General features: G+C 64.3%; 49 protein-coding genes (2 of these 49 only partly in view). 19 read left to right on the forward strand and 30 right to left on the reverse strand.

Annotated elements, in window-relative coordinates; translation table 11 throughout:
• The 5 genes from ABIA40_RS18320 to ABIA40_RS18340 all read right to left on the reverse strand — a co-directional run.
• Positions 1-695 carry the 5' portion of a DUF445 domain-containing protein gene (locus ABIA40_RS18320; protein WP_404542595.1) on the reverse strand. It extends 592 nt beyond the left edge of the window, so only the first 695 of its 1287 coding nucleotides appear in the window; the start codon lies at positions 693-695; its stop codon lies off the left edge, out of view.
• 190 nt (positions 696-885) lie between these two features.
• Positions 886-1341, reverse strand: coding sequence for a phasin (locus tag ABIA40_RS18325; RefSeq protein ID WP_036004804.1), 456 nt, complete (start codon positions 1339-1341; stop codon positions 886-888).
• Positions 1342-1591: 250 nt separating this feature from the next.
• Positions 1592-2185 (reverse strand): GNAT family N-acetyltransferase, encoded by a 594-nt coding sequence (locus ABIA40_RS18330; RefSeq protein ID WP_157281140.1) that lies wholly within the window; start codon positions 2183-2185, stop codon positions 1592-1594.
• Positions 2182-3264 carry a PHA/PHB synthase family protein gene (locus ABIA40_RS18335; protein WP_404542599.1) on the reverse strand — a complete coding sequence of 361 codons (1083 nt, stop codon included), beginning with the start codon at positions 3262-3264 and terminating at the stop codon, positions 2182-2184. Before ABIA40_RS18335 ends, ABIA40_RS18330 begins: the two co-directional genes overlap by 4 nt.
• Positions 3261-3641, reverse strand: coding sequence for a hypothetical protein (locus ABIA40_RS18340; protein ID WP_404542602.1), 381 nt, complete (start codon positions 3639-3641; stop codon positions 3261-3263). Before ABIA40_RS18340 ends, ABIA40_RS18335 begins: the two co-directional genes overlap by 4 nt.
• Before the next feature lie 162 nt (positions 3642-3803).
• On the opposite strand from ABIA40_RS18340, the gene ABIA40_RS18345 reads away from it, so the two are divergent.
• Both ABIA40_RS18345 and ABIA40_RS18350 read left to right on the forward strand, forming a co-directional pair.
• A complete protein-coding gene (locus ABIA40_RS18345; RefSeq protein WP_404542604.1) occupies positions 3804-4718 on the forward strand; it encodes an alpha/beta fold hydrolase in 915 nt (304 codons plus the stop codon).
• Positions 4719-4840: 122 nt separating this feature from the next.
• A complete protein-coding gene (locus ABIA40_RS18350; protein WP_404542606.1) occupies positions 4841-5302 on the forward strand; it encodes an ester cyclase in 462 nt (153 codons plus the stop codon).
• 13 nt (positions 5303-5315) lie between these two features.
• Here the strand turns inward: ABIA40_RS18350 and ABIA40_RS18355 are convergent, their stop codons facing one another.
• The 6 genes from ABIA40_RS18355 to ABIA40_RS18380 all read right to left on the reverse strand — a co-directional run bounded on the left by ABIA40_RS18355 (position 5316) and on the right by ABIA40_RS18380 (position 13146).
• Complete coding sequence (locus ABIA40_RS18355) at positions 5316-5990, reverse strand: spermidine synthase (RefSeq protein WP_404542608.1); 675 nt, start codon at positions 5988-5990, stop codon at positions 5316-5318.
• Positions 5991-6117: 127 nt separating this feature from the next.
• The gene (locus tag ABIA40_RS18360; protein WP_404542611.1) at positions 6118-9354 is read right to left on the reverse strand and encodes a bifunctional cytochrome P450/NADPH--P450 reductase; all 3237 of its coding nucleotides are present in this window, start codon (positions 9352-9354) and stop codon (positions 6118-6120) included.
• A 132-nt stretch (positions 9355-9486) separates the two neighbouring features.
• Positions 9487-10482: an alpha/beta fold hydrolase gene (locus ABIA40_RS18365; protein ID WP_404542613.1), complete on the reverse strand. Its 996-nt coding sequence runs from the start codon at positions 10480-10482 to the stop codon at positions 9487-9489.
• 10 nt (positions 10483-10492) lie between these two features.
• The gene (locus ABIA40_RS18370; RefSeq protein ID WP_404542615.1) at positions 10493-12043 is read right to left on the reverse strand and encodes a wax ester/triacylglycerol synthase family O-acyltransferase; all 1551 of its coding nucleotides are present in this window, start codon (positions 12041-12043) and stop codon (positions 10493-10495) included.
• A gap of 45 nt (positions 12044-12088) precedes the next feature.
• Positions 12089-12889 (reverse strand): esterase/lipase family protein, encoded by an 801-nt coding sequence (locus ABIA40_RS18375; RefSeq protein WP_404542617.1) that lies wholly within the window; start codon positions 12887-12889, stop codon positions 12089-12091.
• Positions 12889-13146 carry a DUF6489 family protein gene (locus tag ABIA40_RS18380; RefSeq protein ID WP_404542619.1) on the reverse strand — a complete coding sequence of 86 codons (258 nt, stop codon included), beginning with the start codon at positions 13144-13146 and terminating at the stop codon, positions 12889-12891. The genes ABIA40_RS18375 and ABIA40_RS18380 overlap by 1 nt, the downstream gene beginning before the upstream one ends.
• Positions 13147-13467: 321 nt before the next feature.
• Between ABIA40_RS18380 and ABIA40_RS18385 the strand changes: the two genes are divergently transcribed.
• From ABIA40_RS18385 to ABIA40_RS18440, 12 genes are all read left to right on the forward strand, one after another.
• Complete coding sequence (locus tag ABIA40_RS18385) at positions 13468-15063, forward strand: ABC transporter substrate-binding protein (RefSeq protein WP_404542621.1); 1596 nt, start codon at positions 13468-13470, stop codon at positions 15061-15063.
• Between the two features lie 103 nt (positions 15064-15166).
• Entirely contained in the window at positions 15167-16147 is a 981-nt protein-coding gene (locus ABIA40_RS18390; protein WP_036025775.1) for an ABC transporter permease, read from the forward strand.
• 10 nt (positions 16148-16157) lie between these two features.
• On the forward strand, positions 16158-17129 hold the full coding sequence (locus tag ABIA40_RS18395; protein WP_404542624.1) for an ABC transporter permease: 972 nt from the start codon (positions 16158-16160) through the stop codon (positions 17127-17129).
• 13 nt (positions 17130-17142) lie between these two features.
• A complete protein-coding gene (locus ABIA40_RS18400) occupies positions 17143-18129 on the forward strand; it encodes an ABC transporter ATP-binding protein (RefSeq protein WP_404542627.1) in 987 nt (328 codons plus the stop codon).
• The gene (locus ABIA40_RS18405) at positions 18126-19115 is read left to right on the forward strand and encodes an ABC transporter ATP-binding protein (protein ID WP_404542629.1); all 990 of its coding nucleotides are present in this window, start codon (positions 18126-18128) and stop codon (positions 19113-19115) included. Before ABIA40_RS18400 ends, ABIA40_RS18405 begins: the two co-directional genes overlap by 4 nt.
• Positions 19116-19202: 87 nt before the next feature.
• On the forward strand, positions 19203-21008 hold the full coding sequence (locus tag ABIA40_RS18410) for a gamma-glutamyltransferase family protein (RefSeq protein ID WP_404542631.1): 1806 nt from the start codon (positions 19203-19205) through the stop codon (positions 21006-21008).
• Between the two features lie 9 nt (positions 21009-21017).
• Positions 21018-21728: a DUF1028 domain-containing protein gene (locus ABIA40_RS18415; RefSeq protein WP_404542633.1), complete on the forward strand. Its 711-nt coding sequence runs from the start codon at positions 21018-21020 to the stop codon at positions 21726-21728.
• Positions 21725-22714: an ABC transporter ATP-binding protein gene (locus ABIA40_RS18420; protein ID WP_275508962.1), complete on the forward strand. Its 990-nt coding sequence runs from the start codon at positions 21725-21727 to the stop codon at positions 22712-22714. Before ABIA40_RS18415 ends, ABIA40_RS18420 begins: the two co-directional genes overlap by 4 nt.
• A complete protein-coding gene (locus tag ABIA40_RS18425; RefSeq protein WP_404542636.1) occupies positions 22714-23847 on the forward strand; it encodes an ABC transporter ATP-binding protein in 1134 nt (377 codons plus the stop codon). Before ABIA40_RS18420 ends, ABIA40_RS18425 begins: the two co-directional genes overlap by 1 nt.
• Positions 23844-25352: an ABC transporter substrate-binding protein gene (locus tag ABIA40_RS18430; RefSeq protein WP_271545382.1), complete on the forward strand. Its 1509-nt coding sequence runs from the start codon at positions 23844-23846 to the stop codon at positions 25350-25352. The genes ABIA40_RS18425 and ABIA40_RS18430 overlap by 4 nt, the downstream gene beginning before the upstream one ends.
• A 154-nt stretch (positions 25353-25506) precedes the next feature.
• Entirely contained in the window at positions 25507-26448 is a 942-nt protein-coding gene (locus tag ABIA40_RS18435) for an ABC transporter permease (protein ID WP_025034874.1), read from the forward strand.
• Between the two features lie 3 nt (positions 26449-26451).
• Positions 26452-27336 (forward strand): ABC transporter permease, encoded by an 885-nt coding sequence (locus ABIA40_RS18440; RefSeq protein WP_404542639.1) that lies wholly within the window; start codon positions 26452-26454, stop codon positions 27334-27336.
• A 21-nt stretch (positions 27337-27357) separates the two neighbouring features.
• Here ABIA40_RS18440 and ABIA40_RS18445 read toward each other — a convergent pair whose 3' ends face one another.
• The 9 genes from ABIA40_RS18445 to ABIA40_RS18485 all read right to left on the reverse strand — a co-directional run bounded on the left by ABIA40_RS18445 (position 27358) and on the right by ABIA40_RS18485 (position 38802).
• On the reverse strand, positions 27358-28104 hold the full coding sequence (locus ABIA40_RS18445) for a hypothetical protein (RefSeq protein ID WP_404542641.1): 747 nt from the start codon (positions 28102-28104) through the stop codon (positions 27358-27360).
• A gap of 9 nt (positions 28105-28113) precedes the next feature.
• The gene (locus ABIA40_RS18450) at positions 28114-29364 is read right to left on the reverse strand and encodes an adenylate/guanylate cyclase domain-containing protein (RefSeq protein ID WP_275496658.1); all 1251 of its coding nucleotides are present in this window, start codon (positions 29362-29364) and stop codon (positions 28114-28116) included.
• The gene (locus ABIA40_RS18455) at positions 29361-29750 is read right to left on the reverse strand and encodes a response regulator (RefSeq protein ID WP_025034870.1); all 390 of its coding nucleotides are present in this window, start codon (positions 29748-29750) and stop codon (positions 29361-29363) included. The genes ABIA40_RS18450 and ABIA40_RS18455 overlap by 4 nt, the downstream gene beginning before the upstream one ends.
• Positions 29747-32341, reverse strand: coding sequence for an ATP-binding protein (locus tag ABIA40_RS18460; RefSeq protein ID WP_404542644.1), 2595 nt, complete (start codon positions 32339-32341; stop codon positions 29747-29749). The genes ABIA40_RS18455 and ABIA40_RS18460 overlap by 4 nt, the downstream gene beginning before the upstream one ends.
• Positions 32342-32471: 130 nt before the next feature.
• Positions 32472-35567 (reverse strand): MexW/MexI family multidrug efflux RND transporter permease subunit, encoded by a 3096-nt coding sequence (locus ABIA40_RS18465; RefSeq protein ID WP_036025801.1) that lies wholly within the window; start codon positions 35565-35567, stop codon positions 32472-32474.
• A 69-nt stretch (positions 35568-35636) separates the two neighbouring features.
• Positions 35637-36830, reverse strand: coding sequence for an efflux RND transporter periplasmic adaptor subunit (locus ABIA40_RS18470; RefSeq protein ID WP_036004727.1), 1194 nt, complete (start codon positions 36828-36830; stop codon positions 35637-35639).
• Between the two features lies 1 nt (position 36831).
• Positions 36832-37533 (reverse strand): TetR/AcrR family transcriptional regulator, encoded by a 702-nt coding sequence (locus ABIA40_RS18475; RefSeq protein WP_157281098.1) that lies wholly within the window; start codon positions 37531-37533, stop codon positions 36832-36834.
• Positions 37534-37672: 139 nt separating this feature from the next.
• Positions 37673-38263, reverse strand: coding sequence for a thiamine pyrophosphate-dependent enzyme (locus ABIA40_RS18480; protein WP_404542647.1), 591 nt, complete (start codon positions 38261-38263; stop codon positions 37673-37675).
• Complete coding sequence (locus tag ABIA40_RS18485) at positions 38260-38802, reverse strand: phosphonopyruvate decarboxylase (RefSeq protein WP_404542649.1); 543 nt, start codon at positions 38800-38802, stop codon at positions 38260-38262. Before ABIA40_RS18485 ends, ABIA40_RS18480 begins: the two co-directional genes overlap by 4 nt.
• 120 nt (positions 38803-38922) lie before the next feature.
• Between ABIA40_RS18485 and ABIA40_RS18490 the strand changes: the two genes are divergently transcribed.
• The 5 genes from ABIA40_RS18490 to ABIA40_RS18510 all read left to right on the forward strand — a co-directional run bounded on the left by ABIA40_RS18490 (position 38923) and on the right by ABIA40_RS18510 (position 47579).
• The gene (locus ABIA40_RS18490) at positions 38923-40143 is read left to right on the forward strand and encodes a cytochrome P450 (RefSeq protein WP_404542652.1); all 1221 of its coding nucleotides are present in this window, start codon (positions 38923-38925) and stop codon (positions 40141-40143) included.
• A gap of 230 nt (positions 40144-40373) precedes the next feature.
• Positions 40374-41588 carry an ornithine--oxo-acid transaminase gene (gene rocD / locus ABIA40_RS18495; protein ID WP_404542654.1) on the forward strand — a complete coding sequence of 405 codons (1215 nt, stop codon included), beginning with the start codon at positions 40374-40376 and terminating at the stop codon, positions 41586-41588.
• Positions 41589-42228: 640 nt separating this feature from the next.
• Positions 42229-43683, forward strand: a complete 1455-nt coding sequence (locus ABIA40_RS18500) for a Spy/CpxP family protein refolding chaperone (RefSeq protein ID WP_271545401.1) — start codon at positions 42229-42231, stop codon at positions 43681-43683.
• A gap of 100 nt (positions 43684-43783) precedes the next feature.
• Positions 43784-44170 (forward strand): YybH family protein, encoded by a 387-nt coding sequence (locus tag ABIA40_RS18505; RefSeq protein WP_404542656.1) that lies wholly within the window; start codon positions 43784-43786, stop codon positions 44168-44170.
• Between the two features lie 37 nt (positions 44171-44207).
• The gene (locus tag ABIA40_RS18510; protein WP_404542658.1) at positions 44208-47579 is read left to right on the forward strand and encodes an AAA family ATPase; all 3372 of its coding nucleotides are present in this window, start codon (positions 44208-44210) and stop codon (positions 47577-47579) included.
• Positions 47580-47703: 124 nt separating this feature from the next.
• Here ABIA40_RS18510 and ABIA40_RS18515 read toward each other — a convergent pair whose 3' ends face one another.
• The 10 genes from ABIA40_RS18515 to ABIA40_RS18560 all read right to left on the reverse strand — a co-directional run.
• A complete protein-coding gene (locus ABIA40_RS18515) occupies positions 47704-48045 on the reverse strand; it encodes a hypothetical protein (protein WP_333919950.1) in 342 nt (113 codons plus the stop codon).
• A gap of 16 nt (positions 48046-48061) precedes the next feature.
• The gene (locus ABIA40_RS18520; protein WP_404542660.1) at positions 48062-48925 is read right to left on the reverse strand and encodes a sugar phosphate isomerase/epimerase family protein; all 864 of its coding nucleotides are present in this window, start codon (positions 48923-48925) and stop codon (positions 48062-48064) included.
• Positions 48925-50115, reverse strand: coding sequence for a dihydrodipicolinate synthase family protein (locus tag ABIA40_RS18525; protein WP_404542663.1), 1191 nt, complete (start codon positions 50113-50115; stop codon positions 48925-48927). The genes ABIA40_RS18520 and ABIA40_RS18525 overlap by 1 nt, the downstream gene beginning before the upstream one ends.
• Before the next feature lie 129 nt (positions 50116-50244).
• Positions 50245-51396, reverse strand: a complete 1152-nt coding sequence (locus tag ABIA40_RS18530) for a Gfo/Idh/MocA family protein (RefSeq protein ID WP_271545410.1) — start codon at positions 51394-51396, stop codon at positions 50245-50247.
• Positions 51393-52739 carry a hypothetical protein gene (locus ABIA40_RS18535; protein ID WP_404542665.1) on the reverse strand — a complete coding sequence of 449 codons (1347 nt, stop codon included), beginning with the start codon at positions 52737-52739 and terminating at the stop codon, positions 51393-51395. Before ABIA40_RS18535 ends, ABIA40_RS18530 begins: the two co-directional genes overlap by 4 nt.
• A gap of 251 nt (positions 52740-52990) precedes the next feature.
• Positions 52991-53821, reverse strand: coding sequence for an ABC transporter ATP-binding protein (locus ABIA40_RS18540; protein ID WP_271545667.1), 831 nt, complete (start codon positions 53819-53821; stop codon positions 52991-52993).
• Positions 53822-53835: 14 nt separating this feature from the next.
• Positions 53836-54828 carry an ABC transporter substrate-binding protein gene (locus tag ABIA40_RS18545; RefSeq protein ID WP_271545413.1) on the reverse strand — a complete coding sequence of 331 codons (993 nt, stop codon included), beginning with the start codon at positions 54826-54828 and terminating at the stop codon, positions 53836-53838.
• Between the two features lie 56 nt (positions 54829-54884).
• Positions 54885-55694, reverse strand: coding sequence for an ABC transporter permease (locus tag ABIA40_RS18550; RefSeq protein ID WP_128263494.1), 810 nt, complete (start codon positions 55692-55694; stop codon positions 54885-54887).
• A gap of 324 nt (positions 55695-56018) precedes the next feature.
• Entirely contained in the window at positions 56019-56726 is a 708-nt protein-coding gene (locus tag ABIA40_RS18555) for a TetR/AcrR family transcriptional regulator (RefSeq protein WP_271545416.1), read from the reverse strand.
• A gap of 175 nt (positions 56727-56901) precedes the next feature.
• Positions 56902-57671, reverse strand: partial view of a VOC family protein gene (locus ABIA40_RS18560; RefSeq protein WP_404542669.1) — the 3' portion only. 79 nt of this gene lie beyond the right edge of the window; only the last 770 of its 849 coding nucleotides appear in the window; its start codon lies beyond the right edge, outside the window; its stop codon occupies positions 56902-56904.

A 57671-nucleotide genomic window follows, 5' to 3' on the forward strand; every position in this document is an offset into this window, starting at 1 on the left:
AGCAGGGTCGGCAATTCCGCGCGCACCTTCTCGCGGATCATCGCCATCGTCTCTGTCTGATTCAAGGTCTCGTGCATCACGCGCAGCAGATCGTCGAACAGGATCTGGTGCCGTCCCTCCGCGACGAAGCCGCGCAGCGTGCCGGCCGCGAGCGGTGCGAGGTCGATCGCCTGGAGCTGCGAGGACATGCGGCGGACGATGAAGCTCATCAGGCCGGAGGTCTCCGTTGCGGAGAGGGCCTCCGGCAACAGACGCAGCGTAAAGCGCGCGAGGTCGTCGCTGCGCTTGCGGTCACGCAGCCAGTCGGCGACGAAGGAGCCGAAATCGATCTCCTTCAGCTTGGCTTCGACGGGACCCGCCTCGAGGAAATGCACCTGGATGAATTCGCCGAGCTTGTCGGCGATGCGGGCCTGGTTGCTCTGGATGATCGCGGTGTGCGGGATCGGCAGGCCGAGCGGCCGCTTGAACAGCGCCACCACGGCATACCAGTCGGCGAGCCCGCCGATGGTCGCGGCCTCGGCGAAGGCGGCAATGAAGCCGAACACGGGATGCACGGGCAGAAGCCATTTCGCGACGACGAACAGTGCGAGCGTCGCGGCCAGCACCAAAGTCGCCAGAGCCTTGACGCGGCGCAGCTCGGCCGCGCGTGCGGCATCGCCGGGGGCGTCGAAGGAGAAGGTGACAGACGAGTCCATGACGGCATCACAGTACTCGTCATTGCGAGCGAAGCGAAGCAATCCAGAATCTTTCAGAGGAAAGACTTTGTTCGTCGCATCAGCGCAAAATTGCTACGCAATTTTGTCGCGAGCTCCTCGCAATGACGGCGGCGCAAAACAAAGGCCCGCCGAAGCGGGCCTCAAATTCAGTTTGTGCTCAGGCGCCAGATCAGGCGGTCTTGCTGTAGACCTTGGCGAAATTGTCCTGAGCGGACTTCGCACCGTTGGCGGCGAGCTTGCCGAGATAGTCGGCGGTCGCCTTGGCGCGCGAGACGAACACTTCGCCGCGGGAGCGGAGCAGGCTCGACTGGATCTCGACGGCTTCGCTGACCGACTTGGCGGACGCGAGCTTGTCGATGCCCGAGAAGAACGCCTCGGCGTCCTCGTAGATCGCCTGCTGGATGTTGCGGCTGATCTTGCCGGCCTCGGTGATGGACTCGGTCACCGCGTTCTCGACGGCGGCGGTCACTCGCTCGGAGCCAGCGAACACCTCGGCAGCACGGTCCTTGGCGGTGTTGGCAGTCTTCTTGACGAATTCGCGGGCGGCCTCGGGAACTTCCAGGTTCTGGATGTTCTTGAAAGCGTCCTTGAAGCCCTCGAAAGCGGTATTGGTTTCAGTGGTCATGGCGTTCTCTCCATCCTCAATGGTTTGAGCTATGGGCTCACCCCGTCCTCGATGGCCCGGGGCACGGCTTATATGCCACGGTTAATTGTGCGATGCAATATTCGTATTGCACTGCGATATCACGAAATCGTGATCAGCCTCATCTGAAGGCAGATGGCAGCCTTCCTAGCCAGCCCGCCTACTGTGCATGGGGTTGTTTTTCGAGTTTTTGATTGCAGGGTGGCGCTCCCTTAGTGTTGGACGGCGCCTTCTAGTGCTGGACGGCGCCAGGCAGGCCGTAGGCCTCCATCTGAGCCTGGACCTGCGCGATGTTATGGCCGAGCACGACGATGTCGTGGGTCTTGCCGTCGACGTCCCGGACATGGTCCCGCAGCAGGGCCTCAGCCTTGAAGCCGAGGCTCTCGAAGAGGGCGATCGCTGCCTGCTGATCCACCGTCATCTGGACCGAGAGCTTTTCCAGGCCCGCTCCGAGCGCGAGCGCAAAGGTCTCCTGCGACAGCGCCTTGCCCACGCCCTTGCCGCGGACCTCGGGCGAAACCACCATCCGGATCTCACCGACATGAGGCGACCAGGAATGGGGATCGCGCACCAGCGTGCCGCAACCAACGACCCTGCCCTCTCTCACCGCGAGCAGGCTCTGAATAGCTCCGCGCTCGATTTCCTTGACCCAGGCCGACAGCACCTTCGGCTCGCTGATGTTGCGTGGCAGGAACAACAGGTCATGGGTCGGCAGGCCCTTGCCAAAAGCCAGCACCGCGGCCTCGTCGGCGGGCGACATCAGGCGGATCTCGATAGCGCCGGCGTCGGTTGTGACGTGGCGCGGATAGGAACGCTGCTCGCTCATGTCGATCTCTTTCCCAGCCAGGAATCCAGTTTCGGCCACAGCCGCTTCACCGCGTTGGCGCCGGCGACGAGCGAGACGTGACCGCCCTTCAGGATCACCTCTTCCTTATCGGTCGAGCCGACCTTGGCGATCAGGTGCTTGGCCGCCTCATAGGGCACGATGTGATCGTGCTCGGCGACCGCGTGCAGGATCGGCACCGTGATGTTCTCGAGCTTGGCCGCACGGCCGCCGACCGACATGGTGCTGTCGAACAGCTTGTTGTCCCACATCAGGTCCTTGGTGATGGTGCGGAAATATTCGCCGGCGAGCGGCAGCGTGTCGGTCGCCCAGCGGTCGAACATGCGGTACGACTTCACGAATTCGTCGTTCCAGATGTTCTCCCAGAGCTGGATCTGGCTCACCGTACGCGAGGCCGGCCGCAGCATCTCGAACGAGGACAGGATCATCTCCGGCGGCACGTTGCCGACGCTGTCGACGAGGTGGTCGACGTCGAAATAGCGGCGGTCGGAGAAGTTCGAGAACAGCTTCATCTCCCGGAAGTCGATCGGCGTGGTGAAGCAGATCAGGTTCTTCATCGGCCCGTCCTTGTGGATCGAGCCGTAGAGCAGCGACAGCACGCCGCCAAAGCAATAGCCGATGACGGAGACGTCCTGCTCGCCGGAGTCGGCTTGCACGCGGCGGACGCAGTCCGGAATGAAGTCGAGGACATAGTCCTCCATGCGCAGGCTCTTCTCCTCCGGCCTCGGCGCGCTCCAGTCCAGCATGTAGACGTCGTAGCCGCGTTTCAGCAGGAACTCGATGAAGCTCTGGCCGGGCACGAGATCGAGGATGTAGCCGCGATTGGTGGTTGCCATCACGATCAGCACCGGCACGCGGTAGATCTCGTCCGACATCGGCCGGTAGTGATAGAGGCTCATGGTCCCGCGCGAGTGCAGCACGTCCTTTGGCGTCGAGCCGAGCGAGGGGCCTGAGCTCGAGAAGTATTCAACGCCCTTGATGCTGCGCTGAATCGCGCGCTGCACCTCGGACTGGATGCGCTCCGGGATCGAGGCAAGATCAAGTCCCGCCGGCGCGTTCATTTTTGGTCTCCGCCATCGGACGGCGGACGCTTGGTTCGCGGTGGCCGCGGCGCGGCGCCGGGTTGCGGCGCGCCCGAAGTGGCCGACATCTGGCTCAGCATCGACTTGATCTCGCCGAGCTGGCCTTCGATCGACTGGAGCCGTTCCGCGATGCCGGTCATCTGCTCGCGGCTCGGCAGGTTCATCGAGATCAGGTACCTCTCCATGAGATTGCCGAATTGCTTCTGAGCACCTGCAGCAACGCCGCCGGCGCGGTTCATGGCCTGCGAGAATTCGGGCGTCTCCATCGCCTTGGTCGCGAAGGAGTTGAAACCCTTCTCCATTTCGCCAACCATCTTCTGCCACAAGGCGACCGGATCGGTGATCTTGTCGGTCATCGGCGTCCTCCCAATGCGGAGGGCTTTGCACCCTTCTTGTCCGGCCATACCACACCGTTGCGCGGTGCCGGTCAACCGGCAAGCAACCGACGCAACGTCGGAGACGCGGCTTCTTCGTGGAAAGAAACCGTGCGATACAGCATCGGTCAGCAGGAGGAACCCGTGACCGCCCATCAACCGCCCCAGACCGTCCGAGCCAACGGCATCGACATCTGCTACGAGATCTTCGGCAACGACAATGCCGAGCCGCTGCTGCTGATCATGGGCCTCGGGGCGCAGATGATCCATTGGGACGATGCGTTCTGCGAGCAGCTCGCCGCACGCGGCTTCCGCGTGATCCGCTTCGACAATCGCGACATCGGCAAGTCGAGCCATCTCACCGGCGGCAAGCGGCTGACGCCGTTCGAGCTGCTGAAGTTGCGCTTGTTGCGGATCCCGGTGGCCGCAACCTACAAGCTGATCGACATGGCAAAGGACACGGTCGGGCTGATGGATGCGCTCGGCATCAAGTCGGCGCATCTCGTCGGAGCGTCCATGGGCGGCATGATCGCGCAGGAGGTGACGCTGTCGTTTCCGCACCGCGTGCGCTCGCTGACCTCGATCATGTCGACGACGGGCAATCCGCGCGTGCCGCCCCCGACCCGCGAGGCCGCCGCGGTGCTGATGGCGCCGCCGCCGCGCAGCAAGGAGGAGTTCATCGACCGCTACGGCCAGACCTGGAAGGTGCTGCGCGCCGGGCATTTCCCGGAAGAGGAAGCGCTCGACCCTGGCCGCGCCGAGCGCGTGTTTGCACGCGGGCTCAATCCGGCCGGCGTCGGCCGCCAGCTCCGCGCCGTGCTTGCCTCCGGCAGCCGCAAGGAACGGCTGCACGCCGTGAAGGTTCCGACACTCGTGATCCACGGCACCGTCGATCCGTTGGTCCGCCCCGAAGGCGGCAAGGACACGGCCGCGTCGATCCCGAACGCAAAGCTGCTGATGATCGAGAGCATGGGCCACGCGCTGCCGATGCGCTTCTGGCCGGAAATCATCGACGCGATCGACAAGCACGCGCATGGCGCGGCGGCGCAGGCGGCTTAGGCCGGCCGGTCTCCTCTCGGTGACCATGTGAGCTGCCGGTGCCTGTCTTAACGGGAGTTCCTATGAAGGCTATACAGGCCGTCTCAGACGCCAAACAGAGGCTGTGGCCTCTCGGAGCTCACATGCATTTCATCATCCGATCCGCGGCAATGGCCGCTTCCATTCTCATGTTGTCTCTCGCCGGCGGCGCCGCGATGGCCGCCAGCGCGCAGGAAGAAGCCAACCGCCAAACCGTGCTGGCCTTCTATGAGAAGGGCCTCAACCAGAAGGACGCCGACGCCGCCCTCGCCTATGTCGGCAACCGTTACGTCCAGCACAATCCAACCGCTCCCGATGGCCCGGACGGCTTCCGGAAGTTCATCGGCTTCCTGCGCGAGAAGTTTCCGAACTCACGCAGTGAGATCAAGCGCAGCTTCGCGGAGGGCGACTTCGTCATCCTGCACGTCCACTCCGTTCGCGAGCCCGGCACCAGGGGCCGCGCGATCGTGGACATCTTCAAGCTGGAGAACGGCAAGATCGTCGAGCATTGGGACGTCATTCAGGAGATTCCTGAAAACCCGGCGAACGGCAACACGATGTTCTAGCCTCGAGGCGCGCCTAGCCTTTCCGCGCGATCCAGATCACGTGGCGGGCGCCGCCGCCCCTGCCGGTGGCGCGAACGTTGACTTCGTTGACGTCGAAGCCTGCGCGCTTGAGACGCCCTGTGAACGGCGGATTGGGTCCAGACGACCAGACGGCCAGCACGCCTCCCGGCCGCAGCGCCGTCTTCGCAACCTGCAGCCCGCTCGCATCGTAGAGCGCGTCATTGCCCTTCCGAGTCAGCCCTTCGGGCCCGTTGTCCACGTCGAGCAGGATGGCGTCGAAGGCCGAACGCTTCGCCCGGATGATTTCACCGACATCGATCTCGCGAATGCTCACCCTGGCATCATCGAGACTATCGCCGAAGACCTCCGCCATCGGGCCTCGTGCCCAGGCGACCACCGACGGCACCAACTCGGAGACCACGATCTTCGCTTGGGGTCCGAGCACGGCCAGCGCCGCGCGTAGCGTAAAACCCATGCCGAGACCGCCGATGAGAACGACGGGCTTTGCGACTTTCTCGATCTGCTTCGCCGCAAGCGTGGCAAGGGCGGCCTCGGACCCCGACAGGCGGCTGTTCATCAGCTCGTTGGTGCCGAGCTTGATGGAAAACTCCTTGCCCCGCCGCATCAGGCGGAGCTCCTCGTCGGAACCGGGGATTTTGGCAGTGTCGATCTTTTCCCAGGGAATCATGGGCGACGTTTAGCACGATTTGGCTCGTAGCCCGGATGGAGCGAAGCGCAATCCGGGAAACACTCTCGTGAGAAAGATCGCCCCGGATTTCGCTGCGCTCCATTCGGGCTACAGACCACGTCTCGCGCTACCCGCCCGCCCAGACGTCCAGCACATAGCGGTTGTTCGCGCCCATCTCCTCGATCCAGCGCGCGCTTGCCGCAGCATCGCTGCCGCTCTTCTCGCGGTGGATGGCGACCAGCGCAGCCTTCACGTCCGGCTCCATCTTCGCGCCATCGCCGCAAACATAGACGATCGCGCCCCGCTCGATCAGCGGCCAGACCTTGTCCTTCTGCGCCGCGATCACGTGCTGCACATAGGTCTTCGGCCCGTCCGCGCGCGAGAACGCCGTGAACAGCTCGGTGATGCCGCTCGCCGCCAGCGCCTTCAGCTCTTCCGCGTAAAGAAAATCCTGGTCGGGATGGCGGCAGCCGAAGAACAGCATGGCCGGGCCGAGCGCGGCCCCTTTCGCCTTGCGCGCGGCGCGCTCCTGGAGGAAGCCGCGGAACGGCGCAAGTCCCGTGCCCGGACCGATCATGATGAGCGGCACGGATGGATCATCCGGCAGGCAGAAGCCCGCCTTGGTCTCGCGCACGGTTGCGTAGATCGTATCGCCCGCCCGCCGATTGGCGAGATAGTTCGAGCAGATACCCTTGTAGGTGCCGCGGCCGGAGGCGGCCGGACCTTCGACCACGCCGACCGTGACGCTGCAACGCGCCGGGTCGACCGACGGCGAGGACGAGATCGAGTAATAGCGCGGCGCCAGCAGCGAGAGCATCTCGAGATAGACGTGGAACGGTAGTTCGCAAGCCGGATATTCGAGCAGCAGGTCGAACACCGATTTGCGCTTGGCGAGGATCTCGGAGCGATAGCGCTCGAGCGGTTCCGCCTCCTCCCCGACGAAGGCCAGCAGCTTCGGCTTGGTGACGGGGCAGCGGGTGTGCTCGGCCATGATCTGGATCTGCTTGCGCGTCGCGAGCTGCTGCAGCTCGACGAACTCGCTGAGCAGGCGGCCGACCGACACGGCCGCGCCGACCGGCAATTGCGCGCGCCGGCCTTCGGCCACCTGGAGCCTGATCTGATCGGCCGGCAAAAAGCCGAAGCGGCGCGCGACCGAGTCTACCAGCGTAGGATCGTTGCGCGGAACGACGCTGAGGTGATCGCCGACGCGATAGCTGAGGTTGGCCGGCAGCTGCACCTCGATGTGGCGCGTCGAGCGCTCGGAAGGATTCGCGCCGGACTTGTTCTGGAGCTCGTCATTGACCAGCACCTTCATCGCCACTGCACCGCCTTGGGCGACGATGGTGTTGACGGCGGTCACCGCGACAGGCTCGATCGCATAGAGCGGATCGTCCTCGGCGGTGCGGGTGAAATTCCAGTCGATGCCGAACTCCTTGGTCGCGACTTGCGCGGCGGCGGGGAACCATTTCTGGAACTGGCCGTCGAGATCGCTGCGCGCATCGCCCTCGCCGCGCGGATAGACCGCGCGCGCACCATGCTTCGACAATTGCTCGTCGATGAAGCGCGGCACCGATTGATAGGTCGCGGCCCAGTCGCTGTTGCCGCAGCCGAACACGGCGTAGCGCACACCGGCGAAGGCATCCCTCGGCAGATTCTCCCCGAGCCATTTGACGAACTGCGTCGCATTGTCCGGCGGCGCGCCGTTATAGGAGGCGCAGATGATCAGCACCCCGCCCTCCTGCGGCAGCTTGCCGACATAGTCGTCGAGCGGGCCGAGATGCACGGCAAAACCGTTGATCTCGGCAAGATCGGCCATGCGCGTTGCGAGCTCCTCGGCGGTGCCGAGATTGGAGCCGTAGAGCACCAGCATCGGCGTGTTGTGGCCGGGCCGCGTGGTGGGCTGACGCTGCGCCTTTGGTGCCGAGGACGCAGCCGCAACGGGCCCGCCATAGGCGCCGCGCTCGCGATCGGCACGCGGCCGCACCTTGATCTTGAAGCCTTCCGGCTTGATGGTCAGCGTCTCCTTCAGGTGCATCTGGTAGCGCTGGTGGTCGATCAGCTTGAAGCGCTGCAGGATCATGCCGAGCGCGAGCGCTGCCTCGTGCATGGCGAAGCCGCGGCCGATGCAAGCCCGCTGGCCGTTGCCGAACGGCTTCCAGGCATTGATCGGCCGTTTTGCCTCCGCCTCGCGGCTGAAATTCTCGGGATCGAAGGCATCAGGGTTGGGACCCCACACGCTGGGATCACGGTGCAACGCCGTCACCAGAATGGTGACGAACGTTCCTTTCCTGAGCTTGTACTTGCCGCCGCCGATCGTCTCGTCGTTCAGCGGCGAGATGCCGTAGGCCGGCGCCGGCGGCCACAACCGCAACGACTCCTTGAGGATCTGCGTGATGTAGGTGAGCTGCGTCACCTGCTGATAGGTCGGCTTGGCGTTGACGTCGGGGCCGAAGACGCGATCGACCTCGTCATAGGCCTTCTTGAGAATCTCCGGGTGCTTGAGCAGCGCGTAGAGCGTGTAGGACAACAGGCCGCTGGTGGTCTCGTGCCCTGCGATCAGGAAGGTGTTGATCTGATAGCGGATATTGACGTCGTCGAGCTGCTCGCCGGTGGAGCGGTCGACGCCGGTCATCATTGCGGCGAGCATGTCCTTCTTGTCGTCGATGCCTTCCGCGCTCTTGCGCCGCTCGGCGATGATCTCGTCGACCATCTTGTTCATGAAGGCGACGTCTTCGGCCAACGTCTTGCGCCGCTTCTGCATCCAGAGCTGCTCGAACGGCAGGCCGCGCGTCATCATGATGGTTTCGAGCGAGCGCACCAACGACTCGACGAAGGGATGGTAGTCGCGCCGGTAGAACGAGTTGAAGCGGTAGTCAAAGCCGCACAGGCCGATCGTATCCAACGTCAGCGCGGTCATGTCGTGAACGACGTCAATCTCGTCGTCGGCGTTGAGCCGCTCCCATTTCTGGACGAGCTGCTCGGCGATATCGACCATGCTCGGGTGATAGGACTGCATGGCGCGGTTGCCGAACGGTTGCAGCAGAATGTTGTGCGCCTTGCTCCAGTTCGGCTCACGGGTGTCGGCGGTGAAGAGGCCGTCGCCGCCGACCGCACGCACGCGCCGCAGCGCGCCGCGCACCGTCTTGTCAAACCGCTTCTCGTCCGAGAGCTCGTCGACGAGATCGTGGCCGGAGACGACGACGATCGGCGAGCCCATCATGTCGAGCCAGAAGATCGGACCGAGCTCCTTGGCAAGCCGCGTCAGGTGCTGCACGGGAGCGGCCGCGTCCAGCGACAGCATGTTGCCGACTACCGGCTTGGTCGCCGGCTGCGGGATCGGGTCCAGACGGTTCTTGGATGACATCGAAATGTAGTCCCCCTGCCTCAATGTCGTCATTGCGAGCGAAGCGAAGAAATCCGGAAATATATCCGCGGAGGCAGTCTGGATTGCTTCGTCGCTTCGCTCCTCGCAATGACGAGTTCACAATGACGAGCGCTAGCCAAACCGCCTTCTGCGCCATTCGATCAGCTTGGCGCTGACCTCTTCCGGCTTCTCCTGCTGCGTCCAATGGCCGCTGTCCTTCACCAGATACTTCTCGAGGTCATCGACCAGCTTCTCCATGCCGTCGGCCGCCGAGGGCGGCAGCACGGCATCGTTCTCGGCCATGATCATCAACGAGGGCACGTGGATGTGGTGGTCCAGCCCTTTCGCGCGCTCCCAGTTGCGGGTGAAGTTGCGGTACCAGTTGATGCCGCCGGTGAAGCCGGTCTTCGTGAACGTGTCGACGAACACCTTCTTCTCGTCAGCCGACAGGATCGGCGTGCGCGGATCATGTCTGGCGTCGTAATTCGCGATCATCTGCGGGAACGCCAGGTTGATGCGCGGCGAAGCACCAATGCCAGCAATCGGCTGTTCCTGAGGCGCACCCGGAGGGCGCGCGGCCGGCTTGCGCATGAAGGCGTCAAAGGTCTGCTCGACACGGCTGCTGAATATCTTGTCCGGTCCGCGCGCGGGGTCCTGGAACTGGACGATATACATCTGGTCGCCAAAACGCTGGCGGAACAGCGCGATCGGATCGATCGGCATGCGGTCCCAGTGCGGCGTGTTGACGCCAACCACACCGGCGACGCGCGTGGGATGCCGTAGCGGCATCTGCCAGACGACGAAGCCGCCCCAGTCGTGACCGACGAAAATCGCCTTGTCGATCCCGAGATGATCGAGCAGACCGACGAGATCGCCGGTCAAGTGCTCCATGTCATAGGCTTCGACCGGCTCGGGCCGGTCGGTCGCGCCGTAGCCGCGCTGGTCGGGCGCGATCACCCGGATGCCGGCCGCGCTCAGGGCCTTGATCTGGTGGCGCCAGGAGAAGGCGAGTTCGGGCCAGCCGTGGCACAGCACGACCGGCGGCTTGTCGTCGGCCGGGCCCGCCTCGTAGAAGCCCATGCGGATTCCGTTCGTCGTCGCGAACTTGAGCTGCGGCATTTCAATCATAGCAAATTCCTTACTCCGCAGCGCCCTTGATATCGGTGGCGGGCGGCGCGTAGGCCGCCTCCAGCGCAGCGAACTCCTCGGGCAGCATGTCGCACATCACCTGCACATGCGGGATGATGTTGGCACCGACGATAAAGCCGAAATCGAGCTGGTCGCGATAGCTCTGCACGGTGATGTTGAGTGCCTGCCCGTGGGTCGAGATAGACACCGGGAAGATGTGCAAGAGCTCGGCACCGGCGGCATAGAGCGTCTGCCGCGGCCCGGGCACGTTGGACACGGTGATGTTGGCCGCGGGCGGCAGCACGTCGGAGAGGTTCGAGCGGCTATAGAGCAGCGCCAGAATCTGCACCATGATCGGCGCGCCCAGCATCGAGATGTTGGAGACCTGCGGCATCAAGGCCCGCAAAGGATGCGACATCTCCTTGGACTTGGTTGATTGCGCGATGATCGCTTCCAGCCGCGCCTTGGGATCCTCGATGTTGGTGGCGATCGAGCAGATCATGCCGAACACCTGGTTGTTGGCCTCGGTGTTGCCCTCCTCCCGCAGCGAGATCGGCACCGCTGCGGTCAGGGATTTCGCCGGCAGCGTGCCATATCGCAGGAGATAGCGGCGGACGACGCCGGAGGCGAGCGCCAGCACCACGTCGTTGAGCTTGCCGCCGGCCTGCTTGGCCAGGGCCTTGGCCCGCGACAGCGGGATCGACACGCCGGCAAAGCTCCGCTCAGACGAGATCGTCTTGTTGAGCATGGTCGGCGGCGACACCATGCTGGCAAGGCTCTCGCGCGACTTGGGATCGGCGATCTTGCCGAGCACGTCGGAGACGCTCTTGAGCACGGTCGGGATGTTGCCGGCGAAGCGCACCGCGCTCTCGATCTGGTACATAGCGTTGTCGAACAGGATCGAGCCGATATCGCTCTTGCCGGTGCGGGGCAGCTGCAGGTTCTTCGCCGCTTGCGAAGCCTCCAGTGGTTGGCTGAACAGCTGCTGATAGGAGTCGAGCAGGTTGGCGGCGATGTCGCGCGGCTCCTGCCCGGGCTTGCTGCCCGCGGTCGGCGGATCGACCTTCCGCGGGATCGGCGAGATGTCGTAGATCATGTTGGTCAGCGCCGCACCGGCGCCGCCATCGATCGCGGCATGGTGCATCTTGGAATAGAGCCCAACCTCGTTGTCCTTCATGCCCTCGAACACGTAGAACTCCCAGAGCGGGCGGGCGCGGTTGAGCAGCTTGGCATGCATCCAGCCGACGATGCGCTCGAGCGTGGCGCGGTCGCGCGGCTGCGGCAGGCTTGCCCGGAAGATGTGGCGGTCGATGTCGAACTGATCGTCCTCGACCCAGGATGGATGATCGATGTCGAGCGGCGCCTTCTCCAGCCGCGCCTTGAGAATCGGCGCGATGTGCAGGCGCGAGACGATCATCGCCTTGAAGTCTTCGAAGAAATCGCCCTTGTAGTCGTCAGGCAGGCGGAAGATCGCCATGCTGCCGACATGCATCGGCATTTCCGGTGTTTCCAGATAGAGAAACGACGCGTCAAGCGACGACAGCTTCTTACCGTCAGCCATGGTTCCCTCCCGAATATTCGACGGGCGCCTTGGCGGCGCTTCTCGTCAGGCCGATACTGCCCGGTCCGGCGGGGCATATGCAATGGCAAACGGCCCCGCCCGGTCAAATGGCCGGAAGTCTCCCTCCGGTTGCGCCAGGCGATCCGCCACGGCCCACAGCACCGCCGGGTTCACGCCGAGCCCAATATGGCTCGCCAGGTGCACCTCGATGTTCTCGGCACGGTCGGAGGGGCGCAGCAGACAGGTCCGCCAGTTCACGACGCCGTCGGCGCGCGAATAGATCGACGTTGCCGGCACCGGCAGATCGCCGGCAATCGCCTCGCGCGCTTCGGCAAAGTCCTCCACCTTCTCGCCTGATAGCGTCTCGTAAAGCCGCGTCGCGTTGGTCGCCCGCACGTCATTGGCGAAAGGGCTGCCAAGGGTGATGACGTAACGGACTTTGTCGGGCGCCCAAAGCGCGAGATCGCGGGCATAGACGCCACCTAAGCTCCACCCGACCAGGCTGACCCTGCGTCCCGTGGCGGCATGAATTTCAGCCAGGCGGCTACGCAGCGAATCCCGCATCCGCCCCAGTCCACCGAGATTGCGGCCCATCCGCAAGGCATGCGCGTCATAGCCGAGCTCACTGAGATAGCGCCTTATCGGCACCATCGAGAGGTCGCTGGCGAGAAAGCCCGGTAGCGCCAGCACCGGATGGCCATCGCCCCTCGGCGCGCGCATCAGCAGCGGCGACAGCAGCAGGCTTGCATTCAATTCGAAAAGCCCCCGCGCCTCGGCGAGCAGCAGGCCGAGACCCGGCGGACGAAGCCGGCCTTCTTGCAGCGCCCGGTCCGGTCCGGGCGACACTATTTCTTCTTGTCGCCGCTGCGCGTGCCGCCGAGACCGGCCATCGCGACGAACATGTCAGAAAACCGCTCGGCGATCTTGGGATCGAAGGTGAACCAGCTCTGGATCAGCGATTCCGGCGAAACCTTCTCGATGTTGCTGAGAACCTGCTGCTGCAGCTTGTCCATCACGGCCGTCTGCATCGGCGCCACGTCAGGCAGACCGAAGAACTGGCGGGCTTCGAGGGGAGTGCAGTCGATTTCGATGTTAACCTTCATGTCCCCTCCGGATGAGATTCGAGCGGCCTGTCGGAGTATCACCGCGAGAAGGTCTGCAACGCAAGCGACCTTGGGCGAAGCCGCAAAGACCGGCTTCCCCGATCGACCGGTATGGTCAATCAATTGGCCGGCCCGCAACCCGCGCAGAAGGACGCCTGCCGGCCCGGGGATTGCCGGGCAGCATTGCTGCACAGCGGTGCAACTTGGCGCGTTCCTTGCTGGAATGACGCTTGCACGGGTCGAGAACTCTGGGCAACATGGTTCAGTCAGCCCGCCGAACAATCAAAAATCACCGGCGTAGCAGTGTGGAGAGGGTCAAGAATGTCGATCGGTCAAAGTCTGTTTGCGGCGACGCTCGCCGGCACGCTTGCGTTGGCGGTTTCGCCAGCATCCAGCCAGACGCTACGTTATGCCAACCAGGGTGACCTGAAGTCGCTCGATCCCTATACCCTGAACGAGAGCACCACCCACGCTCATCTCGGCCACGTCTATCAGGGCCTCACCGCGCGTGACAAGGATCTCAAGATCATTCCGGCGCTGGCGGAAAGCTGGGAAACCCCGGAGCCGACGCGCTGGCGCTTCCATTTGCGCAAGGGCGTGAAATTCCACAACGGCAACCCCTTCACCGCCGACGACGTGGTGTTCTCGGCCGATCGCGTCCGCAAGAAGGGGTCGAACATGCAGACCCGCCTTGCGCCGGACGTCAAGGTGGTCAAGGTCGACGACTACACCGTCGACTTCGTCCTGCCCTCGCCGAATCCCATTCTGCATAACGCGTGGGATGTCTGGTACATCATGAACAAGAAATGGGCCGAGGAGAACAACGTCGTCGATCCGACGCCGGTGGCGGCGACCACGCCGAGCTATGCCTCACTGAACGAGAACGGCACCGGTCCCTTCATCATTGAAAGCCATCAGCCCGGCGTGAAGACGGTGTTCAAGGCCAATCCCAATTACTGGGGCAAGGTCGAGGGCAATCTCAAGGAGATCATCTTCACCCCGATCGCTTCCGACGCCACCCGCGTCGCCGCCCTGCTCTCGGGCGAAGTCGACGTCATCGAGCCGGTTCCGATCCAGGACATCTCTCGCGTTGATTCCAGCCCGAACGCCCAGGTGCTGAAGGGACCGGAGCTGCGCACCATCTTCCTCGGCTTTGACCAGATGCGTGACGAGCTGCTCTACTCCAACATCAAGGGCAAGAACCCGTTCAAGGACGTCCGCGTCCGCGAGGCCTTCTACAAGGCGATCGACATCGAGCTGATCAAGACGCGCGTGATGCGCGGGCTGTCGACGCCGTCGGCGCTGATGATCGCACCGGAACTGTTCGTGCTGTCCAAGGAGTTCACGCGGCCGAAATTCGATCCTGACGGCGCCAAGAAGCTCCTGACCGAAGCCGGTTACCCCGACGGCTTCGAGGTCACCATGGACTGCCCGAACGATCGCTACGTCAACGACGCCGCGATCTGCCAGGCCGTGGTCGGCATGCTCGCCCGTATCGGCGTCAAGATCAATCTCCTGGCGCAGCCGAAGGCGCAGTACTTCGCCAAGGTGCTGAAGCAGGGCGGCTACCAGACCTCGTTCTACCTGCTGGGCTGGACCCCGAGCACGATGGACTCCCACAACGTGCTCTACGACATCATGGGCTGCCGCGACGATGCGAAATCCTCGCGCGGCGAGGCCAATCTCGGCGGTTATTGCAATAAGGATTTCGATGCCATCACCGACAAGGTGCTGGTCGAAACCGACACCGCCAAGCGCAACCAGCTGATCAAGCAGGCCTACGAAATCGGCATGAAGGACTGGTCCTACATCCCGCTGCACCAGCAGGCGCTGGCCTGGGGCGTATCGAAGAAGGTGAACCTGCCGCAGCGCGCCGACAATCTCGTCATGTTCCACTGGGCAACCAAGAAGGAATAGGATCGGTTGAACACGAGGTCCCGGCGGCATCCGCCTTCCGGGACCTTTCTTTTCCGGCCGCCAAGGACGTCGGCCGTACGCTCACCCAAGGACAGTGGAAGGCATGCTCGCTTTCACGCTTCGCCGCGCCGTTCAGGCCATCGGCGTCATGTTCGCCGTCGGCATCATCGCGTTCTCGATGTTCCGCTTCGCCGGCGACCCCGTCAACCAGATCGTCTCGATCGACACCTCGGCCGCCGAACGCGCGATCGTGCGCAAGTCGCTCGGCCTCGATGACCCCGTGCCGGTGCAGTTCGTGCGCTATTTCGCCGATGCGGCGCAGTTCAAGTTCGGCGTCTCCTACCAGTTCCGCCAGCCGGTCGCGACGCTGTTGATGGAGCGCATGCCCGCGACGCTGGAACTTGCGATCTGTGCGACCGTGTTTGCAATGGTGTTCGGCATCCTGATGGGCGTCTATTCGGCGCTCAAGCGCGATACCGTGCTGGCCAAACTATTCCAGGCGGTCTCGCTGATCGGCATCTCGCTGCCGACCTTCCTGATCGGCATTCTCCTGATCTACCTGTTCGCCGTGACATTGGGCTGGTTGCCCTCGTTCGGCCGCGGCGAGGTGGTCAAGCTCGGCTGGTGGACGACCGGCCTGCTCACGGTGTCGGGACTGAAGGCACTGATCATGCCTTCGATCACGCTCGGCCTGTTCCAGATGACCCTGATCATGCGGCTGGTGCGCGCGGAGATGCTGGAAGTGTTGCGGACCGACTATATCCGCTTCGCCCGCGCGAGGGGGCTGACCACGCGTGCGATCCATTTCGGCCACGCGCTGAAGAACACGCTGATTCCGGTGATCACCGTGGCAGGGCTTCAGTTTGGCTCGGTTATTGCATTTTCGATCATCACCGAAACCGTGTTCCAATGGCCGGGCATGGGGCTTCTGTTCGTCCAGGCCGTGCAAAACGTCGACATTCCGATCATGGCCGCCTACCTGCTGATGGTTTCACTGATCTTCGTCACCATCAATCTGGTGGTCGACATCCTCTACACGGTGGTCGATCCGCGCCTGCGCTCGACCGTCGGTCGCGCCGCATAGGGCAGCCTGCATGTCCGACGCAATCGTCTCCAATTCCGACAAGCAGAGCGCGCAGCCGGTGCAGGCCGCCCAGGGCTGGTTCAGCCGCACGCTCGACAGCGACTTGTTCTATTCGTTCCGCCGCTCCAAGCTCACCATGGTGGCTGCGGCCATCACGGTCCTGTTCTTCCTGCTTGCGATCTTTGCATCCGTGCTCGCGGTGCAGAACCCGTTCGATCCGGCACAGCTGCAATTGATGAATTCGCGGATTTCACCGCTGTGGACCGCGGACGGTCAGAGCCCGTTCCTGCTCGGCACCGACGAGCAAGGCCGCGATGTGTTCTCCGCGATTCTCTATGGCATGCGCATCTCGCTCGCCGTGGGCGTCGCCGGCGTGATCTTCGCCGGCGCGCTCGGCATCGCCCTCGGCCTGATCGCCGGCTATTTCGGCGGCGCAGTGGACGGCGTGATCATGCGGATCGCCGACGTGCAGCTGACATTCCCTGCGATCCTGATCGCGCTGCTGGTCAACGGCATCGCGAAATCAATCCTCGGCAACCGGCTGGACGCCGCCAGCATGCTGGTGGTGCTGGTGATCTCGATAGGCCTGAGCTTTTGGGTCGGCTATGCCCGGACGGTGCGCAGCTCCGTGATGGTCGAGAAGAACAAGGACTACGTCGCCGCCGCGCAGCTGATCGGCCTGCCGGCGCCGAAGATCATGCTGCGGCACGTGCTGCCGAACACGATGGGCCCGATCCTGGTCATCGCCACCATCAACCTTGCGCTCGCCATCATCACCGAGGCGACGCTGTCCTTCCTCGGCGTCGGCCTGCCCGACACCATGCCCTCGCTCGGCACGCTGATCCGCATCGGCAACAATTATCTGTTCGCCGGCGAATGGTGGATCGTCGCCTTCCCGGGGCTCGCGCTCGCGGCGCTGATCCTGTCGATCAATCTGCTCGGCGACTGGCTGCGCGACGCGCTCAATCCGAAGCTTCGATGAATACGCCTCGTCCATGACCGAACCCGTCCTTTCCGTGCGCGATCTTCACGTGGAGTTTGCCTCCCGCCGCGGCACGCTGCGCGCCATCGACGGCGTCTCCTTCGACATCGCCAAGGGCGAGGTGCTCGGCGTCGTCGGCGAGTCCGGAGCCGGAAAGTCCGTCACCGGCCTCGCGGTGATCGGCCTGATCGATCCACCCGGCCGCATTGCCGGCGGCGAGATTCGTCTCGCGGGCCTGCGCATCGACAATCTGCCGCCGGAGGAGATTCGCCGCATCAGGGGCAAGCGCATCGGCATGATCTTCCAGGATCCGCTGACGTCGCTCAATCCGCTCTACAAGGTCGGCGACCAGATCGTGGAGACGATCCGCACCCACCTCAATCTGTCCGAGTCGGCCGCCCGCCGCCGCGCCATCGACCTCCTGGCCGAAGTCGGCATTCCCGCGCCTGAAAAGCGTATCGACGGCTATCCCCACGAGTTTTCCGGTGGCATGCGCCAGCGCGTCGTGATTGCGCTCGCGATCTGCGCCGAGCCGGAGCTGATCATCGCCGACGAGCCGACCACCGCGCTCGACGTCTCCGTGCAGGCGCAGATCATCTCGTTGATCAAGCGCCTTGGGCGCGACCACGGCACCGCGGTGATGCTGGTGACGCACGACATGGGCGTGATCGCCGAGACCTCGGACCGCGTCGCCGTGATGTATGCCGGCCGTGTCGCCGAGATCGGCCCGGTGCAGGACGTCGTGAAGAATCCGCTGCATCCTTATGCCAAGGGCCTGATGGGCGCGATCCCGACACTTGCGGGCGAGGACAAGCGCCTGGTGCAGATCCCGGGCTCGATGCCGCGCCTGTCGGCGATTCCGCGCGGCTGCTCGTTCAATCCGCGCTGCGCCTTCGCCTTCGATCGTTGCCGTGTCGAGCGGCCGGAGCCGCTGCCGCGCGGCACGCAATCGGTGGCCTGCCACCTCTATGACGACGTGCCGGCGGAGAGCGTGGCATGAGTGCTCCCTTCGTCCATGCCACAAACCTGCGCCGCGTCTTCGACGTCTCGAAACCCTGGCTCAACCGCGTGCTCGAGGGCGGACATCTCGAATATCTCAAGGCGGTCGATCACGTCACCTTCGACATCAGGAAGGGTGAGACGTTTGCCCTGGTTGGCGAGTCCGGCTCCGGCAAGACCACGGTGGCGCGCATGGTCGTCGGCCTGCTGCCGCCAAGCGCCGGCGACGTGCTGATCGACGGCATCTCGATGACCGACCCGCGGCAGGCCCTGGCACGGCGGAAGCTGCGCCGCCGTATCCAGATGATCTTCCAGGATCCCTATGCGAGCCTGAACCCGCGCTTCCGGGTCGATGCCATCATCTCCGAGCCGATCCGCGCCTTCGACCTGATCCAGGGCGAGCGCGACATCCAGGCTCGCGTCGGCGAGCTGCTCAGCCTCGTCGGCCTGCATCCGGACGACCGGCTGAAATATCCGCACGAATTCTCCGGCGGCCAGCGCCAGCGCATCGCGATCGCGCGAGCGCTCGCCTCCGACGCCGAATTCATCGTCTGCGACGAGCCGACCTCGGCGCTCGACGTCTCTGTGCAGGCGCAGATCCTGAACCTGATGCGCGACCTCCAGGACAAGTTCGGCCTGACCTACATGTTCATCAGCCACAACCTCGCCGTGGTGCGCCACATGGCGAGCCGCGTCGGCGTGATGTATCTCGGCCGTATCGTCGAGATCGCGGACGGACGCGAGCTGTTCGCCAATCCGCGCATGCCTTACACCAAGATGCTGCTGGGCGCCGTGCCTGATCTTGCCATGAGCGGCCGCCAGCGCGTTCCGGTCAAGGGCGAGATCCCGAACCCGATCAACCCGCCCTCCGGTTGCGCCTTCAATCCGCGCTGCCCGCTGGCGTTCGATCTCTGCCGCAAGGAGACGCCGGAATTGATCGGCGGCGTCGCCTGCCATGCGGTCAACACCGCGCCGGTCCCGGCGTGACGCGCGCGTGCCATGCAGCCTGTGCATTTGGCGGCGGCGTGGCCCTGTGATCAATTGCGCGCGCCGGAAATAAGGTGGTGAACTCCCATGGGCAGTAATATCAATCCCGATCCATTCACGACGAGGCCCGAGATCGAGGGCACGTTCGGGGTCGTCGCCTCGACGCACTGGATTGCGACGGCCGTGGGCATGGCCATCCTGGAAAAGGGCGGCAATGCCTTCGATGCCGGCGTCGCCACCGCCTTCACGCTCCAGGTGGTCGAGCCGCATCTGAACGGTCCCGGCGGCGACGTGCCCATCATCGTGCATGACGTCAAGCGCGGCCGCACCGAGGTAATCTGCGGCCAGGGCCCGGCGCCGGCGCGGGCCACCATCGCGCATTACAGAAGCGAAGGCCTCGACATGGTGCCGGGCACGGGCCTCCTCGCCGCCTGCGTTCCCGGCACCTTCGAATCCTGGATGATGCTGCTGCGGGACTACGGCACGATGCGCGTGCGCGACGTGCTGGAGCCCGCGATCTCCTATGCCCGCGACGGTTATCCGCTGGTCGAGCGCGCCTGCGCCACGATCCAGACGGTCGAACAATTGTTCCGCAAGCATTGGCCGACCTCGGCCGCCGTCTACCTGCCGAACGGCGAAGTGCCGAAGCCCGGCACGCTGTTCACCAACAAGACGCTGGCTGCGACCTACGCCCGGATCCTGAGCGAAGCGGAAAGCGGCGCCGGCGGCCGCGATGCCGAGATCGAGCGCGCGCGCAAAGCGTGGTCGCAAGGCTTCGTCGCGGAAGCCATCGACAAGTTCTGCCGCACCCAGGAGGTGATGGACGTCAGCGGCTCGCCGCATCGCGGCGTGCTCTCCGCCGAGGACATGGCGCGCTGGCAGCCGACGGTCGAAGCGCCACTCACCTACGACTATGGCCGCTACACCGTCTGCAAGGCCGGCGTCTGGAGCCAGGGTCCGGTCACCTTGCAGCAGCTCGCGCTGCTGAAGGGCTTTGCACTCGACGGCCTCGATCCGACCGGGCCGGAGTTCATCCATCTCCAGATCGAATGCGCCAAGCTCGCCTTCGCCGACCGTGAAAAATTTTACGGCGATCCCAAGTTCAACGAGATCCCGATCGAAACGCTGCTGTCGGATACCTACAACGACGAGCGCCGCAAGCTCGTCACCGACAAGGCTTCGCTCGATTTCATTCCGGGCTCGGTCGAGGGCTTCGGCGGTGTCGTCAAGCTGCGTCGCGCCGAGGGCCAGCGCGAGGCGGTCGGCGCGCTCGGCGCCGGCGAGCCGACCGTGGGCCGCTTCGGCGAGGTCCGCGGCGACACCGTGCATTTCGACATCATTGACAGGGACGGCAACATGGTGTCGTCGACGCCGTCGGGCGGCTGGCTGCAATCCTCACCGATTATTCCCGAGCTCGGCTTTTGCCTCGGCAGCCGCGCCCAGATGTTCTGGCTGGAGGAAGGTCATCCCGCCGCGCTCGCGCCGGGGAAGCGACCGCGCACGACGCTGTCGCCAACTATGGCCTTGCGTGACGGCGAGCCCTACCTCGCCTGGGGCTCGCCCGGCGGCGATCAGCAGGACCAGTGGATCACGCAATTCTTCCTGCGCCACGTCCATTGCAACCTCAATCTCCAGGAAGCGATCGACGCGCCGGCCTGGCATTCCGAGCATTTCCCGATCTCGTTCTGGCCTCGCACCGCGCGTCCCGGGGTGCTCGTGGTCGAGAACCGCGTGCCGAAGGCAACCATCGAGAACCTGCGCGAGCGCGGACATATCGTCGAGGTCGGCCCCGACTGGTCCGAAGGCCGCCTCACCGCGGCCTCACGCGTGGGTCCGCGCCGGCGCGCAGCCGCCAATCCACGCGGCATGCAGGGCTACGCGGCGGGACGCTGAAAGCAGCACATGACCTGGTCGATCATCGCGCGCGATCCTGCCACCGGCCAGTTCGGCATCGCGGTTGCGACCCGCTTCTTCGCCGTCGGCGCGCGTGTGCCCTACGTCGCCGCCGGCCTCGGCGCCATCGCGACGCAGGCCTTCGTCAATCCCTATTACGGCATCGACGGCGTCAAGCTGTTGCGTGAGGGCCTCAACGCCCACGACGTGCTCGCCACCCTGCTGGCGGCCGATGACGGCCGCGAGAGCCGCCAGGTCCATATCATGGATGCCAGCGGCGCAATCGCCGCGCATACCGGGCGCGACTGCGTTGATTGGTGCGGCCACGTCGCGGGCAGCGGCTTCTCGATCGCCGGCAATATGCTCGCCGGCCCAGACGTGCTCGACGAGACCGCGAAGACATATATCGCAAATGACAGCCTGCCCTTCCCGCGCCGTCTGCTCGCGGCGATGCGCGCCGGCGAAGCCGCCGGCGGCGACAAGCGCGGCAAGCAATCGGCCGCGCTCGTGATCCACGGCGAGGAGGAATGGCCAGCGCTGGACATTCGCGCCGACGACCATCCCGATCCGCTCGGTGAGCTCGAACGCCTCGAGCGCGTCAGTCACGAACTCTGGGTGCACTTCCGCGCCTCCATGCCGACGCGGCAGAACCCGGCCGGCAATACCGATCGCAGCGTCATCGACGCCAGCATCGAAGCGGCGCGCGCGAGACGATCATGAGCGCCAGCCCCCTCATCGAGATCAAAGATCTGCGTATCCGCTTTCATGGCGACGACGGCCGTATCACCCACGCGGTCGACAGCGTCGATCTCAGCGTCGCCAATGGCGCGACGCTCGGTCTGGTCGGCGAATCCGGCTGTGGCAAGAGCGTGACGTCGCTGGCGATCATGGGCCTGCTGCCGAAGCAGAGCGCGGAAGTATCCGGCGCGATCCGCTTCGACGGTTTCGACCTGCTGACCACGCCGGACCAGACGTTGCGCGATCTGCGCGGCAACCGGCTGGCGATGATCTTCCAGGAGCCGATGACCTCGCTCAATCCGAGCTTCACGATCGGCGACCAGATCGTCGAGACGATCCTGCGTCACCGCGGCGGCTCGCGGAAGAGCGCGCGCGAGCGCGCGATCGAGCTGTTGCGCCGCGTCCATATCCCTTCACCCGAGCGTCGCATCGACGACTACCCGCACAAGCTCTCCGGCGGCATGCGCCAGCGCGTCATGATCGCGATGGCACTCGCCTGCGACCCGCGGCTGCTGATCGCGGACGAGCCGACCACCGCGCTCGACGTCACCCTGCAGGCCCAGATCCTGGAGCTGATGCGCGAGCTGAAGGCCGCGAGCGGCGCCGCGATCATCCTGATCACCCACGATCTCGGCGTCGTCGCCGAAGTCTGCGACGAGGTCGCGGTGATGTATGCCGGCGAGATCGTCGAGCGTGCGCCTGTCGATGAATTGTTCTCCGCCCCGCAGCATCCCTACACCGTCGGCCTGCTCGGCTCGATCCCGCGGCTCGACCACCGCGCCGAGCAGCTTGCGACGATCGAAGGCATGGTGCCGAACATGGCACAGCCGCCCGCCGGTTGCCGCTTCGCCCCGCGGTGTCCCTTCGTGCTCGACGCCTGCACCAGGGCGCCGCCGCCGCTGGTCGAAGTCAGCGGCGGCCATCTCTCGCGCTGCATCCGCGCGCCGCTCGAATTGCTGGTGTCGTGATGGCGCTCCTCGAAGTCGACGGCCTGGTCAAGCATTTCGTCGCCCAGCGTTCGCTGCTCGGCCGCGCACTGGCGCACGTCAAGGCGGTCGATGGCGTGTCCTTCTCGCTGGAGGCCGGCAAGACGCTGGCGCTCGTCGGCGAATCCGGCTGCGGCAAGTCCACCGTCAGCCGCCTGGTGCTGCGGCTGATCGAGCCGGATGCCGGCACGATCCGCTTCGACGGCCGCGAGCTGCTCGCGCTCGACGCCGGGACCTTGCGCGCCTTCCGCCGCGAGGCGCAGATCATCTTCCAGGATCCCTACGCCTCACTCAATCCGCGCATGACGGTCGGCCAGATCCTGACCGAGCCGCTGGCGCTGCACGATCTGGTGCCGCCGGTGCGGCGAGCCGAGCGCGTTGCCGAACTGCTGCGGCTGGTCGGGCTGGAGCCGCGCCTCGCCCGGCGCTATCCGCATGAATTCTCCGGCGGCCAGCGCCAACGCATCGCCATCGCCCGCGCACTCGCGGTCGAGCCGAAGCTCATCATCTGCGACGAGCCGGTCTCGGCGCTCGACGTCTCGATCCGCTCCCAGATCCTGAACCTGCTGCGCGAGCTCCAGGACCGGCTCGGCCTCGCCTACATTTTCGTCTCGCACGACCTTGCCGTGGTCAAGCACATCGCCGACCACGTCGCGGTGATAAATCTCGGCCAGATCGTCGAGACGGCGGAAGCCGACGCGCTGTTCGTCGCGCCGCGCCACCCCTACAGCCGCGCACTGCTGTCGGCGATCCCGCTGCCGCAGCCGAAGGCGAAACGAACGACGGTGCTGCTGGAGGGCGAAATCCCGAGCGCCCTCAATCCGCCCGCCGGCTGCCGCTTCCACACCCGCTGCCCGTTCGTGATCGAGCGCTGCCGCAGCGAGGCGCCTGCGCTTCTAGCCGACCGCACGGGCCACGCCACCGCCTGTCACCGCACCGCGGAGCTGCCGTCTGGAGACTCCATTCTACCCACCGCCGGCGGGTTTTCGCCGGCGCTTGCAAAACTGGTCGCGGCCTTCAGCCAAAAGGCGGAGGGCAGCAGCCCCCGCCGGGGCTGGTATACAGTACGCCGCGTCCGCAACGAAATAGCCGAAGCAATGGGGATTGACCGATGAAGATGTTTCGCCTGGCCGCAACAGCCGCCGCTGTGCTGGTGTCGATCGGGGCCGCGCAGGCCCAGACCACGTTGCGCATCGGCCTCGCCGAAGACCCCGATATCCTCGACCCCACGATGGCGCGCACCTATGTCGGCCGCATCGTGTTCTCGTCCTTCTGCGACAAGCTGTTCGACATCGACGAGAAGCTCAACATCGTGCCGCAGCTGGCGCTCTCGAGCGAAACCGCCGACGACGGCAAGGCGCTGGTCATCAAGCTGCGGCCCGGCGTGAAATTCCACGACGGTGAGCCGTTCGATGCCGAGGCCGCAAAATTCTCGCTGGAGCGGCATCTGACGTTCCCCGGCTCGTTCCGCAAGCCGGAGCTCGCCTCGGTCGATCACGTCGAAATCGTCGATCCCCTCACGATCAAGCTTGTGTTGAAGTCGCCGTTCTCGCCGCTGCTCGCTCAACTCACCGACCGCGCCGGCATGATGATGTCGCCGAAGGCGGCCAAGGAGGCCGGCGACAAGTTCGGCCTCCGCCCGATCTGCGCCGGCCCCTACAAGTTCGTCGAGCGCGTGCAGCAGGACCGCATCGTGTTCGAGAAATTCGCCGACTACTGGAACAAGGACAACGTCTTCATCGACAAGATCGTGTTCCAGCCGATTGTCGACGCCACCGTGCGGCTCGCAAACCTGAAATCCGGCGGCCTCGATCTGATCGAGCGCGTGCTCGCCACCGACCTCAAGGAGGTGCGCGCCGACTCGCGGTTGAAGGTCGCGACCGCCATCGAGCTGGGCTATCAGGGCATCACGCTCAACATCGGCAAGGACAAGGCCAAGGGCCCGCTCAGCCAATCCGCCAAAGTGCGGCAGGCACTCGACTGGTCGATCGATCGCGAGGCGATCAACCAGGTGGTGTTCAACGGCGAATTCAAGCCGGGCAACCAATGGGTCAATCCCGATCACCCCTATTATCAGGGCGCATTTCCGATCCACGGCCGCGACATCGCCAAAGCCAAGGCGCTCCTGAAGGAAGCCGGCGTCACTGGGCCAGTCAGCGTTGACTTCCTGGTACCAAAGGGTGCCGAGACCGAAGCGGTGGCTCAGGTGGTGCAATCCATGGCGAGCGAGGCGGGCTTCGATATGAAGATCCGCGTCACCGAGTTTGCGACGTCGCTGAAGCAGGCCGAGTCCGGCGAATACCAGGCCTTCATGCTCGCATGGAGCGGACGCATCGATCCCGATGGGAATTCCTACGTGTTCCTGCGCAAGGATGCGCCGCAGAACTACAGCGCCTGGGCCAATGCCGACGCGGACAAGGCGCTCGACGATGCCCGCCGTACGTCGGACATGGCTCAGCGCAAGGCCGCCTACGAGAGACTTGCGAAGCTGGAGCTGGAAGATCACGCCATCCTCTACCTCTACCACCGCCGCATCATCATCGCGCACACGACCAAGCTCGAAGGCTATAGGCAAATGCCGGACGGCCTCGTCCGCGTTGTCGGCCTCAAGCTGAAGTGATCGGCCCGACATTCAGTCCGTGTCCCGGACGCGGTGCAGCGCGCAAGCGCTGCTCCGCAGAGCCGGGACCCATGGCAACAACGAACCGTGACTGGGTCCCGGTTCAGCAGCGCAACATTGCATGTTGCGCTTCGCCCGGGACACGAGTGGGACCATGCTGAACTTCCTCGCCCGCCGCCTTGTGCAGATCGTGCCGACGCTGTTCTTCGTCTCGGTGCTGATCTTCTCGCTGCAGCAATTGCTGCCGGGTGACCCCGCGCTGGTGATGGCGGGCGAGGAGCGCGATCCCGCCGTGATCGAGCAGATCCGCCGCCAGTACCGGCTCGATCAGCCCGTCCCGGTGCAGTACGCCTACTGGATCAAGGGCGTGCTCTCGGGCGATTTCGGCGAGTCGCTGCGCAACAAGATGCCGGTGCGCGAGCTGATCGCGCAGAAGCTGCCGGTGACGCTGCAGCTCGGCTCGATGGCGATCCTGATCGCGCTGCTGATCGGCATTCCCGCGGGCATCGTCGCGGCCGTGAAGAAGGGTTCCGCCTGGGACTATGGCGCCAATCTCTTTGCGCTGTGGGGCATCTCGACGCCGAACTTCTGGCTCGGGATCATGCTGATCTTCCTGTTCTCGATCGAGCTTGGATGGCTGCCGGCTTCCGGCTACGTGCCGCTCACCGAGAACTGGCGCGCGAGCCTGGCCGTCACCATCATGCCCGCCTTCGTGCTCGGCAATGCGATCGCCGCGATCCTGATGCGGCATACGCGAAGCGCCATGCTTCAGGTGCTGGAAAGCGACTACGTGCGCACCGCGCGCGCCAAAGGGCTGTTGGAGCGCACGGTGATCCTCAAGCATGCCATGCGCAATGCGCTGACCCCCGTCATCACGCTCGGCGCGCTCGAGCTCGGTACGCTGCTCTCCGGCGCGGTCCTGACCGAGCAGATCTTCTCCATTCCCGGCTTCGGCAAGCTGATCGTGGATGCCGTATTCAACCGCGATTATGCCGTGGTTCAGGGCGTCGTCCTGGTCACGGCCACGGTCTACATCACGCTGAATCTGGTGGCCGACATCGCATACATCCTCGTCAATCCGCGGCTCCGGGGCTGATCCATGACCGACGCCGCGCTGCCGAGCCCTCTCACGCGAGCCGACGAGCTGGATAGCCCGGCCCGCCGCGCGCGTCGGCGGCTGTTCAAGCGCAAGGCGGCGGTGTTCGGGCTCGTCGTGCTCACGATATTCATCGTCCTTGCCGTGCTCGCTCCGCTCATCGTGCCCTATGATCCCATCGCGACGAGCTGGAGCCTGGTGCGCAAACCGCCGACCTCGGCCCACTGGTTCGGCACCGACGAGCTCGGCCGCGACATCCTCAGCCGCGTCGTCTACGGCGCGCGCGCCTCGCTGCTCGCAGGCCTGATCTCGGTCGCGATCGCGCTCGGCATCGGTGTTCCGCTCGGTCTCCTTGCCGGCCACCGCGGCGGCTTCACCGACGCGCTGATCAGCCGCATTACAGATGCGATGCTGGCCTGCCCGTTCCTGATCCTGGCGATCGCACTCGCCGCGTTCCTCGGCCCGAGCCTCGGCAATGCCATGATCGCGATCGGCATCTCGGCGACGCCGATCTTCATCCGCCTGACCCGCGGCCAGGTGCTCGTCGTCAAAGCCGAAGACTATGTCGAGGCCGCGCGCGCACTCGGCAATCCGCCGTGGCGGATCGCGCTCTCGCACATCCTGCCGAACATCCTGCCGGCACTTCTGGTGCAGGCGACGCTCTCGATCGCTGCGGCCATCATCGCCGAAGCCGCCCTCTCCTTCCTCGGCCTCGGCCAGCAGCCGCCGGCGCCGTCGTGGGGCAGCATGCTCAACGCGGCACAACGCTTCCTGACCCAGGCGCCCTGGATGGCAATCTGGCCGGGCCTTGCGATCTTCCTCGTCGTGCTGTCGCTGAACCTGCTCGGCGACGGGCTGCGCGACGCACTCGACCCAAGGCAGCGCTGATTATTCCTCTTGGTGAGGAGATCAGATCACCACTTCCCGCAGCACGCGGCGGCAATCCATCTCGAATTCCAGATCCACCACCGGCGGACGGGCGAAATGCCAGGTCAGCCCGGAACGGAGCGCGCCGCGGCGGACCAGCTCGTCCACCAGCGCGTGGTGAAAGTCGTGCACGGAATAGGCCTGCACGCCGGTCGTATCCTTCCAGCCGAAGCCGAAGGCCGCCATCCGGTTTTCCATCTGCGACGTGGTGGTGAAGCGCACCTTCTCGCGCAGCCCCTCCGGGCTGAGGTCGCGGTAGCGCACCGTGCGCTCGACATAGGTGCCGCTGCCCTCGCGCGCCTCGGCGCCGCCGGCGATGACGAAGCTCGGCAAATTTGACCGCGTCGGACGCGTGAAGGAGAACGCATAGAACGACGGCTCCGACGGCGGATCGATCTCCGGACAGACATTGCTGCGCGCCACCGGATTGGTGGTGCCGTCGAAGATGCCCCATTCGGACAGCGTCTTCACATAGTGCAGATTGAACGCGCGAAAGCCTTCCTCGCTGAAGGCCGCGGGCGAGCGCAGCTCGCAGGCGCAGAACGCCGTCAGCGGGCGGCCCGCCTCCTGGATGAACTTTGCCGCCAGCGCAAACCCTTCCGCGAGCGGCACCAGGCGGTCGAACCGGACCCGCTCGATCTCGTAGCCCTCATCCGCGGCAGCACCGGCGGAATATTGGAACACGGACGGAATGAAACGATAATTGCCGGCCGAGAATTCGCGCGTCATGACGGACTCCTATTCCAGTTGCATGCGAGTGCCCTTGGCGCCGTTGAGCAGGCGCTTCAGGTGAAAACCGGCCAGCGGATCGTCGGCGTGCATGCCGACCAGCGCGGCGAACGACGGCATGGCGGCGGCGTCGCCGGCCTCCATCTTGGCAAAGGCCTCGGCATATTGCGCGGTCGCCGGCGCTTCGAACCTCGCCTGCGGTAGCGGTTCGAACGCACGCAGCGGCTCGCTGCGTCCGCGCAGCATCAGGTCGCCTACGGGGCGGCCGTGGAAGTTTGCAGCGGCTTCTGCCACGCTGACACTGACGCAAATGCGCGTCCCCAGATGCTTGTTCGCCGCCTCAAGCCGGGCCGCAATATTGATGGTGTCGCCATAGGCGGTGTAATCGAAGAAGCGGTTGCCGCCGAAATTGCCGACCAGTGCCGGACCGGCATGGGCACCGATGCGGGTGGCTCCGAAGTTCACGCCTCTTGCCTTCCAGCGCGCCGAAAAATCCTCTGCCCAGGCGTCGAGGGCATGGGCACAGGCGACCGCACGCGTTGCATAGTCCGGCTGGTCGCCGGGGGCGTTGAACAGCACCTGGATCGCATCGCCGATGATCTTGGCCACCGTCCCCTCATGGGCGAAGACGATCTCGGTCATGCCGCCGACATATTCGTTGAGGAGCTCGCCCAGCGTCTGCGGAGGCGCGGTCTCGACCAGCGAGGTGAATCCGGTAATGTCGGTGAACAGGGTGGCGACATCGCGCCACTGCACCTCGATGCCGTCGCCATCGACGTTCGCGGCCAGCCGCCTTGCGATCTCCGGCGAGAAGAAGCGCGATAGCGAGGCATGGGCGCGCTCGGCTTCCATCTGGCGCCGCCGCACCTCGCGCAGCATCTCCACGTGGCGGACGGTCTTCTCGATCGTGGCTTCGAGGTCGGCGAAGTCGATCGGCTTGGTCAGGAAGTCGAACGCACCGCGGTTCATGGCGGTGCGGATGTTGCTCATGTCGCCGTACGCCGAGACGATGATGGTCGACTTCTTCTCCTCGGCCTCCTGGAGCTTCGCGAGCAGCGACAGGCCGTCCATCCGCGGCATGTTGATGTCGGAGACCACCATGTCGACATGCGGATTCTGCTCCAGCGCTTCCAGCGCCTCCAGGCCGTCGCGCGCGAAGATAAGCGCGAGCCGTCCATCGCGGATCTGCCTGCGGAATTTCTGCAGGATCAGCGCCTCGAGGTCCGGCTCGTCGTCGACGAAGAGGATGGTCGCAGTCATGCGGCTTGCTCGAGCCTCGTATCGATCTCCTGGCGCAGCAGCGCAAAGTCGATCGGCTTGGTGAGGAGCCCGACGGCGCCGCGTTCGATCGCCTTGCGGCGCGTCTCGGCATCGCCATAGGCCGTGATCATGATGACGGGAACATCGGGATGCGCGGCACGCACCTTCGGCAGCATGTCGAGCCCGCTCATGCCGGGCATGTTGATGTCGGACAGGATCAGGATCAGCGAGGGATCACGAACCTCGGCAGCGCGCTCGAGCGCCTCGGGGGCCGAGAGCGCAAACTCCATCTGAAACCGGCCGGCGCGCAGGTCGCGCCGGAACTGCTGCCGAAACAGTGCCTCGACGTCGGGCTCGTCATCGACGACCAGGATGTAAACGTTCAAGACTTTCCTCCGGAAGTGTCGCCCGCTGCCATCGTCCGCGGCAGCGTGATGATGAACTCGGTGAATACACCTTGTGTGGTATTCACGTCGATCGTGCCGCCGTGTTGTTTCACCACGATGTCGTGGCTCATGGAAAGGCCGAGTCCTGTGCCCTCGCCGGCCGGCTTGGTGGTGAAGAAGGGATTGAACATCTTTTCCTTCACCTCGGCTGGAATCCCGGTGCCGTTGTCGCGAATCCGGATCTGGACCCTGTCTCCGAGGTTCTTCGTTGCCGCGCGCAAGGTGGGCTCGAACGCATCGCCCTCGCTCTCCTTGCGCTTGGCCGCGGCATAGAAGCCGTTCGAGATCAGGTTCAGCAAGACGCGCGTAATCTCCTGCGGATAGACGTCGATCATGCCGGCAGCCGGGTCGAAATCGCGCTGGAGCGTGACGTTGAAGGCAGGCCTTTCGGCGCGCGCGCCGTGATAGGCGAGATTGAGACTCTCCTCGACCACCGCATTGATGTCGACGGCGCGATGCTCGCCGGAACCCTGACGCGAATGCAGCAGCATGTTCCTGACGATGGAATCGGCGCGCTTGCCGTGCTGCACCACCTTGTCGAGATTGGCCCTGAGCATGCCGGTCAGCTCGTCGACCTCCTCCTTCGTCTTGCCGTCGAGCGCGGCCGATTGCAGGATCTCGTTGAGCTCGTCGATCAGCTCGGTCGAGACCGCGGAGAAGTTGTTGACGAAGTTGAGCGGGTTCTTGATCTCGTGGGCGATGCCGGCGGTGAGCTGGCCGAGGGAAGCGAGCTTCTCGGTCTGAATCAGGCGGTCCTGCGCGGTGCGCAGATTGTCGAGCGATTGCGATAGCTCGGTCGTACGCTCGCGCAATTGCTTCAGCAGGCGCGTATTCTCGATCGCGATGACGGCTTGCTTGGTAAAGTTCTCCACCAGCGCGACTTGTTTGTCCGTGAAGCCGCGAATCTCTTGTCGAAAAATCGTCATCGCGCCGATCAGATCATCCTCTTTCAGCATGGGTACGGAGAGAAGGGTTCGGGCGCCGGCAACGTCGGCCATTCCGACGACAAAGGGAACACCGGCCTTGTACCCGGGACTTTCCCTCAAGTCGTTGATCTGCGCGGGCTGATGCGTCGCGATGATTGCAGCCAGCGTCGTTCCTGGATGTGGGAAGATCGGAGTCCGCTTACGGAAGGCGGAGAAATCGGGCGGAATGTTGTAGTCGGTGACGATGTTGAATTTCTGGCCGTCCCACAGATTCATCGTGCCGAAATTCGCACCGCAGACGCGGGTAGCATTCTCCAACATCTTCTGAAACACCGGCTCTAACTCTCCCGGAGAGGAGCTAATGACTTCGAGCACCTCCGACGTCGCCGTTTGTTGCTCGAGCGACTCCCGCAATTCGGCTGTCCGCTGCTCGACCTTGTTCTCGAGGTCCGCATAGGATTCCTGCAGGCGCGCGCTCATGTCGTTGAACTGGTCGGCGAGACCTTCGAGCTCGTCGCCGGTATTGATCGAGATGCGCTGGGAGAAATCACCACCGCCCATTCGTTCCGCGCCGCTCCGCAGCGCCTGAATCGGCCCGACCATGCGACGCGCCAGGAAGATCCCGGCCAGCACCGCGAAGATGGATGCCGCGAGCAGCACGATTGCAAGGCGCTGCAGCGAAGCATAGAGCGCGGCATAGGCTTCCTCGACCGGCAGCTCGACGAACATGGTCCAGCGCAGCGGCTCGATCGGGGCCGATGCGGTCAGCACCTTCCGCCCCTGGATGTTGTGGGCCTCGGAAAGCACGTCAGGCATGGCGCCGCCGGCCTGCACGGCGCGTACCTGCGCAAGGCCGGACATGTCGGTGTTGCGCAGCACGAGACTGATGTCGGGATGCGCGATCAAGCGGCCCTCCGGGCCGACCACGTAGGCGTTACCGCGCTCGCCGACCTTGATCTGGGACACGACGTCCCAGATCAGCTTGAGATTGACCTCGGCGATGCTGACGCCGGCATCCTTGCGTGCGCCCGCCAGCCCCAGCGTCATGTAGGGCTCGGACTCCCGGCGAAAATAGACCGGCCCGTAATAGACCTTGCGCGCGACCGCTTCGGTGAACTTCCGATCGCTCGACAGGTCGATCCCGCTGTCGAGCACGTCCATCGCCAGCCGCGAGACCCGCAGCCGCTCCTTGCCAGTCGAATCCACCTGGGCCAGCTCGGTGATCGCAGGGACCTGGCGCAACAGGCGCAGCGCGTCGAACCGGCGCTGCTCGATCGAGCCGCCCGACCAGGGCAGCTGCGTGGTCCAGCCGAGCTGGCTCTCGATCTCCTTGACGAACCGGCCGATCTTGGCAGCGGCCGCCTCGGCCTGCTCGTGCTGGACCCGGATCAGAGAGGCCTTGTGCTCGCGATAATAGAAGTAGACCTCGAACAGGCCATTGGCGAGCAGCGCAATGGCGACGACCGCCACGAAAAGCGCGACGTATTTGGCGAAGAGCCGGGTCCGGATTCCGCGCCCCGCCGTGTCGCCGGAGGCGACCTCGCCTGGGGCCGCGCTCGGCAATGTCCCGGCTCGAGGTGTATCGGGGTGGAGGGACAGGCTCATTCCACGGAACCTAGCAAGAAGACCGGACCTTGTCTCTCGCAAGCGCGGCAAGGAGCTCGCCCGAGACCCAACGAAAAGGGCGGCAGCGGATCACCGCTGCCGCCCTTTCGGGACTAGCCTGCCAACGGCCTCAGGTCGGCCGTAGCGCCTTTGAATCGAGGTCCAGCTCGCCGATCTGCTTGTTCCGCTCCGAATCGGCCGCCGCGCGATGGTCGGTCGCCAGCACCACATAGACTGCCGGCAGCACGAACAGCGTGAACAGCGTGCCGATCGACATGCCGGCGACGACAACGAGACCGATCGAGAAGCGGCTGGCCGCGCCCGCGCCGGTCGCGGTCAGGAGCGGGATCAGGCCGGTCACCATCGCGGCCGTGGTCATCAGGATCGGCCGCAGACGGATGCGGGCCGACATCTCGATGGCCGAGCGGCGGTCGAGCCGCTCGTTAACCTGGAGCTCGTTGGCGAACTCCACCATCAGGATGCCGTGCTTGGTGATCAGGCCGACCAGGGTGAGCAGACCGACCTGGGTGTAGATGTTTATGGTTGCCATGCCGAAGAACAGCGGGATCAGCGCACCGACGATCGCCATCGGCACCGAGATCATGATGACCAGCGGGTCGCGCAAGCTCTCGAACTGGGCCGCCAGCACCAGGAAGATGATGATCAGCGCGAAGCCGAAGGTGATGGCAAGCTGATTGCCTTCCTGCACGTATTGCCGGGAGTCAGCCAGATAGTCGTGGCTGAAGCCTTGCGGCAGCTTCTTGGCCTCGCCTTCGAGGAAGTCGACCGCAGCGCCGACGGTCACGCCGGGCATCGGCACGGCGGAGAACGTCGCCGAATTGAGCTGGTTGTAGTGCGTCAGCGAATTCGGATCGGTCTTGGTCCTGATCGAGACCACGGTCGACAACGGAAGCTGCTGCCCGGTGTTGGTCGTCACATAGTAGCCACCGAGCGATTCCGGGGACAGCCGCTTGCCGCGCGGCACCTGCGGAATCACCTGATAGGAGCGGCCCTCGAGGTTGAACCGGTTGATGTAATTGCCGCCGAGCAGCACCGCGAGCGTCGAGCCGAGGTTCTGCATGTTGACGCCGAGGTCCTGAGCCTTGGTGCGGTCGATCGTCACCTCGACGTTCGGCTGGTTGTAGGCGAGGTCGCTATCGGAGACGATGAACATGCCGCTCTTGCGTGCAGCCTCCTTCAGCTTCTCCATCTGCTCATAGACGGTCTGGAAGCTGGCCGTGGAATTGATCACCATCTGGATCGGCAGACCGCCGGGTCCGCCCGGCAATGGCGGCAGGTTGAACGCGAACGCCTGCACGCCCTCGATCTTGGAGAGCTCGGCCTGCACCAGCGGCTTCAAGGCGATCGACGAGCGTGTGCGCTCGTCCCAGGGCTTCAAGAGCATGCCGGCAATGCCGCCTTGCGGGCCGTTGATGCCGTTCAGCACGAAACGCAGATCGGTCTCGGGAAATTTCTGGAATTCCTTGTCGAGCTTCTCGCCGTAGAAATCGACATAGTCGATGTTGGCGTATTTCGGCGCCTTGGTCACCGCGAACACGATGCCCTGATCTTCCTCGGGCGCCAGCTCCTTCGAAGTGTTCATGTAGAGGAAGCCGACGAGTCCCAGGATCGTCACGGCGAACAGGCCGGTGATGGCCTTGTAGTCGAGCGAGCGGTCGAGCTTGCGGCCATACCACCGCGTCATGGCGCCGAACACCCGGTTCACCAACTTGGCGAAGCGGCCCTCTTCGGTGTTCTTCAGCAGCACCGAGCACATCATGGGCGACAGCGTCAGCGCGATCACGCCTGATACGATGACCGAGCCTGCGAGGGTAAAGGCAAATTCGCGGAACAGCGACCCGGTGAGGCCACCGAGGAACCCGATCGGCGCGTACACGGCGGCGAGCGTGATGGTCATAGAGATGACCGGCCCGACGATTTCGCGCGCGCCTTGTAGCGAGGCCTGGACCGGCGTCTTGCCCTCCTCCAGATGGCGATGGATGTTCTCCACCACGACGATGGCATCGTCAACGACGAGGCCGATCGCCAGGACCATCGCGAGCAGGGTCAGCAGGTTGAAGCTGAAGCCCAGCGCCAACATCATCGTGCAGACGCCGATCATCGACAACGGAATGGTGACGACGGGAATGATGACGGAGCGCAGCGAGGCCAGGAACAGGAAAATGACCACGATCACGATGATGACGGCTTCGCCCAATGTATTCCGCACCTCGTCGATCGAAGATTGGATGAACTTGGTCGAGTCGTAGGCGACCTTCATCTTCATCGAGGGCGGGAGGTTGCGTTCGAGCTCGGGGAACAGCGCGCGCACACCCTTGACCAGCGTCAGCGGATTTCCCTGTGGCGTCGCCTGCACGCCAATGAAGATCGCGCGCTCGCCGTTAAAGGCGACGCTGGCATCCGTGCTCTGGGCTGCAAGCTCGACGGTGGCGATGTCCTCCATCCGCACGAAGCCGCCGTCCTTGGCCTTGACGATCATCTTCTTGAACTGATCGACGTTGGTCAGGCCCGTGTTGGTCGAGACGTTCGAGACGATCAGATAGCCCTTGGTCTGACCCGCCGCGGACTGGAAGTTGTTGGCCTGGATCGCCGCCGCAACGTCAGCCGGCGATACGTTGCGGCCCGCCATCTTCACCGGATCGAGCCACAGCCGCATGGCAAAGGTCTGGCCGCCCAGAATGTCCGCCGAGGCGACGCCGTCGACGGTCGACAGCACCGGCTGCACCACGCGCGTCAGATAGTCGGAGATGGCCGAGCCCGACAGCTCGTCCGAGGAGAAGCCGAGATACATCACGGCCGTGGTCTGGCCGGTGGTCTTGGTGACGATCGGGTCGTTGGATTCCTTCGGAATCAGGTACTTCACCGAATTCGTCTTCGCCAGCACCTCGGTGAGCGCCTGGTTCGGATCGAAATTCAGCTTGATGTAGACCTGGATCGTCGAGGTGCCGAGCACCGAGGACGAGGTGATGTAGTCGACGCCTTCGGCGGACGCGACCGCCTGCTCGATCGGCGTGGTGATGAAGCCCTGGATCAGGTCTGCGGACGCGCCGGGATAGACGGTCGTGATGTTGATGACCGTATTCGACAGCTTCGGATATTGCCGGATCGGCAGCACCATTGCCGCGCGCAGGCCGATCAGCAGGATCAGCAGGCTGACGACGACGGACAGGACCGGTCGTTTGATGAAAATGTCGGTAAAGGCCATCGCGGGCGATCTCGATTTCTTTTTTTCAAGACGCGTGATCCGGCCGGGCCGGATCACGCGAGGATATTGTCAGTAGCGCGGCGGCTGCGCCGGGATCTGCGGGGCCGGATCGGTCGAGATCGATACCGGCGCGCCTGATTGCAGCTTGAGCTGGCCGAGAGCGACGACCTTGTCGCCTACCTTCAGGCCCTTGACGATTTCGACGCGACCCTCGACCCGGTTGCCGGTCTGCACGAAGGTGCGCACCGCCGACAGGCTGGTCTTGCCGTCTTCTTCCTTCTTCTCGGTGATCACGAACACCGAGTCGCCGTACAGCGTGTAATCGACTGCCGTTTCAGGCACCGTGATCACGGCCGGCTTCTCCGGCAGCACCACGGTCGTGGTGACAAACATGCCGGGCTTCAGGATCTTCTCCGGATTGGCAATCGTGGCCTGCACGCGGATGTTGCGAGTATCGGTCGAGATCTGGGGCTCGATCGTGGTGATCTTGCCCTCGAAGGTGCGGCCCGGATAGGCGTCGACCTTCAACCGCACGACCTGGCCGACCTTGAGGCTGCCGGAATCCTTTTCCGTCACCGTGAAGTTGGCCCACAGCTCGGACAGATCGGTCAGCGACACGATCGCCGTGCCGGCGGTCAGATACTGGCCGACCTCGACCTTGCGCATGCCGAGATCGCCGGCGAACGGCGCGCGCACCAGCTTCTGCGAGATCAACGCCTCGGTCTTGGCGATGCCCGCCTGCGCCTGGTCATAGGCAGCCTGCGCGGTATCGACGGTCGCCTGCGGACCGAACTGGCGCGAGGCCAGCTGCTTGGCGCGTTCAAGCGACAGCTGCGCGACGGTCGCTTGCGCCTTGTAATTGGCGAGATCGCCCTGCTCGGGCGCGTCGAACAGTTGCACCAGCGGCGTGCCGGCCTCGACGCGCGTGCCCGGCTCGAACTTGATCGCGGTGACACGGCCGTTGACGTCGGCGCTGACGTCGACCTGATGCACGGCAACGAGGCTGCCGACCGCGGTGAGCAGGTTCGGCACCACCTCGGACTTCGCCTCGGCCGCGCTGACGGCGGTCGGCGGCGGCTTGTTGTTGGCGAAGAATTGCTTGATCATCTGGCCGCGGAAGTAATTGAACCAGACGAGCCCTCCGACGAGCACGGCCAGAAGCGTGCCAACGATGATGAACCAGCGCACTGGCCGGACCGGACGCTTGGGAGCCTTGTTGTCGATCGGTTGCCCCGAAATCTTGTTTTCGGCCACGATGTTCATGTCATGCACTTTCTGCAATCGCCGCCCGGTTCGCATCCGCGGCCTGATTGCGGCCCAGATGCGAAGCAATTGCGGCGTCGTTAAGTCCGATACCCCTCAGGAGAAACTCACAGAGCTGCCGCTCCAGGTCGGTCGCCCTGCCATAAGCAAGACAGGGCGTGGCCGGCAGCCTGGTCAGCGCCGCGGTCATCACCGCATGATGCGCGAACCAGAACAGGTTGAGCGGATCGCCAGAGCAGGGCCGCGCGTCACCGCTCGCAACCGCACGCTCGAGCGAGGCGACGAAGACAGCGCCGATCAGCGTCTCGATCTTGGCATACAGCAATCGGGCGAATTCGCCGTCATCCAAATGGCTCGTGGCCATTAGCCGCAGGCGCTGGGCCTCTTCCTGATCGGGACCGTCGGCGATCTGGAGGAAGTGTTCGACCATGCCGCGGATCACCTCGACCAGCGTAGCCGTCGACGGCTCGCGCTCGAGCAGCTCCATCAGAGCGGGATCCGCCTCGCATTCGTCGCTGAGGATCTCGGCGTAGAGCGCCGCCTTGGACGGGAAATGCTTGAACAGCAGCGCTTCAGAAATGGCAGCGGCGGCCGCCACGCTCTTGGTCGTGGTGCCGTTATAGCCGTGTCGGGCAAAGCAGCGCTTTGCGGCGCCGAGGATCAATTGACGCCTCAGGTCGCTCGTCATACGCAATGAGCTCATGCTGGGTGAGTAAGCACTCACCCACGCAGGAGTCAAGCACTATGTTGCATCGCAACCTGCATGCGACCTAGAATCAATGGAAATTGGTCGAGCCTGCACGGCCCGCGTGCAGGCGTTCGGCAAGGGATTGAGGGACCGCCTAGATCGGCTGGAAGCCGAGGTCAGCACGGATCCGGTTGACGATGTAGGTCCCGTCCCGCGTCGGCAGAATCCGCTCCAGGCCGGCGCTGTCGATCTTCACATTGGCAAAGCGCGGACCCGCGGAGACGTCATGGACGACTTTGGCGAAGGCCTCGACCTCGGCCATGGTCGTGACGGCCCGGCTGTCGTTAATGCCGCAAGCCTTGGCGATGCCGACGAGGTCGGCGGCGGCGGAGGTGTGGCTGGTCTGGCCGCCGGTCTCGCCATAGGCCTCGTTGTCGAGCACTGCGATCGAGAGGTTGGCCGGCTTCTGCAGGCCGATGGTGGCAAGGCTGCCCATGCCCATCAGCATCTCGCCGTCGCCGGTAATGACCAATACCGGCAGCTTCGGCTGCGCCAGCGCCAGACCCAGCCCGATCATCGCGGCGCCGCCCATGCCGCCCCAGAGGTAGAAGTTGCGGGCGTGGTCGCCGGCGGCGCACATGTCGTTGGTGGAAGCGCCAAGGCCGCCGATCGCGACGACATCCTTGCGGTTCGCCAGCAGCGTGGACACCACCTGCCGGCGGTCGAGGAGATTGGCCTTGCTCATTTGGTGAAAACCTTGGCGCCGATCAGGCGCTGCGACAGAAGGACGGCGGTGGGCGTCAGCGCGTTGTACGCTTGCGATGCGGCGGCCTCCAGCACGGCCGGCACCTCGGCTGCGTGCGATGCGCGCAGCACCTTGACGCCGGAGAGCTCGAACACGCCTTGCGTGGTCGAGCCCATCGGCACCTGCCATGGATTGAACTCGCCCCACTCGCCACGCATCGTCACCAGCGTGAGGAACGGAAAGCGCAGGATCGGGATCAGCGACAGCATGTTGATGCAATTGCCGACGCCGCTCGACTGCATCAGCAGCACGCCGCGCTGTCCGCCGGCCCAGGCGCCGGCGAGCAGCGCCACGCCCTCCTCCTCCGTCGTCAGCGCGATGCCACGCATGGTGGAGGAGTCCAGCACGCGCTGGATCAGCTTTGAATGACCGGCGTCCGGCACGTAAGGCACCTGCCGGACGTCGAAGCGCTGCAAGGTCGCGAAAATATCGTCGGGCCAGCTCGGCGCCGTGTCGGCAGCGTCAGCGCGTGCGTGCATTTTCCCGTCCGGTCGGCTAGCAAGGTGCCAAGACTAAAGCTGCAAAGACTGTAGACGCAGGCATGCGCCAACCAGAACAACAAAAACGGCATATCGGCTTTAACCGGCGAGTATAACGGGATGAACGCAGATGCGAAGGCGCTGGCGGCAAGCTTCGACCTCGAGAAGCTGACGCCGGAGTTCTACGACAACCCCTATCCAACCTATCGTGCACTGCGGGAGAACGAGCCGGTCAAGCGCCTGCGCAGCGGCACCGTGTTCCTGACCCGCTACGACGATCTCGTCACCGCCTACAAGAACACGAAATCGTTCAGCTCGGACAAGAAGCGCGAGTTCGCGCCGAAATACGGCGACACCCCGCTCTACGAGCACCACACCACCAGCCTCGTCTTCAACGACCCGCCGTCGCACACTCGCGTGCGCCGCCTCATCATGGGCGCGCTGTCGCCGCGCGCGATCGCCAGCATGGAGGGGGACCTCATCAAGCTGGTCGACGGCCTGCTCGATGCCATCGAAACCAGGGGCGCTTGCGAACTGATCGAGGATTTTGCCGCTTCGATTCCCATCGAGGTGATCGGCAATCTGCTCGACGTGCCTCACGAGGAGCGCGGGCCGCTGCGCGACTGGTCGCTGGCGATCCTGGGTGCTCTCGAACCCGTGGTGTCGCCCGAAGTAGCTGCGCGCGGCAACAAGGCGGTGGCGGACTTCCTCGCTTATCTGCAGACGCTGGTGTCGCGGCGGCGCGCAAAGCCGGGCAATCCCGAGCGCGACGTGCTGACGCGTTTGATTCAGGGGGAAGAGAACGGCGAGCGGCTGACCGAGAACGAGCTGCTGCACAATTGCATCTTCCTGCTCAATGCCGGCCACGAGACCACCACCAACCTGATCGGCAACGGCCTGGTGGCGCTCGACCGGCATCCCGATCAGAAACAGCGCCTGATCGAGAACCCGGACATGATCAAGACCACGATCGAGGAGGTGCTGCGCTACGAGAGCTCGAACCAGCTCGGCAACCGCATGACCACCGAGAAAGTCGAGCTCGGCGGCGTCATGCTCGAGGCCGGCACGTCGGTGACGCTGTGCATTGGCGCAGCCAACCGCGACCCCGCGCAGTTTCCCGACCCCGAACGTTTCGACATCGCGCGCACGCCGAACCGGCACCTAGCCTTCGCCACAGGCGCGCATCAATGCGCAGGCATGGCCCTGGCGCGGCTGGAAGGGGCGATTGCGATCTCGCGCTTCCTGGCGCGCTTTCCGAACTATGCCGTGAGCGGACCGCCCGTGCGCGGCGGACGGGTCCGGTTCCGCGGCTTCTTGAGCGTGCCCTGCGCGCTTGGCTGAGGGGCCGGCAACCAAACTGCGAAAACAACCCCATGCACAGTAGAGCCTGGGTCACGGAACGGTGCCCTGTGGCGCGGCAGAACCACCTGACATTTCGGGACTATCAGGCCGCGCCGCGCCATCGGCGCATCAAGGCTTCCGAGCTGACAAACTGATACCCACATTCATTTGGGCGCGACACGCCGGTGCAGTCGATTGACGCCCCCCACGCTGCAATGGAGTGACGACAGATGAGCGCGTCGGTCATTGATTTCATCGCAACAGAAGCACGCTTTGGGGCCCGTAATTACGAGCCGATCGGGGTCGTCCTGTCGCGTGGCGAAGGTGTCTGGGTCTGGGATACTGAAGGCAACCGGTACCTCGATTGTCTGTCCGCCTATTCGGCGGTCAGCCAGGGCCACTGCCACCCCAAGATCCTGGCGGCGATGGTCGAACAGGCGCACAGGTTGACGCTCACCTCGAGGGCTTTCCACAACGACCAGCTCGCCTTGTTCTACGAGGAGATCGCCGCGCTCACCGGTTCCCACAAAGTGCTGCCGATGAACAGCGGCGCCGAGGCGGTCGAAAGCGCGATCAAGTCGGTCCGCAAATGGGGCTACGAGGTGAAGGGCGTGCCGGACGGCCAGGCCGAGATCATCGTCTGTGCCAACAATTTCCACGGACGCACGCTGGGCGTCGTCGGCTTTTCAACGGACCCCGAGACACGCGGACACTTTGGGCCGTTCGCGCCGGGCTTCAAGGTCATCCCGTTCGGCGACGCCGCGGCGCTTGCGGAAGCAATCAACCCAAACACGGTCGCCTTTCTGGTCGAGCCGATCCAGGGCGAAGCCGGTGTCGTCATTCCTCCGGCCGGCTATTTCACTGAGGTCCGGGAGCTCTGCACCGCCAACAACGTGATGCTGGTGCTCGACGAGATCCAGACCGGGCTCGGTCGCACCGGCAAGCTGCTCGCCGAAGAGCACGAGGGAATTGAGGCGGACGTGACGCTGCTCGGCAAGGCCCTGTCCGGCGGCTTCTATCCGGTCTCGGCCGTGCTCTCGAACAACGACGTGCTCGGGACTTTGCGGCCCGGGCAGCATGGCTCGACCTTCGGCGGCAACCCGCTTGCCTGCGCCGTGGCCCGCGCGGCGATGCGCGTGCTGGTCGAGGAAGGCATGATCGAGAACGCGGCGAGGCAAGGCGCGCGCTTTCTGGAGGGGTTGAAGGACATTCGCGCCAATACGATCCGCGACGTGCGCGGGCGCGGCCTGATGCTGGCGGTCGAGCTGCATCCCGAGGCCGGACGGGCACGCCGCTATTGCGAAGCGCTCCAGGCCAAGGGCATCCTCGCCAAGGATACCCATGAGCATACGATCCGCATCGCCCCACCGCTGGTGATCACCGGCGACCAGGTCGACTGGGCGCTGGAGCGGTTCGCCGCGATCCTGACGCAGGATTTCTCTTGAGACTGGCTGCGTCGGAAGATCGCAATGCCGGCCGTGGCCAAGGACGAACGATTCCACGGTCTGTGCGTTGAAAGTCGTGGGCGATTACGAGTTGGGAGCTAGAATCATGCTTCCGCGTGGCGTTTGCCTGACGGCTGTTTTGGTTGGCGTCTCGATGCTGACGACGAGCGCGTCGGCTCAGGGACCTCACGGACACGGACGGGGTGGAGGACCACCAGGACCAGCCGCAGCGCCGCCATCAGCACCACCGGCCATGGCACGCCCGGCAGCACCACCGGCTATGGCTCGTCCAGCCGCACCGCCAGCAGCACCGCCAGCCATGGCACGTCCGGCCGCGCCGCCAGCCATGCCGCAGCGACCGGCGATGGCGCCACGTCCGGCGCCGCACATCGCCTCACCGCCACCGCGTCCGACCCCACAAATCAGTGCCCCCCGAGCCGCCCCGCAGGTGGCAGCGCCCCGCCGCGAATTCCAGCGCCCGCCGGCAGCGCCGCAACGTCCGGCGATGGCGCCGCGGCCGACGCCGCAGATCGCCGCCCCTTCGCGCCCAAGTGCCCCCCCGGCCGTGAGCGAGCGATCGGGACCGCCGCGTGAGATGCTTTCGCGCCAATCCGCGGAACGCCAAGACCGCATCGACCGCTTGCAGCAGCGCGTGCAGCAATTGCAATCGCAGAAGCCGGAAGGCGCAAGGGCGCAGCAACAGCAGCAACGGTTGCTGCAGTCGCAGAGCCGTCTTCTGGAGCGCGAGCAACGCGTGCAACAGCGTTCGCAGCAGGTGGAGCAACGGCAGCGCGACATGCTGTCGCGCCAAACAACGGAGCGCCAGGCCCGCATCGAACGCCTGCAGCAGCGGGTGCAGCAATTGCAGTCGCAAAAGCCGGAAGGCGTGCAAGCGCAACGGGCGCAGCAGCGAATGCTCCAGGCGCAAAACCGCTTGCTTGGCCGAGAGCAGCGCGCGCAGCAAATTGACCTGGCGCGCCAGCAGCGGCTTGGGCTGCAGGCTCCGGCGGAGCGCGCTCCGGCACTTGCAGCCGCTGCGCAGGCCGCCGAGCGCGGACGGTTCGCGGAACGCTTCCGCGAGCAGTCCACTGCGCTGACCCAAGCGGCTCTCGTCACGCGCCAAAGCGGCTGGGCACCCCGGCAGGCCTGGCGTCACCGTCATCCCGCGGTGTTCGTGGCTTGGCTTGGGCCCGTGTTCTGGCCTTACGCCTATTCCGACATCTTCAACTACACGTTCTGGTCCTATGGCTACGAGCCCGGATATTGGGCGTACGCCTATGACGACTTCGTCGACACCGTGTTCTGGGGCGGTGACGGCCCTTACTCCGCTTATGCTAGCACCAACCCGTATGACACTCCGCAAGCCGGCGGCGGCTACCGCGCGCGCCAGCGTGCCAGCGTGAGCCCGCAGACGCTTCAACAATTGTGTGCCACGCCGGACAAGGGCGTGACCGCCTGGCCGCTTGCCGATATCGCACAGGCGGTGCGGCCGACGCCGGAGCAACGCGCATTGTTGGATGAGCTGAAGACGGCGGCGGCCAACGCTGCCGGTGTGTTCAAGGATTCCTGCGCGGAGACTTATGCACTGACTCCCCCTGGCCGCTTGCGCGCGATGATGAACCGCATCAGCGCGACGCTTGAAGCCGTCAAGATCGTTCGTCCGGCACTGGAGAATTTCTACAACTCGCTCAGTGACGAGCAGCAGGCCCGCTTCAACGCGCTTGGCCCCAATGTCGGCGAGCGCTCGCCGCAGCAGCAGGAGGCGAGTAGCGAGGGCTGTGGCGATCCGAAGTCCGGGCTCACGCAGTTGCCGATCCAGAGGATCGAGGCTGTGCTCCACCCGGCCGGCAAGCAGAAGGAGGCGCTCGACCGCCTCAGTGAAGCGACGGCGAAGGGCGTTGAAAGCCTACAGGCAGCCTGTCCGAACGATGCGCCGCTGACACCTGTCGGACGGCTGGAGACGATGCAGCATCGGCTCGAGGCCATGTTGACCGCCGCCAAGCTGGTCGAACCCGCCCTGGACGAGTTCTATGCCACGCTGAGCAGCGAGCAGAAGGCGCGCTTCAACAGGCTGCAACAGGTCGCAGGCCAATGAGGGCGTCGCTTTCTCTCGTTGCAATTTACGCAGCGGTCGACCAAGCGGGGTGACGCAATCGTTCTCCAACGAAAGCAAGCCCGCGATTGAGGGAGGGATCATGACAGCCTTAGCTTCCTCCATAAAACACGACATTGCTGCGGCGTACGCCGCGTGGGATTCAGCATTCAACAAAGCAGATGCCAGGGCTATCGCGGCGACTTACGTGCCAGACGCCAAATTGTTGCCGCCAACGCATCAAGTGATATCCGGTCCGACAGAGATCGAGAGCTTCTTTGCTGGGCTGTTTTCAAGCGGATTCACCGATCACAGGTTGGTCCTCATCGACGCCGGCGGAGATGAGAAGATCGTCTACGGCACGGCCCATTGGAGCGCCAACGGTAAGACAGAGGATGGCGCCAGCCAACCTGCAGGCGGGATCGCAACCCACGTGTTTGAGCGTCAGGCAGATGGTTCGCTGAAGCTGAAGTTGCATACGTTCAATTGAGCTGACCGTTGCCTGATGCGGCACGAGGAGGCTTGTCGTGGATATCGCGCAATGGCTTTGCGGTCTCGGGCTGGAGCGCTACATAAAGACCTTTTGTGACGCTGAAATCACGTCCGAAATTTTGCCAGAACTGACCGAAGCCGACCTGCGGGAGCTTGGCTTGCCACTCGGCCCACGCAAGGCTGTGCTAAAGGCAATCCATGCACTCGCTCCGCCGATCACCCCGGTGGCTGTCAACGCCAATGGACCTGCCGACTACGCGAAGCCATCGATCCCTTCGGACGCGGAGCGTCGACAGCTCACAGTCATGTTCGTCGACCTGGTCGGCTCGACGGCACTTGCTTCAGGGCGGGATCCCGAGGAGTTGCGTGACCTCTTGCAGGCCTACCATAACACCGTGGTGGGCGAGATCGACCGATTCGAAGGCCACATAGCCAAATTCCTGGGCGATGGCGTTCTCGCTTATTTCGGCTGGCCGCGGGCGCACGAAGATGAGGCGGAGCGCGCCGTTCGCGCCGGGCTTCGAGTGACCAAGGCGGTCGCCTCCCTTACCGAACCGGGTGGTGCAGCGCTCGCCGCTCGCGTCGGCATCGCAACCGGTCTGGTCGTGGTCGGCGAGCTGATTGGCGAGGGAGAGGCTCGCGAGCGCGCAGTCATCGGCGAAACACCAAACCTAGCCGCCCGACTGCAAGATCTGGCCAACCCAAGTGATGTGGTGATTGCGGAATCGACCCGCCGCCTACTCGGCGAAGCTTTCACGTACCACGACCTCGGCACGGTGCCTCTCAAAGGTTTCCCGGAACTGGTGCAGGCGTGGCTTGTCATTGGTGAAGGCGCGGCAGAGAGCAGGTTCGAGGCCCGGCATGGCTTGGCAACGACCGCACTGGTCGGACGGAATGAAGAACTTGCATTGCTCCTGGATCGCTGGGAGCGGGCGAAAGAGCGGGAAGGACAGATCGTCCTGCTCGGCGGCGAAGCCGGCATTGGCAAGTCGCGGCTCGTGCGAGCCTTACGCGACCAGGTCGCCCGTGTGCCGCACACGCCGCTGAGCCATTTCTGTTCACCATTTCATACCAACACCGCTCTGTATCCCGTCGTTGGCCTCCTTGAACGGGCAGCGGCAATACGGCGGGAGGACGCTTCCGACGAACAGCTCGATAAACTCGAGGCCATGCTCGCGCTTGGTGCGGACGATGTGCATGAGAGCGCGCCGGTTCTCGCGGATCTCTTGGCAATCCCGACCGGGGAGAGATACCCGCCCCTCGCACTCAGTCCGCACCAGAAGAAGGAGCGAACCTTCCAGGCCCTTCTGGAACAGATACAAGGCTTAGCGACAAAACAGCCAGTGCTTGCCGTCTACGAGGACGTCCATTGGGCGGACCCTACTATGCTCGAATTCCTCGATCGGCTTGTCGACGAGGTGCAGCGACTTCCGATTTTGATGATCGTTACCTTCCGGCCCGAGTTCATTCCGCGCTGGACGGGTCATGGACATGTGACAGCGCTCTTTCTAAGCCGGCTGGGACGTCGGCAAGGGGCGGCAGTCGTTGACCGGATCACGGGCGGCAAAACACTCCCTCAGGAGGTGCTTGAGCAGATTCTGGCCAAGACCGACGGCGTGCCGTTGTTCGTCGAGGAGCTCACCAAAGCCGTCGTCGAATCCGGTCTGCTCAAAGACCACGGCAGCCGTTATGAGCTGATCGGCCCATTACCGCCGCTGGCGATCCCGACGACGCTGCAGGACTCCTTGATGGCCCGGCTTGATCGATTGGCGCCGGTCAAGGAAGTTGCCCAGATTGCAGCTTGCATCGGACGCGAATTCGGACACGATCTTCTGCGCCTTGTAACGGCGCTCGACGAGCACGCGCTCCAGCATGCTCTCAATGACCTATTGGCCGCGGAACTGATATTCCGTCGTGGCGTACCTCCGAATGTTGGCTACAGCTTCAAACATGCGCTGGTGCAGGACATCGCGCACGAGAGTCTTCTAAAGAGCAAGCGGCAGCAGATCCATGCCCGCATAGCTGCAGCTCTCGAACAACATTACCCTGCCCGTGCTGAGGCAGAGCCGGAGACGATCGCTCTGCATCTCACCGAGGGTGGACTGGCAGGAAAGGCGGTGGACTATTGGCTGCGGGCCGGCCTCATTGCGGCCGGGCGTTCCGCAAATCTCGAAGCGATCACTCATCTCACAAGGGGGCTGGAGGCACTCAGGTCCAATCCACAAGGGCCGGAGCGCGATCGCCAGGAGCTCGCTCTGCAAACAGCAATCGGAGGTCCACTGATTGCCATTCACGGATACACGGCTCCGCAGCTTGGCACAGCCTTCAGCAGGGCTCATGCGCTCTGCTATGAACTCGACGACACGGGCGCCTTGTTTTCCACCCTTAGCGGCAAATTCATCTTCCACTTCGTGCGCGGCGACTTTGCTGCCATGCAGAGCCTCGTTGCCGAGGCGCAGCGCGCCGCCGAGCGCACCAGTGACACAGCGCTGGAACTAGCTGTGCATCGTCTGGCCGCGCTCACCGCCATGCATGCCGGTGATTTTCTGACCGCACGCTCGGAGTTCGAAACGATCTTGAGTCGCTATCAGCCGGAGGCGCATCGGCCGCCACCTGTGCACTACGTACATGACCCAAAGGCCTCGGCGCTACCCTACTTGGCGATTGTGCTTTGGGTTCTGGGTTACCCCGAACAGGCTCAGCGGACTAGCCGTGCCGCATCTCAATACGCTATTGAGTTGAATCAGACGAACCTTACCGCGCATGTGCAGGTCTATGGCGGGGCGGCCACTGCGGAGCTAATGGGTGACGTGGCGGCCGTCAAAGCGCACGCCGAGGCCATCATCGATCTCGCCGATCAGAACAGCTTGAACTATTGGCGCGAGAGCGGCCTCATCCTGCGGGGCTGGGCCATGGCCCAAGAGGGCAACGTGGAGGGCGGCCTGGCGCTCATGCGCCTCAGTCTCAACGAGCGGAACAGGCTCGGAGCCAGTTGGTACCAGGTTCGGTACTTATGGATGCTCGCGGCCACCTACCTCCACTTAGGTGACCACGACAACGGCGTCGCTGCCCTTGCCGAAGCAAAGGTCCTTGCCGCCCGCAGCGACGAGCATATGTGGGAGGCAGAACTTGCATGCATCGATGGCGAACTGCACCGAATTCGCGGTGCTCCAGCTGACGAGGTCGAGGGGTATTTGCAAACTGCACTCAAGGTCGCCCAAAGCCAGAGCGCAAAGTCCTTTGAATTACGTGCCGCAATGCATTTGGCTCGGCTTTGGCGCGACCAGGGTAGGATAGCCGACGCGCGGTGCCTTCTTGGCTCGGTTTACGGCTGGTTTACGGAAGGCTTCGAAACGCCGGACCTTCGTTCCGCCAAGGCGCTCATGGAGGAGCTTTCCCAATCATGATCGCGCGCCTTTTCAAGCTTCAGACGTTGCCGTACAGCGAGCACACGGGTGATACGGCAACCCTCTACTTGCGTGATTTTATGAGTACACGGCCTTTCCTCACGCGGCGGAAATCGTCTTCCGCTCAGCACTTCGCATCTGTGATCGCTTGAGGCTGCTCTACCTCATTCAAGACGATGGCGTTGCATTGTTGGAAATGGGAAGATAGCTCGAGGTCAGCCAGATGATCCCAGTATTCTGCCTCTGCGAGCAGCTTCCATTTGTTCATGCTGTTGTACGCGGCCTGTTGACGGCACAGTGAGCTCATCGCACGCAAGCGTCGCACTTTCTCCACTGCGAACCTCCCTCCGCGCCTGCTTGGTTGCAAGCGCATTTGTGTCGTCAGAGCTTCGCAGATCGAATTGACGAGTGATAGTTCGGGATTCAACGGAAAAATCGATGATAGCGCAATCGTCTGACTTTTCACGAGACACTCGAGGCAACTACACCACCGTTCTATGCCGCGTGATGCAGGTGCGAAGCACCTCGTCCATCGGCTTGCCCCACCAGTCGTTGGAGAAAATCTCGATCTCGGAATAGCCGGCAAAGCCCTGCGCTTCGACGGCCGCGCGCACCGATTTGATGTCGATGACGCCGTCGCCCATCATGCCGCGGTCGTTGAGGATGTCTTTTGTCGGCACCAGCCAGTCGCAGACATGGAACGCCAGCAGGCGGTCCCGGCCGGCGCGTGCGATCTGGTCCATCAGCTCCGGATCCCACCAGATGTGATAGACATCGAGCGCGACGCCGAGCATGCCGGTGCGGCCGGGATCGAGCCGGTCGCAGATATCGAGCGCCTGCTTGGTTGTGTTCACGCAGGCGCGGTCGGCCGCATAGGCCGGATGCAACGGCTCGATCGCCAGCGGCAGCTTGGCTTGCCTCGCGTAGTCGAGCATGTCAGCGAGCGCTTCCTCGACTTGCCCGCGCGCTGCCACCAGATCCTTCGAAGCCTCACTGCCCGGCCGCGAATATTGCGGCAGGCCGCCGACGACGAGGACGATGCAGGGCGCGCCTAGTGCCTTGGCTTCATCGACACAGCGCCTGTTATCGTCGCGCACTTCGCCCCGGCGCGAGACATCCGAGGTGAACATGCCGCCGCGGCAATAGCCTGAGAGATCAAGGCCAGTCTCGCGCACCGCGCGCGCGGCGCGGTCGAGACCGACGTTCGTGACCTGGTCACGCCAGGGATCGATGGCTCGGATGCCGTGACGTGCGCAGGCATCGATAATCTCGATGAGGTCACCCTGCTTGCGGACCGTCGCCGTGTTCAGCGACAGCCAGCGGTGATCGGACGAAAAAGCGCGCATCAGGATTCGATACCGTGGGTGGCGAGCACGGTCTTCATCCGTTGCGTCGCGAGTTCAGGATTGGCGAGCAGGCCGGCCTTGTCGGCGAGACGGAACAGCTCGGCGAGATGCAGCGTGGAGCGGGTGCTCTCCTGTCCGCCGACCATGGTGAAATGATCCTGGTGGCCGTTGAGGTAGGCCATGAAGACGACGCCGGTCTTGTAGAACCGCGTCGGCGCCTTGAAGATATGACGCGACAGCGGCACCGTCGGGCCCAGCACGTCATGGAAGCCAGCCTCGTCGCCGGCCGCCAGCCGCGACAGCGCGTAGGACGCCGCCGGCGCGATGGCATCGAAGATGCCGAGCAGCGCGTGCGAAAAGCCTTCGCTGTCGCCGGCGATCAGCTCCGCGTAGTTGAAATCGTCGCCGGTGTACATCTTGATGCGCTTGTCGAGCCGGCGACGCATGTCAATCTCGCGCTGCTTGTCGAGCAGCGAAACCTTGACGCCGTCGACCTTGGCGGCGTTGCCGTTGATGATGGCGACGGCAATGTCCATGGCCTTGTCGAGATCCCTCGTGCCCCAATATCCCGCCAGCGCCGGATCGAACATGTCGCCGAGCCAGTGGATGATGACGGGCTCACGGACCTGCGAAAGCACGCGATCATAGACTTTGGCGTAGTCGTCGGCATTGCGACCGAGTTTTGCGAGGGCCCGCGAGGCCATCAGGATGATGCGGCCGCCGACTTTCTCCACCGCCGAGATCTGCTCTTCATAGGCGCGGATGACGTCGTCGAGGTTTCTCGCGTCCTCCACTGCGAGATGATCCGTGCCTGCACCGGAGAACACCAGCGCGTTGCGGCGCTTGGCGGCGGCGACGGAGCGCGTGATCAGCTCCAGCGAGGTCGGCCAGTCCAGCCCCATGCCGCGCTGCGCGGTGTCCATGGCTTCGGCAACGCCGAGACCGAGGTCCCAGACGTGCTCGCGGAAGGCGATGGTCCTGTCCCAGTCGACCGCGGCCGACAGCCAGGGATCGTTGTCGGCGAAGGGATCGGCAACGGTGTGCACGGCCGAGAAGGCGATGCGGTTCAGCGGCCCTTCGAGCTTTGCGGGAAAGGTGCGCGAGGCCGCGAGCCGATAGGTCTCGATCGAGCGATCGGGCTTGGGGAGCTTCAGCGACAAAGACGAGATCGGTTGGACTGGCTTGTTCATGATTTCGAACCTCTCCTCGTCATTGCGAGCGAAGCGAAGCAATCCAGACTGCCTCCGCGGAAAGATTCTGGATTGCTTCGCTTCGCTCGCAATGACGGCTCAGTAGACATCGGGATTATCCGACTGACCTCAAACCTTGATGGGGGCGACGTCGATCCAACGCCGCTCCTTCCAGCTCTTCAGCGCGCATTCGGCGAGCTGCACGCCCTTGGCGCCTTCGAGCAGCGTGAACTTGTAAGGAGCGTCCTCGTAGACGTGGCGGATGAACATTTCCCACTGCTCTTTGAAGCCGTTGTCGTAGGTGACGTTATCGGGCAGCTTCTGCCAGTCGCCGTAGAAATCGTGCAGCCGCTTCTCGTCGGGATTCCACACCGGGCGCGGTGTCGCCTGCCGCGCCTGGATCATGCAATCGGTGAGTCCCGCGACCGCCGAGCCGAGCGTACCGTCAACCTGGAAGGTGACGAGGTCGTCGCGATAGACGCGCGTGACCCAGGACATGTTGATGTGGGCGATGATGCCGCCTTCGAGCTGGAACGTGGCGTAGGCGGAATCGTCCGCGGTCGCCTTGTACTTCTGGCCCTGCTCGTCATAGCGCTCGGGGATATCGGTGTTGCCGATGCAGCTCACGCTCTGGACGTTGCCGAAGAGGTTGTCCAGCACGTAGCGCCAATGGCAGACCATGTCGAGGATGATGCCGCCGCCATCCTCATCGCGATAGTTCCAGGACGGCCGCTGCGCCTCCTGCCAGCCGCCCTCGAATACCCAATAGCCGAACTCGCCGCGCACCGAGAGGATGCGGCCGAAGAAGCCAGAATCGCGCAGGAAGGCAATCTTCTTCAGGCCCGGCAGAAACAGCTTGTCCTGCACCGTGCCGTGCTTGACGCCCTTGGCATTGGCGAGCTTCACGACCTTGACGGCTTCCTCGAAATTGGTCGCGATCGGCTTCTCGCAATAGACATGCTTGCCGGCGTTGATGGCCTGGGTCAACAGGCCGGGCCGCGCCTGCGTGGTCGCGGCGTCGAAGAACATGGTGTCGTTCTTGTCGGCGAGCGCGGCATCGAGATCGGTGGTCCAGCGCGTGATGTTGAAGCGCTTGGCGAGCGCCTCGACCTTGTCGGCGCTGCGGCCGACCAGGATCGGATCGGGCATGACGCGGTCGCCGTTCTTCAAGCGGACGCCACCCTGGTCGCGGATCGCGACGATCGAGCGGATCAGATGCTGGTTGAGCCCCATGCGGCCGGTGACGCCGTTCATGATGAGGCCGAGGCGTTGCGTGGTCATGCCAATTGCTCCTGAGATCTTGGCTGGGCGAGCGGGCGCAATGCCGACCAGTCCGGATGGACCGACGAGGCGAAGCCCGCGCAATGAAGCGATCCCGTCAGGAGATCGCCGTCGTGAATGGAGAGGCGGATGCCCCGCCCGGCATCGGCATAGAGATCGGGATGCGCGGCGGCGTAGGCCTGAGCTTCTGCTATGGGCGTTTCACCAAAGCCATCGACGTAGTGGTGGCCGTTGCGTTCGGCATGGGGAACGCCAAGGAAGGCGCCGAGCGCAAGATCCTGCTGCAGGGCAAGGCCCGCCTGGCAGGTGAGATCCTCGCCGGTGACGAAAAAGGTCTCGCCCTCCGCGGTCCATTTCGCTGCGCGCGTGGCGTTGATGATGGACTTGTAAAATCCCTTGCAGGATTTCGAGGAGATGCCGCGATAGCCGAGCGCCCGTGCTGCCGGGAACGCGTCGTAGGAATCGTCGGCTTCGTCGATGATGAAGCCACGTGTGCCCAGCGCGCCGAGCGGCGATCGCCGCGTGATGTCGCGCGGCATCGGCTGCTCGACATAGAGCAGGCGCGCGGCAATCGGGCGTAGCGCGGCGTCGCGATTGAGCCCGTCCATCAGCGCCTGTAACGCGGCGAGGTCCGCATATTGCTCGTTGGCGTCGAGCGTCACCCTGGTGTCGTCTTCGAGCGTCGCGAGCTCCTTGCCGATGCGGGCAAGCCGTGCCGCATCGGCTGCGGGATCGCCCGATAGTTTGAGCTTGAAATAGCGCGCACCGCCGTTCTCGCTGCGATCGGCAACGCCGCCGGTCCCTTCCACGACATCATCGAGGCCGACGGTGTGCCTGACGGCAACGCGCGCCAGCGCCCCCCGGCCGGCGAGGAACGTCCGGATGTCCCTCTCGCTCACGTCAGGAGATAGTCGCGCATCGATGCCGGCGATGTTGCCGGCCATGCCGTCGAAGAAGTTGGCCTCCGCACCGCGCAGCAGCGCGTCGAGGATCGCCTTGTCGATCTCAGCGGGGCCATAAGCCGCCGCAAGGGCCGGAATGTTCTCCTTCGCACAGATTGCGACCTGGGCACCGATGCATGAGGCATGCAGATCGAACGCCGTCTGGAATCCGGTCCGTGCCAGATAGAGCCCTCGCGCGATCTGAAGCGAGCGTTGCAGACCGTCCACCGTCTGCGCCGGCGACAGCTCCGGCCGCTTGTCGAACCATTTTGGCACCAGCAGTTCGGCGCTGGCACCGACCGCGGTTCCCCTGCCCTCGACCTCGATCTCGGCCCGCACGAACAGCTGCGGCGTCGCGTTGATCGTGATCGCACCGAAGCGGAACGGCCGCGCGAACTGCACGGGACGTTCGAAGAAGGCGATGTCTCGCAGCTTCAGGGCGGGAGGACATGGTGTTAACTGGCTTCCGAGATGTCGCGCAGGCGGCGGTGCACCTCTCCCGCTTGCGGGAGAGGTCGGCGTGCAGCGCCGGGTGAGGGTTTTCTCCTCTGGGGGAGTGTCCCGATGTGGAGACACCCTCTCACCAGCCCTCCCCCGCAGGCGGGGGAGGAAGCGCACTGTGCTTGCCGCAATCGACGAGAGTCCCACGGCCGTCAATCCAACGCCCCTTGCGAGAAGAAATGCTTGCGGATGCGCTGCACGAGCTCGGTGAACACCGGGTCTGCCATCGCGTCGAGCGAGCGCGGACGCGGCAGCGGCACGTCGTAGATCGCGGCGATCGCGCCGGGGCGCTCGGTCATGACCAGCACGCGGTCGGCGAGGAACACGGCTTCCGGAATCGAATGCGTGATCAGGAGCACGGTCTTCTTCGTCTCACGCTGGATCCGCATCAATTCGACATTCATGCGCTCGCGCGTCAGCGCGTCGAGCGCGCCGAACGGCTCGTCCATCAGCATGATCTTCGGGTCGTGCACCAGCGCGCGGCAGATCGAGGCGCGCTGCTGCATGCCGCCGGAGAGCTGCCAGGGCAGCTTCTTCTCGAAGCCTTCGAGGCCGACCAGCTTCAGCAGCGACTTGGCGCGGTCGAGATATTCCTGCCGCGGCAGCCGCTTCATGTCGATCGGCAGCATCACGTTGCCCAGGATGTTGCGCCAGGGCAGCAGCAGCGCGTTCTGGAACACGATGCCGACATTGCCGTGCGGCGTCGTCACCTTCTGGCCCTCGACCAGGATCTCGCCCGTGGTCGGCGCCAGCAGGCCCGAGATCAATTTGAGCAGCGTGGACTTGCCGCAGCCGGAAGGGCCGACCACGACGAAGAACTCGCCGTCATTGATGTGGAAGTCGAGCGGCCGCAGCGACGGCACGTCGCCGTCGCGCGTCCGGTAGGTCTTCGACACGCCCGACAGCTTGATGCCCGACGCATCACCGGCAGCCCGGTCGCTCACCAGTCTCAGATGAGCGGCCGACTGCGCGGTTTCACTCATGACAGTCGCAGGTTTCACGAGCCGCTCTTCGGCAGGTAATCGCTGGTGTAGAAAGCCTTCGGGTTCTCCTTGGCCTTGGCGTCAAGGCCGCCATATTCGACCAGCAGATTGACGGTCTCGGTCATGTTCTGGTCGGTGACCTGGAACGGCCGCTTGCCCTTGGTCTCCGCGGTCCGGTACAGCGGGATGGTCAGCTCAAACCCCTGCGTCAGCGTGTCGATCTTGCCGCCCTTGGGGTTGGCATCGAGGATCGACTGCGCCGCCGCCTTCGGCTCCTTCTCGGCAGCTTCGACCGCCTTCGTCGTCGCCGACATGAAGCGGCGGACGAGGTCCGCATTGGCCTTCACATAGTCGGTATTGGCGATGACGCCCGAGGAGACCATGTTGATGCCGTAGTCGGCGAACTTGATCGGGTAGACCTCCTTGCCCGTCGCGTCCTTGATCTTCATCGACTGGTCCATAACGTAGCCGAGCAACAGATCGGCCTGGCCGTTGATGACGGCGTTGAGCTTGGTCTGACCGTCGCCGGCGACGGTCTTGAAGTCGCTCTCCTTCAGGCCCGTCTTCTTCAGGAACAGCGGCCAGATCTGGGTCATGGAGTCCGCGGGCGTGATCGCCACCGTCTTGCCCTTGATGTCCTCGGGCTTCCTGATGTTCTTGTCGGCGAAGCCCATCGCGGACATCGGGGAGGTCTGCAGCAGCACGCCGGTTGCAACCACGGGCGCGCCCTTGATCGCGGCGCGCATCATGGTGGGGACGTCGACATAGCCGAAGTCGGCGGTCTTGGCGGCAACCGCCTGCGTGGTCGCAGCCGAGCCGCGGCCTTCCTGGATCTCGAGCTCGATGCCTTCGGCGGCGTAGATGCCCTTGGCCTTGCCGTAATAGAACGGCGCGTGCTCGCCATAGACGTACCAGTTCAGCATCAGCACGACCTTGTCGGCTGCCTGCGCCGGCATGGCTGCGAACGCCATCAGTGCTACGGATGCAGCTCCAATCAACCGCTTCATCGTTTCTCTCCCTTGCCGTTGTTGCGTCGGCCGTTGGCGGCCGCTCGTTGCTTTAGTCAGGATGCAAAGATCACGTCCTCGCGCTGGCTGACATGCCAGGGAATGACCAGCTTCTCGATGCGGTCGACGATCCAGAACAGGACCACGCCGAGCAGCGCCAGGATCACCAGCGCCGCGAACATCGTCGGCAGGTCGAAGGTGCCGATCGAGCGCTGCATCACGTAGCCGATGCCGGAATTGGAGCCGACGAACTCGCCGACCACCGCGCCGACCACGGCCAGCGTCACCGACACTTTGAGGCCGGAGAAGATCGCCGGCAGCGCATGCGGCAGGTTCACCGCGCGGAACACCTGCAAGCGGCTGCCCTGCATGGCGCGGGCGAGATCGACCATATCGGGGTCCACCGACTTGAAGCCCTGCACCGCGGAGACCACCACCGGGAAGAAGCCGAGCAGGAACGCGGAGATCACCTTCGGAATGATGCCGAAACCGAACCAGACCACGAACAGCGGTGCGATCGCGATCTTCGGCACCGATTGCGAGAACACCAGCAGTGGATAGATATAGCTCTCCACCGTCTTCGAGCCCGCGATCAGCATCGCGACGGGAATGCCGAACAGCGCCGACAGCAGGAAGCCGCAGACGGTCGCATAGGTGGTCGGCCAGGACTGGCGCAGCAGCTCCGGCCATTCGGTGCGCAGCACGGCGACGACGTCGAGCGGCGCCGGGATCTGGTACGCGGGGATTCTGAACAGCCGGATCGCGAGATCCCAGGCGACGACGATGAAGACCAGGAACAAGAACGGCCGAACCCAGGCTGCATTCAGCAGCTTGGAAACAGCGTTTTGCGGCTTCGGCTCGGCCAATTTTCACTCCCGGCAGTCTTCTTCGTTATGGGGAGAAATTAACCCGTTGGATAAATACTGTCCAGAGCTTTCCCTGTGACGTTTTGTGCTCGAGGTTCCGGGAGCTTTTTGGGGACCGGACTATCGCCTTCCGTGTCCCGGACGCGCTGCAATGTAAGCGTTGCTGCGCTGCGTCCGGGGCACGGGGGCGGAGTGAGGTGCACGCCGCTTCCACGTGGTCATTGCGAGCGCAGCGAAGCAATCCAGAAACTTTCCGCGGAGACAGTCTGGATTGCTTCGCTGCGCTCGCAATGACGGAGCAAGGCGCCCCATCATGGCTACGAGCTACACCGCCTGCACGATCGCGGCGCGCGACTTCGGCGTCTTCGCGATCTCGAACAGCGCCGCGGATTGCCCCGTCAGCGCGGCCAGCACAAGGCCCACCATATGCGCCAGCCGCTCGTCCTTGGCTTTCTTGTCCAGCAAGTCGCGGCCGAAGATCACGCTGAGCGTTGCCGAATTGGAGAGATAGAAGAAGCTGAGCGCCGCGATGGAGATGTAGAGCTGCACCGGATCGACCGCGACCTGGAAATCGCCGCTCTCGACACCGCGGCGCACCACGGTGCGGATCATCTCGACGAAGGGCGAGTGCATCGACTTGACCTTGGTCGATTTCTTCAGGTGCTTTGCGCGCGCGAGGTTCTCGGTCTGCAGCAGCGAGAGGAATTCGGGATTGCGCAGGAAGTAGTTCCAGGTGAACTCGATCAGGCGGCGGATCGCCTCGGGCGGATCGAGGTGCTCGAGATCGAGCCCCCGCTCCTCGCTGCGAATCTTGTCATAGGCGCCTTCGAGGACGGCGAGATAGAGCTCGTCCTTGTTGCCGACGTGATAGTAGAGCATGCGCTTGTTGGCGCCGGCCTTGGCCGCGATGCGGTCGACGCGTGCGCCGGCAAGACCATGGGCGGAAAACTCCTGCTTGGCGGCTTCGAGAATGCGCAGCCGCATCCCCTCGGGGTCGCGCTGCCATTTCAGAGTTCGCTTTGCCTTCGCCAAACCGGGTGCTCGCTGGGTGCTGACAAGACGCGTGTAGCACGCGAGCGTGCGTTTGAGAACGTCTCGTCATTCCGGGGCGCGCCTCTTGGCGCGAGCCCGGAATCCATTTGGCGGCAGAGTCAGTCGCGAAATGGATTCCGGGTTCGATGCTACGCATCGCCCCGGAATGACAGAATCAATCCACCGGCTTCGGCGAGCGCTCCAGCAGCACGGTCTGAATCCCGCAGGTGCCGCTCCGCACGGTCATGATGCGCGTGCCCGGCTTGCGGCCGGTGCGGACCTCTGAGACGTCGAGTCCGCTCGCGATCAGGCGGGCGCGGGTGGCGTCGATGTCGCTGACCCGCCAGCTCAGGCCCCAGAGCCGGTCATGCGCGGCATCGCCGCCCGCGACCGGGCGGCGCACCACCTCGACGATGAGGTCGCCGCAGCGGAAGAACATCAGCTGGCCCCAGTCCTGGTGCGAGCGGTCGAGCGCGAGATCAAGGCCGAGCCGGGCGCCGTAGAGCGCGGCGGCGCGCTCGGAATCCTCGGTGGTGACGACGACGTGGTCGAGCCCCTCGATCGGCCCGATGTCGGTCACGGCGGACTTCGGACGCTCGTCGGCCAGCTCCAGGAAGAACATGCGCACGCCGCGCGTCAGCTCGGTGGCGGCCCGCGTGCGCTTCCAGTGCAGCACGGCGTCGGTGCCGGCGTCGCTGCTCTCGACCTCCGCGACCGGGTCCGGCCTCAGGGCCACCCGCTCCAGCCGCCGGTGCATCTTGCCGATGTCGGCGACACGAAAGCACAGGCTGGCGAGCATGCCTTCCTGGTCGCCGAGCAGTGCGCGCATACGGTCGGCGGTGACGCTGAAGCCGTGAGGGGCCATCAGCTCGATGGTCATGTTGTCGAGGGTGAACAGCACCCGGTCGGCGCCCTCGCCCGAGTTCTGCCAGGCCGGCGCGCGGG

It is taken from the genome of Bradyrhizobium sp. USDA 223 (assembly GCF_044909005.1).
GTDB lineage: Bacteria > Pseudomonadota > Alphaproteobacteria > Rhizobiales > Xanthobacteraceae > Bradyrhizobium > Bradyrhizobium yuanmingense.

What these genes read in the sequence shown, in the direction of transcription:
- ABIA40_RS18325 (WP_036004804.1), bottom strand. Translation starts at nt 1,341, where the DNA reads ATGACCACTGAAACCAATACCGCTTTCGAGGGCTTCAAGGACGCTTTC.
- ABIA40_RS18330 (WP_157281140.1), bottom strand. Translation starts at nt 2,185, where the DNA reads ATGAGCGAGCAGCGTTCCTATCCGCGCCACGTCACAACCGACGCCGGC.
- ABIA40_RS18335 (WP_404542599.1), bottom strand. Translation starts at nt 3,264, where the DNA reads ATGAACGCGCCGGCGGGACTTGATCTTGCCTCGATCCCGGAGCGCATC.
- ABIA40_RS18340 (WP_404542602.1), bottom strand. Translation starts at nt 3,641, where the DNA reads ATGACCGACAAGATCACCGATCCGGTCGCCTTGTGGCAGAAGATGGTT.
- ABIA40_RS18350 (WP_404542606.1), top strand. Translation starts at nt 4,841, where the DNA reads ATGCATTTCATCATCCGATCCGCGGCAATGGCCGCTTCCATTCTCATG.
- ABIA40_RS18355 (WP_404542608.1), bottom strand. Translation starts at nt 5,990, where the DNA reads ATGATTCCCTGGGAAAAGATCGACACTGCCAAAATCCCCGGTTCCGAC.
- ABIA40_RS18360 (WP_404542611.1), bottom strand. Translation starts at nt 9,354, where the DNA reads ATGTCATCCAAGAACCGTCTGGACCCGATCCCGCAGCCGGCGACCAAG.
- ABIA40_RS18365 (WP_404542613.1), bottom strand. Translation starts at nt 10,482, where the DNA reads ATGATTGAAATGCCGCAGCTCAAGTTCGCGACGACGAACGGAATCCGC.
- ABIA40_RS18370 (WP_404542615.1), bottom strand. Translation starts at nt 12,043, where the DNA reads ATGGCTGACGGTAAGAAGCTGTCGTCGCTTGACGCGTCGTTTCTCTAT.
- ABIA40_RS18380 (WP_404542619.1), bottom strand. Translation starts at nt 13,146, where the DNA reads ATGAAGGTTAACATCGAAATCGACTGCACTCCCCTCGAAGCCCGCCAG.
- ABIA40_RS18385 (WP_404542621.1), top strand. Translation starts at nt 13,468, where the DNA reads ATGTCGATCGGTCAAAGTCTGTTTGCGGCGACGCTCGCCGGCACGCTT.
- ABIA40_RS18390 (WP_036025775.1), top strand. Translation starts at nt 15,167, where the DNA reads ATGCTCGCTTTCACGCTTCGCCGCGCCGTTCAGGCCATCGGCGTCATG.
- ABIA40_RS18395 (WP_404542624.1), top strand. Translation starts at nt 16,158, where the DNA reads ATGTCCGACGCAATCGTCTCCAATTCCGACAAGCAGAGCGCGCAGCCG.
- ABIA40_RS18400 (WP_404542627.1), top strand. Translation starts at nt 17,143, where the DNA reads ATGACCGAACCCGTCCTTTCCGTGCGCGATCTTCACGTGGAGTTTGCC.
- ABIA40_RS18405 (WP_404542629.1), top strand. Translation starts at nt 18,126, where the DNA reads ATGAGTGCTCCCTTCGTCCATGCCACAAACCTGCGCCGCGTCTTCGAC.
- ABIA40_RS18410 (WP_404542631.1), top strand. Translation starts at nt 19,203, where the DNA reads ATGGGCAGTAATATCAATCCCGATCCATTCACGACGAGGCCCGAGATC.
- ABIA40_RS18415 (WP_404542633.1), top strand. Translation starts at nt 21,018, where the DNA reads ATGACCTGGTCGATCATCGCGCGCGATCCTGCCACCGGCCAGTTCGGC.
- ABIA40_RS18420 (WP_275508962.1), top strand. Translation starts at nt 21,725, where the DNA reads ATGAGCGCCAGCCCCCTCATCGAGATCAAAGATCTGCGTATCCGCTTT.
- ABIA40_RS18425 (WP_404542636.1), top strand. Translation starts at nt 22,714, where the DNA reads ATGGCGCTCCTCGAAGTCGACGGCCTGGTCAAGCATTTCGTCGCCCAG.
- ABIA40_RS18430 (WP_271545382.1), top strand. Translation starts at nt 23,844, where the DNA reads ATGAAGATGTTTCGCCTGGCCGCAACAGCCGCCGCTGTGCTGGTGTCG.
- ABIA40_RS18435 (WP_025034874.1), top strand. Translation starts at nt 25,507, where the DNA reads ATGCTGAACTTCCTCGCCCGCCGCCTTGTGCAGATCGTGCCGACGCTG.
- ABIA40_RS18440 (WP_404542639.1), top strand. Translation starts at nt 26,452, where the DNA reads ATGACCGACGCCGCGCTGCCGAGCCCTCTCACGCGAGCCGACGAGCTG.
- ABIA40_RS18445 (WP_404542641.1), bottom strand. Translation starts at nt 28,104, where the DNA reads ATGACGCGCGAATTCTCGGCCGGCAATTATCGTTTCATTCCGTCCGTG.
- ABIA40_RS18450 (WP_275496658.1), bottom strand. Translation starts at nt 29,364, where the DNA reads ATGACTGCGACCATCCTCTTCGTCGACGACGAGCCGGACCTCGAGGCG.
- ABIA40_RS18460 (WP_404542644.1), bottom strand. Translation starts at nt 32,341, where the DNA reads ATGAGCCTGTCCCTCCACCCCGATACACCTCGAGCCGGGACATTGCCG.
- ABIA40_RS18465 (WP_036025801.1), bottom strand. Translation starts at nt 35,567, where the DNA reads ATGGCCTTTACCGACATTTTCATCAAACGACCGGTCCTGTCCGTCGTC.
- ABIA40_RS18470 (WP_036004727.1), bottom strand. Translation starts at nt 36,830, where the DNA reads ATGAACATCGTGGCCGAAAACAAGATTTCGGGGCAACCGATCGACAAC.
- ABIA40_RS18475 (WP_157281098.1), bottom strand. Translation starts at nt 37,533, where the DNA reads ATGAGCTCATTGCGTATGACGAGCGACCTGAGGCGTCAATTGATCCTC.
- ABIA40_RS18480 (WP_404542647.1), bottom strand. Translation starts at nt 38,263, where the DNA reads ATGAGCAAGGCCAATCTCCTCGACCGCCGGCAGGTGGTGTCCACGCTG.
- ABIA40_RS18485 (WP_404542649.1), bottom strand. Translation starts at nt 38,802, where the DNA reads ATGCACGCACGCGCTGACGCTGCCGACACGGCGCCGAGCTGGCCCGAC.
- ABIA40_RS18490 (WP_404542652.1), top strand. Translation starts at nt 38,923, where the DNA reads ATGAACGCAGATGCGAAGGCGCTGGCGGCAAGCTTCGACCTCGAGAAG.
- rocD (WP_404542654.1), top strand. Translation starts at nt 40,374, where the DNA reads ATGAGCGCGTCGGTCATTGATTTCATCGCAACAGAAGCACGCTTTGGG.
- ABIA40_RS18505 (WP_404542656.1), top strand. Translation starts at nt 43,784, where the DNA reads ATGACAGCCTTAGCTTCCTCCATAAAACACGACATTGCTGCGGCGTAC.
- ABIA40_RS18520 (WP_404542660.1), bottom strand. Translation starts at nt 48,925, where the DNA reads ATGCGCGCTTTTTCGTCCGATCACCGCTGGCTGTCGCTGAACACGGCG.
- ABIA40_RS18525 (WP_404542663.1), bottom strand. Translation starts at nt 50,115, where the DNA reads ATGAACAAGCCAGTCCAACCGATCTCGTCTTTGTCGCTGAAGCTCCCC.
- ABIA40_RS18530 (WP_271545410.1), bottom strand. Translation starts at nt 51,396, where the DNA reads ATGACCACGCAACGCCTCGGCCTCATCATGAACGGCGTCACCGGCCGC.
- ABIA40_RS18540 (WP_271545667.1), bottom strand. Translation starts at nt 53,821, where the DNA reads ATGAGTGAAACCGCGCAGTCGGCCGCTCATCTGAGACTGGTGAGCGAC.
- ABIA40_RS18545 (WP_271545413.1), bottom strand. Translation starts at nt 54,828, where the DNA reads ATGAAGCGGTTGATTGGAGCTGCATCCGTAGCACTGATGGCGTTCGCA.